This is a genomic window from Streptomyces sp. NPDC004435 (assembly GCF_042873895.1).
GTDB lineage: Bacteria > Actinomycetota > Actinomycetes > Streptomycetales > Streptomycetaceae > Streptomyces.
Window position 1 is genome coordinate 1 of the sequence record NZ_JBIAMB010000036.1, and the last position, 46,760, is coordinate 46,760.

Annotated in this window: 47 protein-coding genes; 28 read left to right on the forward strand and 19 right to left on the reverse strand. The window is 72.3% G+C overall.

Annotated elements, in window-relative coordinates:
- Positions 1-102: 102 nt before the first annotated feature.
- The 5 genes from ACFYT9_RS38375 to ACFYT9_RS38395 all read right to left on the reverse strand — a co-directional run bounded on the left by ACFYT9_RS38375 (position 103) and on the right by ACFYT9_RS38395 (position 4,855).
- On the reverse strand, positions 103-1,887 hold the full coding sequence (locus ACFYT9_RS38375; protein WP_387273277.1) for a glycoside hydrolase family 15 protein: 1,785 nt from the start codon (positions 1,885-1,887) through the stop codon (positions 103-105).
- Positions 1,888-1,920: 33 nt separating this feature from the next.
- The gene (locus ACFYT9_RS38380) at positions 1,921-2,787 is read right to left on the reverse strand and encodes an SURF1 family protein (RefSeq protein ID WP_389171584.1); all 867 of its coding nucleotides are present in this window, start codon (positions 2,785-2,787) and stop codon (positions 1,921-1,923) included.
- A gap of 101 nt (positions 2,788-2,888) precedes the next feature.
- Entirely contained in the window at positions 2,889-3,122 is a 234-nt protein-coding gene (locus tag ACFYT9_RS38385; RefSeq protein ID WP_360315617.1) for a hypothetical protein, read from the reverse strand.
- 63 nt (positions 3,123-3,185) lie between these two features.
- On the reverse strand, positions 3,186-4,160 hold the full coding sequence (locus ACFYT9_RS38390; protein WP_376597323.1) for a DEDDh family exonuclease: 975 nt from the start codon (positions 4,158-4,160) through the stop codon (positions 3,186-3,188).
- Entirely contained in the window at positions 4,157-4,855 is a 699-nt protein-coding gene (locus ACFYT9_RS38395; protein ID WP_389171587.1) for a TetR/AcrR family transcriptional regulator, read from the reverse strand. Before ACFYT9_RS38395 ends, ACFYT9_RS38390 begins: the two co-directional genes overlap by 4 nt.
- A 142-nt stretch (positions 4,856-4,997) precedes the next feature.
- Between ACFYT9_RS38395 and ACFYT9_RS38400 the strand changes: the two genes are divergently transcribed.
- The 8 genes from ACFYT9_RS38400 (at position 4,998) to ACFYT9_RS38435 (ending at position 12,870) form a co-directional block, all read left to right on the forward strand.
- The gene (locus tag ACFYT9_RS38400) at positions 4,998-5,795 is read left to right on the forward strand and encodes an acetoacetate decarboxylase family protein (protein WP_376597321.1); all 798 of its coding nucleotides are present in this window, start codon (positions 4,998-5,000) and stop codon (positions 5,793-5,795) included.
- Positions 5,795-6,679: an SDR family NAD(P)-dependent oxidoreductase gene (locus tag ACFYT9_RS38405; RefSeq protein ID WP_389171590.1), complete on the forward strand. Its 885-nt coding sequence runs from the start codon at positions 5,795-5,797 to the stop codon at positions 6,677-6,679. Before ACFYT9_RS38400 ends, ACFYT9_RS38405 begins: the two co-directional genes overlap by 1 nt.
- A gap of 25 nt (positions 6,680-6,704) precedes the next feature.
- Positions 6,705-8,048, forward strand: a complete 1,344-nt coding sequence (locus ACFYT9_RS38410) for an amidohydrolase family protein (RefSeq protein WP_389171592.1) — start codon at positions 6,705-6,707, stop codon at positions 8,046-8,048.
- 104 nt (positions 8,049-8,152) lie between these two features.
- Positions 8,153-9,379 (forward strand): amidohydrolase family protein, encoded by a 1,227-nt coding sequence (locus tag ACFYT9_RS38415; RefSeq protein WP_389171637.1) that lies wholly within the window; start codon positions 8,153-8,155, stop codon positions 9,377-9,379.
- A gap of 24 nt (positions 9,380-9,403) precedes the next feature.
- On the forward strand, positions 9,404-10,117 hold the full coding sequence (locus ACFYT9_RS38420; protein WP_376597317.1) for a VIT family protein: 714 nt from the start codon (positions 9,404-9,406) through the stop codon (positions 10,115-10,117).
- Between the two features lie 108 nt (positions 10,118-10,225).
- Positions 10,226-11,104 carry a sterol desaturase family protein gene (locus tag ACFYT9_RS38425; protein ID WP_389171595.1) on the forward strand — a complete coding sequence of 293 codons (879 nt, stop codon included), beginning with the start codon at positions 10,226-10,228 and terminating at the stop codon, positions 11,102-11,104.
- Between the two features lie 74 nt (positions 11,105-11,178).
- Positions 11,179-11,811 (forward strand): lysoplasmalogenase, encoded by a 633-nt coding sequence (locus tag ACFYT9_RS38430; RefSeq protein ID WP_389171640.1) that lies wholly within the window; start codon positions 11,179-11,181, stop codon positions 11,809-11,811.
- Between the two features lie 15 nt (positions 11,812-11,826).
- Entirely contained in the window at positions 11,827-12,870 is a 1,044-nt protein-coding gene (locus ACFYT9_RS38435; RefSeq protein ID WP_387273259.1) for a zinc-dependent alcohol dehydrogenase family protein, read from the forward strand.
- 70 nt (positions 12,871-12,940) lie between these two features.
- On the opposite strand, the gene ACFYT9_RS38440 is transcribed toward ACFYT9_RS38435, so the two are convergent.
- Together ACFYT9_RS38440 and ACFYT9_RS38445 are read right to left on the reverse strand one after the other, a co-directional pair.
- Positions 12,941-14,269: a CoA transferase gene (locus ACFYT9_RS38440; RefSeq protein WP_389171598.1), complete on the reverse strand. Its 1,329-nt coding sequence runs from the start codon at positions 14,267-14,269 to the stop codon at positions 12,941-12,943.
- Between the two features lie 90 nt (positions 14,270-14,359).
- Positions 14,360-15,904, reverse strand: a complete 1,545-nt coding sequence (locus ACFYT9_RS38445; RefSeq protein WP_387273255.1) for a S8 family serine peptidase — start codon at positions 15,902-15,904, stop codon at positions 14,360-14,362.
- A 275-nt stretch (positions 15,905-16,179) separates the two neighbouring features.
- Between ACFYT9_RS38445 and ACFYT9_RS38450 the strand changes: the two genes are divergently transcribed.
- The 3 genes from ACFYT9_RS38450 to moaA all read left to right on the forward strand — a co-directional run bounded on the left by ACFYT9_RS38450 (position 16,180) and on the right by moaA (position 19,366).
- Positions 16,180-16,554, forward strand: a complete 375-nt coding sequence (locus ACFYT9_RS38450; RefSeq protein ID WP_376605028.1) for a DUF485 domain-containing protein — start codon at positions 16,180-16,182, stop codon at positions 16,552-16,554.
- On the forward strand, positions 16,551-18,212 hold the full coding sequence (locus tag ACFYT9_RS38455; protein WP_389171602.1) for a cation acetate symporter: 1,662 nt from the start codon (positions 16,551-16,553) through the stop codon (positions 18,210-18,212). Before ACFYT9_RS38450 ends, ACFYT9_RS38455 begins: the two co-directional genes overlap by 4 nt.
- Before the next feature lie 164 nt (positions 18,213-18,376).
- Complete coding sequence (gene moaA / locus ACFYT9_RS38460; RefSeq protein WP_376605818.1) at positions 18,377-19,366, forward strand: GTP 3',8-cyclase MoaA; 990 nt, start codon at positions 18,377-18,379, stop codon at positions 19,364-19,366.
- On the opposite strand, the gene ACFYT9_RS38465 is transcribed toward moaA, so the two are convergent.
- Both ACFYT9_RS38465 and ACFYT9_RS38470 read right to left on the reverse strand, forming a co-directional pair.
- Complete coding sequence (locus ACFYT9_RS38465; protein WP_376605816.1) at positions 19,349-19,567, reverse strand: hypothetical protein; 219 nt, start codon at positions 19,565-19,567, stop codon at positions 19,349-19,351. The two genes, moaA and ACFYT9_RS38465, sit on opposite strands and share 18 nt — an antisense overlap.
- A 228-nt stretch (positions 19,568-19,795) precedes the next feature.
- Entirely contained in the window at positions 19,796-20,140 is a 345-nt protein-coding gene (locus tag ACFYT9_RS38470; protein ID WP_389171605.1) for a DUF3099 domain-containing protein, read from the reverse strand.
- A gap of 169 nt (positions 20,141-20,309) precedes the next feature.
- Between ACFYT9_RS38470 and ACFYT9_RS38475 the strand changes: the two genes are divergently transcribed.
- Positions 20,310-20,585 (forward strand): GlsB/YeaQ/YmgE family stress response membrane protein, encoded by a 276-nt coding sequence (locus tag ACFYT9_RS38475; protein WP_376605814.1) that lies wholly within the window; start codon positions 20,310-20,312, stop codon positions 20,583-20,585.
- A 73-nt stretch (positions 20,586-20,658) separates the two neighbouring features.
- Here ACFYT9_RS38475 and tyrS read toward each other — a convergent pair whose 3' ends face one another.
- The 3 genes from tyrS to ACFYT9_RS38490 are packed head-to-tail and all read right to left on the reverse strand — an operon-like array spanning position 20,659 to position 24,890.
- Positions 20,659-21,924: a tyrosine--tRNA ligase gene (gene tyrS, locus ACFYT9_RS38480; RefSeq protein ID WP_376603626.1), complete on the reverse strand. Its 1,266-nt coding sequence runs from the start codon at positions 21,922-21,924 to the stop codon at positions 20,659-20,661.
- 51 nt (positions 21,925-21,975) lie between these two features.
- A complete protein-coding gene (locus ACFYT9_RS38485; RefSeq protein WP_389171609.1) occupies positions 21,976-23,370 on the reverse strand; it encodes a metallopeptidase TldD-related protein in 1,395 nt (464 codons plus the stop codon).
- The gene (locus tag ACFYT9_RS38490; RefSeq protein ID WP_387273244.1) at positions 23,367-24,890 is read right to left on the reverse strand and encodes a TldD/PmbA family protein; all 1,524 of its coding nucleotides are present in this window, start codon (positions 24,888-24,890) and stop codon (positions 23,367-23,369) included. The genes ACFYT9_RS38485 and ACFYT9_RS38490 overlap by 4 nt, the downstream gene beginning before the upstream one ends.
- A gap of 323 nt (positions 24,891-25,213) precedes the next feature.
- Between ACFYT9_RS38490 and fabG the strand changes: the two genes are divergently transcribed.
- From fabG to ACFYT9_RS38505, 3 genes are all read left to right on the forward strand, one after another.
- Positions 25,214-25,933: a 3-oxoacyl-[acyl-carrier-protein] reductase gene (gene fabG, locus ACFYT9_RS38495; RefSeq protein WP_376603632.1), complete on the forward strand. Its 720-nt coding sequence runs from the start codon at positions 25,214-25,216 to the stop codon at positions 25,931-25,933.
- Positions 25,934-25,938: 5 nt separating this feature from the next.
- Positions 25,939-26,724 (forward strand): enoyl-ACP reductase FabI, encoded by a 786-nt coding sequence (gene fabI / locus ACFYT9_RS38500; RefSeq protein ID WP_376603633.1) that lies wholly within the window; start codon positions 25,939-25,941, stop codon positions 26,722-26,724.
- Positions 26,725-26,892: 168 nt separating this feature from the next.
- On the forward strand, positions 26,893-27,300 hold the full coding sequence (locus ACFYT9_RS38505; RefSeq protein ID WP_376601242.1) for a hypothetical protein: 408 nt from the start codon (positions 26,893-26,895) through the stop codon (positions 27,298-27,300).
- On the opposite strand, the gene ACFYT9_RS38510 is transcribed toward ACFYT9_RS38505, so the two are convergent.
- Positions 27,248-27,949: a FadR/GntR family transcriptional regulator gene (locus tag ACFYT9_RS38510; RefSeq protein ID WP_376601240.1), complete on the reverse strand. Its 702-nt coding sequence runs from the start codon at positions 27,947-27,949 to the stop codon at positions 27,248-27,250. The genes ACFYT9_RS38505 and ACFYT9_RS38510 overlap by 53 nt on opposite strands.
- A 186-nt stretch (positions 27,950-28,135) precedes the next feature.
- Here ACFYT9_RS38510 and ACFYT9_RS38515 point away from each other — a divergent pair, with 186 nt between their 5' ends.
- From ACFYT9_RS38515 to ACFYT9_RS38530, 4 genes are all read left to right on the forward strand, one after another.
- Entirely contained in the window at positions 28,136-29,506 is a 1,371-nt protein-coding gene (locus tag ACFYT9_RS38515; protein ID WP_389171614.1) for a CynX/NimT family MFS transporter, read from the forward strand.
- 17 nt (positions 29,507-29,523) lie between these two features.
- The gene (locus tag ACFYT9_RS38520) at positions 29,524-29,640 is read left to right on the forward strand and encodes an SGM_5486 family transporter-associated protein (protein WP_360315565.1); all 117 of its coding nucleotides are present in this window, start codon (positions 29,524-29,526) and stop codon (positions 29,638-29,640) included.
- Positions 29,641-29,851: 211 nt separating this feature from the next.
- A complete protein-coding gene (locus tag ACFYT9_RS38525; RefSeq protein WP_389171618.1) occupies positions 29,852-30,055 on the forward strand; it encodes a hypothetical protein in 204 nt (67 codons plus the stop codon).
- Between the two features lie 35 nt (positions 30,056-30,090).
- Complete coding sequence (locus ACFYT9_RS38530; RefSeq protein ID WP_387273235.1) at positions 30,091-30,609, forward strand: SixA phosphatase family protein; 519 nt, start codon at positions 30,091-30,093, stop codon at positions 30,607-30,609.
- A gap of 279 nt (positions 30,610-30,888) precedes the next feature.
- Here ACFYT9_RS38530 and serB read toward each other — a convergent pair whose 3' ends face one another.
- The gene (gene serB, locus ACFYT9_RS38535; RefSeq protein ID WP_376601234.1) at positions 30,889-32,130 is read right to left on the reverse strand and encodes a phosphoserine phosphatase SerB; all 1,242 of its coding nucleotides are present in this window, start codon (positions 32,128-32,130) and stop codon (positions 30,889-30,891) included.
- A 218-nt stretch (positions 32,131-32,348) separates the two neighbouring features.
- Between serB and ACFYT9_RS38540 the strand changes: the two genes are divergently transcribed.
- Positions 32,349-34,958 (forward strand): FHA domain-containing protein, encoded by a 2,610-nt coding sequence (locus tag ACFYT9_RS38540; RefSeq protein WP_389171621.1) that lies wholly within the window; start codon positions 32,349-32,351, stop codon positions 34,956-34,958.
- 106 nt (positions 34,959-35,064) lie between these two features.
- Here ACFYT9_RS38540 and ACFYT9_RS38545 read toward each other — a convergent pair whose 3' ends face one another.
- On the reverse strand, positions 35,065-35,874 hold the full coding sequence (locus tag ACFYT9_RS38545) for a transglycosylase SLT domain-containing protein (RefSeq protein ID WP_389171624.1): 810 nt from the start codon (positions 35,872-35,874) through the stop codon (positions 35,065-35,067).
- Between the two features lie 1,122 nt (positions 35,875-36,996).
- On the opposite strand from ACFYT9_RS38545, the gene ACFYT9_RS38550 reads away from it, so the two are divergent.
- The 3 genes from ACFYT9_RS38550 (at position 36,997) to ACFYT9_RS38560 (ending at position 39,177) form a co-directional block, all read left to right on the forward strand.
- Positions 36,997-38,142, forward strand: coding sequence for a GAF domain-containing sensor histidine kinase (locus ACFYT9_RS38550; RefSeq protein WP_376601230.1), 1,146 nt, complete (start codon positions 36,997-36,999; stop codon positions 38,140-38,142).
- Positions 38,135-38,779, forward strand: coding sequence for a response regulator (locus ACFYT9_RS38555; protein WP_389171627.1), 645 nt, complete (start codon positions 38,135-38,137; stop codon positions 38,777-38,779). Before ACFYT9_RS38550 ends, ACFYT9_RS38555 begins: the two co-directional genes overlap by 8 nt.
- Before the next feature lie 155 nt (positions 38,780-38,934).
- Positions 38,935-39,177, forward strand: a complete 243-nt coding sequence (locus ACFYT9_RS38560) for a chaplin (protein ID WP_387273229.1) — start codon at positions 38,935-38,937, stop codon at positions 39,175-39,177.
- Between the two features lie 194 nt (positions 39,178-39,371).
- Here the strand turns inward: ACFYT9_RS38560 and ACFYT9_RS38565 are convergent, their stop codons facing one another.
- Positions 39,372-40,163 carry a hypothetical protein gene (locus tag ACFYT9_RS38565; RefSeq protein WP_389171631.1) on the reverse strand — a complete coding sequence of 264 codons (792 nt, stop codon included), beginning with the start codon at positions 40,161-40,163 and terminating at the stop codon, positions 39,372-39,374.
- A 144-nt stretch (positions 40,164-40,307) separates the two neighbouring features.
- On the opposite strand from ACFYT9_RS38565, the gene ACFYT9_RS38570 reads away from it, so the two are divergent.
- From ACFYT9_RS38570 to ACFYT9_RS38585, 4 genes are all read left to right on the forward strand, one after another.
- A complete protein-coding gene (locus tag ACFYT9_RS38570) occupies positions 40,308-41,099 on the forward strand; it encodes an ABC transporter ATP-binding protein (protein ID WP_387273225.1) in 792 nt (263 codons plus the stop codon).
- A 115-nt stretch (positions 41,100-41,214) separates the two neighbouring features.
- The gene (locus ACFYT9_RS38575) at positions 41,215-41,643 is read left to right on the forward strand and encodes an NfeD family protein (RefSeq protein ID WP_376604792.1); all 429 of its coding nucleotides are present in this window, start codon (positions 41,215-41,217) and stop codon (positions 41,641-41,643) included.
- 93 nt (positions 41,644-41,736) lie between these two features.
- Positions 41,737-42,678, forward strand: a complete 942-nt coding sequence (locus ACFYT9_RS38580; RefSeq protein ID WP_387273223.1) for an SPFH domain-containing protein — start codon at positions 41,737-41,739, stop codon at positions 42,676-42,678.
- A 110-nt stretch (positions 42,679-42,788) separates the two neighbouring features.
- Complete coding sequence (locus tag ACFYT9_RS38585) at positions 42,789-43,556, forward strand: sulfite exporter TauE/SafE family protein (protein WP_387273221.1); 768 nt, start codon at positions 42,789-42,791, stop codon at positions 43,554-43,556.
- A 58-nt stretch (positions 43,557-43,614) separates the two neighbouring features.
- Here the strand turns inward: ACFYT9_RS38585 and ACFYT9_RS38590 are convergent, their stop codons facing one another.
- The 3 genes from ACFYT9_RS38590 to ACFYT9_RS38600 form a co-directional block, all read right to left on the reverse strand.
- Positions 43,615-44,121 carry an HNH endonuclease gene (locus ACFYT9_RS38590; RefSeq protein ID WP_376605483.1) on the reverse strand — a complete coding sequence of 169 codons (507 nt, stop codon included), beginning with the start codon at positions 44,119-44,121 and terminating at the stop codon, positions 43,615-43,617.
- A 157-nt stretch (positions 44,122-44,278) separates the two neighbouring features.
- Complete coding sequence (locus tag ACFYT9_RS38595) at positions 44,279-44,818, reverse strand: YbhB/YbcL family Raf kinase inhibitor-like protein (RefSeq protein WP_387273219.1); 540 nt, start codon at positions 44,816-44,818, stop codon at positions 44,279-44,281.
- 25 nt (positions 44,819-44,843) lie between these two features.
- The gene (locus tag ACFYT9_RS38600) at positions 44,844-45,626 is read right to left on the reverse strand and encodes a sporulation protein (RefSeq protein WP_376605487.1); all 783 of its coding nucleotides are present in this window, start codon (positions 45,624-45,626) and stop codon (positions 44,844-44,846) included.
- A gap of 87 nt (positions 45,627-45,713) precedes the next feature.
- Between ACFYT9_RS38600 and ACFYT9_RS38605 the strand changes: the two genes are divergently transcribed.
- Positions 45,714-46,376, forward strand: coding sequence for a DNA-3-methyladenine glycosylase (locus ACFYT9_RS38605; protein ID WP_387273216.1), 663 nt, complete (start codon positions 45,714-45,716; stop codon positions 46,374-46,376).
- Positions 46,377-46,760 lie beyond the last annotated feature (384 nt).

Here is a 46,760-nt window from a genome sequence, read left to right on the forward strand (position 1 = left end):
TGCTGTCCTTGTCGGTCAGATCCCATTACCGTGTCCCTTTGGACATTCCGTGGACATCACGTCGCGGAACTGGACACGGGATTCGGGATCCCACACATGGGGCTATCCTGCCGTCTCGTCCCACGGCAGGGCGAGCGCCGTACCGACCAGTCCGATGTGGCTGAACGCCTGCGGGAAGTTGCCGAGCTGCCGGCCCGTCACCGGGTCGTACTCCTCCGCGAGGAGCCCCACGTCGTTGGTGAGCCGCGTCAGCCGTTCGAAGAGCTCCCTGGCCTCCTCCTCGCGGCCGGTCATCCGCAGGGCGTCGGCGAGCCAGAAGGAGCAGACGAGGAAGGTGCCCTCCTGGCCGGGCAGCCCGTCCACCGAGCCGGAGTCGGGGGTGTAGCGGCGGACGAAGCCCTGGTGGGTCAGCTCGGCCCGGACCGCGTCGACCGTGCCGACCACCCGGGGGTCGTCCGGAGGCAGGAAGCCGACGCGGGGGATGAGCAGGGTGGCCGCGTCGAGCTCGGCGGAGCCGTACGACTGGGTGAAGGTGTTCCGCCCCGCGTCGTACGCCTTCGCGCACACCTCCGCGTGGATCTCGTCCCGCAGCGCCCGCCACCGGTCCGCTTCGCCGGGCAGCGAGGGGTCGTCCTCCAGGGTGCGTACCGCCCGGTCCGCCGCCACCCAGGCCATCACCTTGGAGTGGGTGAAGTGGCGGCGCGGGCCGCGCACCTCCCACAGCCCCTCGTCGGGGTCGCGCCAGTGCGACTCCAGGAACCCGAGCAGGCTCAGCTGGAGGTTCCAGGCGTGCCGCTCGGCGGGGATCCCGGCCTCGCGGGCGAGGGACAGGGAGTCCATGACCTCGCCGTACACGTCGAGCTGGAACTGGTCGACGGCCGCGTTCCCGGTCCTCACCGGGGCCGAGTCCGCGTAGCCGCGCAGCCAGGGCAGCGTCGTCTCGGGGAGCCGCCGCTCGCCCGCGGGCCCGTACATGATCTGGAGGTCGGCGGGGTCGCCCGCGACCGAGCGGAGCAGCCAGTCGCGCCAGGCGGCGGCCTCGTCGTTGTATCCGGCGGCGAGCAGCGCGCCGAGGGTGAGGGAGGAGTCGCGCAGCCAGCAGGACCGGTAGTCCCAGTTCCGCACGCCGCCGAGCTCCTCGGGGAGGGAGGTGGTGGGGGCGGCGACGATCCCGCCGGTGGGGGCGTAGGTGAGCGCCTTGAGGGTGATCAGGGAGCGGATCACGGCGGCGCGGTACGGGCCCCGGTAGCGGCAGCGGGCGGTCCACTCCCGCCAGTCGGCGAGCGAGTGCTCCAGGGCTTCGTAGGGGTCGATCAGGGCCGGCCGGCGCTCGTGCGAGGGGTGCCAGGTGAGGACGAACGCGACGCGCTCGCCGGCGGCGACGGTGAAGGCGGAGCAGGTGGCGAACTGCTGGCCCCAGGTCTTCACCTCGGGCTCGCTGCGGAGCCAGACGGCGTCGGGTCCGGCGACGGCGACCCGGTGGCCCTCGGAGCGCCTTATCCACGGCACGATCGAGCCGTAGTCGAAGCGCAGGCGGAGCACGGCGCTCATCTCGACCCGGCCGCTGACTCCTTCGACGATCCGGACGACGTCCGGGGCCCGGTCCCGCTGGGGCATGAAGTCGGTGACCCTGACGGTGCCGGTGCGGGTCTCCCAGAGGGTCTCCAGGACGAGGGAGTCCTCGGCGTAACGGCGGGAGGTGCACGTGCTCGCGCCCTTGGGGGCGATCCGCCAGTGGCCGTTGTCCTCGTCGCCGAGGAGGGCGGCGAAGCAGGCGGCGGAGTCGAAGCGGGGCAGGCAGAGCCAGTCGATCGAGCCGTCGCGGCCGACGAGGGCGGCGGTCTGGAGATCGCCGATCAGGGCGTAGTCGTCGATGCGTCGGGTCACGTTCTGGGCGTTCCCGGAAGCGGCGCCGGTCAATCAGCGGGGCGAGGTGGCCTGAATCGCGCTGCCGTCCTCTTGCGGGGCGTCCGGGGTGCCGTCCTCCGGCTCGCCGCCTCCGCCGCCGTCGCCTCCGCCGCCCTCGGCGGCGGTCGCGGCGGCGGTCTCACGGTCGCGCTTCTCGCGCCGGACGAGGACGATCCAGCCGACCGGCACACCGGCGGCGAAGAGCCACCACTGGACCGCGTACGCCATGTGGGCGCCGATCGAGTCGTGGTCGGGCTCGGGGATCTGCTCGGGGGAGTCGCCGGCCGGTTCGGGCTCGGTCTGCTCGACGTAGCCGCCCAGCACCTCGCGGCCGATGAGCTCGGCCTGCTGGGCGCTGCTGATGAGCATCACCTGACGGTCCGGCAGGCCCTTGAGGTCCTTGATGCCGCTGGCGCCGGTGGTCTCGTCGGCCTTCAGCCGGCCGGTGACGGTGACCTCGCCCTTCGGGGCGGGCGGGACCTCGGGGTAGTCGCGCTGGTTGGCCGCGGCCGGCACCCAGCCCCGGTTGACCAGGACGACCGCGCCGTCCTTCAGGACCAGCGGGGTGAGGACGTGCGCGCCGACCCGCTCGTCGGCGGAGGTGCGGCGGCGGACGACGACCTCGTGCGCGGTGTCGAAGGTGCCGGTGGCGGTGACCCGGCGCCAGTAGTCGGCCCGGGGGACGACATGGCCGGGCGAGGTGAGCTCCTCGACCGCGACCGGCGCGGCCTTCAGGTTGTCCTCGATCAGGGCGTTCTGGGCGACCCGGCGTTCGTGCCGGTGGAACTGCCAGAAGCCCAGCTCGATCATCGCGGGGATGAGGACGAGGGCGACGAGGGTGAGGATCACCCACTGCCGGGACAACAGGAAGCGGTACACGGAACGACCGTACAGTCCGGTGCGGGGACGTCCGCACCGGGGGGTCGGGTGACCGGCGCCACCCGACCAGGATCGTTTCTGCTCACGGGACCGGGCGGTGGTCACACCCGGTCGACGATGCCCGCCTTCCCCTCGGCCCGGGCGCAGTGGGCGCCGCAGTACCAGTTCCCCTCGACCTCGACGCCCTGTCCGATGATCTGGACCCGGCAGTGCTCGCAGATGGGTGCCATCCGGTGGATGGCGCAGGCGAAGCAGTCGAAGACATGGATCGCACCCTGGGCATGGATCTCGAAGGACATGCCGTAATCGTTTCCGCAGACCTCACAACGTGCCATGCGCCACAGGGTGGAGCCCCGGGCGCGGGCGCGCCGCGCACCACGCCCGCAGGGGGCGGGGTGTCACCCGTCTGCCGGGGCCACGTCCCGCAGCAGATGGGCGTAGGCGGCCTCGTCCACGATCGGCGTGCCGAAGGCCTTCGCCTTGACGGTCTTGGAGGTGCCGGCGTCCGGGTCGTTGGTGACCAGCAGGCTGGTGAGCCGGGAGATCGAGCCGGCGACGTGCAGCCCGGCCTCGACCGTGCGGTCCTCCAGGAGCTCCCGGTCGACGGAGGTGTCGCCGGAGAAGGCGACCCGCATGCCCTGCTTGAGCGGCTTGTCGCTCTCGTAGCGGCCGGGGTTGGGGTAGGGGCAGGCCGGGCGCTTCCGGGAGGGGCGCCAGCTGCCCGCCCGGTAGGAGGACTGGTGGCCGATCATCGGGCGGGCCGGCGAGGACGCCCACTCGGTGAGCGGGCGGCACTCCAGGAGCGGCAGCCGTACGCCCCGCTCCGCCGCCGCGTGCAGGCTCGGGCGGAACGCCTCGGCGAGCACGCGCGCGTCGTCGAGCGCGTTGTGCGCGCGCTGCTGCACCACCCCGAAGTGGGCGGCCAGCGACTCCAGCTTGTGGTTGGGCAGCGGCAGCGCCAGCTCCTTGGAGAGCGCGATGGTGCACAGCCGCTGCCTCACGGGCGCGGTGCGCTCCGCGCGCGCGTACTCCCGGGCGATCATCTGCCAGTCGAACATGGCGTTGTGCGCGACGAGGACGCGCCCGTCGAGGCGGGCCGAGAACTCCTCGGCGATCTGCGGGAAGAGCGGCGCCCCTTCGAGGACGTCGCTGGTGAGGCCGTGGATCCAGACTGGCCCCGGGTCCCGCTCCGGGTTCACCAGCGTGTACCAGTGGTCCTCCACGGCGCCCTGCGCGTCGAGGCGGTAGACGGCGGCGGACACGATCCGGTCGTCGCGGGCGAGACCGGTGGTCTCCACGTCGACGACCGCGTACCCCTGCGGGTAGGCGGCCGGCCACGTCGCTGCTGTCGTACGGTCGTCGAGCATGGTCACTGAGAATACGGCCCGCGACGGACACTCCCCTTCTCGCTGTCCGGCTTGTCCGTGATGTCCCCCTCGGCGAGTGTCGGGGCCCCGGCGAGCAGCCCCTCCACCAGCGCGCGCACCGAGGCCGCGAAGAGCCGCTCCGGCTCCACCGGGGCGGCCAGCGCCCGGGCGAGCGCCGGGTCGGCGTCGGCCGCCCCGGCGTCCCACAGCTCCTCCTCCGCGGGCGACTGGACCGGGGCCCGCTCGCGGTTGCGCTCCACCAGCACGTACCCGACGACCTGGAAGGCGACCGCCCGGACCAGCTCCGCCGCCCGCTCCCCGCGCAGCCCCGCCGCGTGCGCCTCCCGCGCCAGGGCCCGATGGGCCGGCAGGAACATCCGCTCCGTCAGGCCCCGCTCGTGCACCATCGCCACCAGGTGCGGGCGGTCGCGCAGCGCCCGGCGCAGGGCGTGCGCCACCGAGCAGATCCGCTCCGCGGGGTCCTTCCCGAGCGGCCCGATCGCCCCCAGGTCCGCCACCGTGCGGGCGGCCAGCGCGTCGAGCAGGGACTCGCGGTTGCCCACGTGCCAGTAGATGGAGGTGACCGCGGTGCCGAGGGCGGCGGCCAGGCCGCGCATGGTGAGCGCGTCGGGGCCGTGGACCCGCACCAGGGCCGCCGCCGCGTCTAGGACCTCCTCGCGGCTGAGCGCCGGGCGTGCCATCCGCAACCCCCTGACGAGTCGTCAATTCACTGTGCGCACGCGTCTTTACCCTTCATCGGCGGCGGTGTAACAGTGTTACAGGCCGTCGGTCCCGGGCCCGTGGGGCCGGGACCGTATCCGTCCGGAAGGGTGGTACGACGACATGGCACGAGTACGGTACGGGGCGCGCACCGAGGCGGAGAGCGCCGCAGCCCGCGCCGCCGCGGCGAAGCTCCCCGACATCTGGTCCACCGGCGTGGTCGCCCTCTGGGAGACCGACCCCGACGCGGTCGCGGCCGTCCTGCCGCCGCCGCTGAAGCCCACCGGACGCCCGCTCGTCCGGGTCACCGTCAGCAAGGTCGACCTGCCCGGCTATCCGCTCGGCGCCGGCTCGGTCTCGGTGGCCGCCGCCCACGGCGCCACCGAGGGCTGGTACCCGCTGGTCATGCCGATGACCCACGAGCGGGCCCTGATCGGGGGCCGCGAGGTCTTCGGCGAGCCGAAGAAGCTGGGCGAGGTCGTCGTCGAGCGCGACGGCCTCGTGGTGGGCGCCCGGCTCGCCCGGCACGGCATCGCCTTCGTCGAGGTGCGCGGCGCCGTGTCCGGCCCGCTGCCGCTGCCCGAGCCCGTCGAGCGGACCGACTTCTACTTCAAGTTCCTGCCCGGCGTGGAGGGGGCCGGCTTCGACGCCGACCCGGTCCTCGTCCACTGCGTCCGCCACGAGAAGGTGCGGAAGCTGGAGCAGGTCACCGGGGACGTCGTCCTGCGCGAGTCCATGTACGACCCCGTCGCCGACCTCCCGGTCCGCCGGCTCGTCGGCATCACCCTCGGCGAGAAGACCTCCGACCAGCGCGGCCGGGTCGCCGAGCGGGTCTCCGCCGAGGCCCTGCTGCCCTACGTCCACCAGCGGTACGACGACCCCGCGCAGATCCTCGACGGCCCGCCGGAAGGGAGCGTCTGATGGAGCTCGCGCAGGGGCAGGTCGCCGTCGTCACCGGCGCCGCGAGCGGCATCGGCCGGGCGATGGCCCGCCGCTTCGCCGCCGAGGGACTCGCCGTCGTCCTCGGCGACGTCGAGCGGGGCCCGCTCGACGAGGCCGCCGACGAGCTGACGGCGGAGGGGGCGCGGGTCCTCGCCCGGACCGTCGACGTCTCCGACCCGGAGCAGGTACGGGCCTTCGCCGACGCCGCCTACGACGCCTTCGGCGCCGTCCACGTGCTCTGCAACAACGCCGGCGTCGGCTCCGGCGCCGAGGGCCGCATGTGGGAGCACGAGCCCAACGACTGGAGGTGGGCCTTCTCGGTCAACGTCTGGGGCGTCTTCCACGGCATCCAGGCGTTCGTGCCCCGCATGCTCGCGGGCGGCGAGCCGGGCCACGTCGTCAACACCTCCTCCGGCGACGGCGGCATCGCCCCGCTGCCCACCGCCTCCGTCTACGCCGTCACCAAGGCGGCCGTCGTCACCATGACGGAATCCCTCTACGCCCACCTGAGGGCCGAGCACGCGCGCGTGGGCGCCTCCGTGCTCTTCCCCGGGCCCCACATGCTCCGCACCGGCCTGTGGGAGTCGCACCGCAACCGGCCCGAGCGGTACGCCAAGGAGCGCCCGCGCCGGACCCCGTACCGCACCCTCGACCAGTGGGAGACCGCCATGAAGGAGGCCGGTCACGAGATCGCCTTCACCCCGGTCGAGGAGGTCGCCGAGCACGTCGTCGAGGGCATCAGGGCCGACCGGTTCTGGATGCTGCCGGCGAGCGAGCACAGCGACCGGCAGATCACGGCACGCTCCCGGTCGATGCTCGACCGCGCGAACCCGTCCTACCTGGAGAACTTCATCCTCGACTGACCGGCCTGAGGGGGCTGTGCGCACCATGAGCCATGAGGACCCGTATCTGATCGTCTCCTCCGACTGCCACGCCGGGCTCCCCACCGAGGAGTACCGGCCCTACCTGGAGTCCCGCTTCCACCGGGCCTTCGACGACTTCCTCGCCGGCCGGCAGGCCCGCCGCGAGGCCATGACCCGCCTCGGGGTCCGCAACGAGGACTTCGCGAACAAGTGGTTCAGCGACCACGAGGAGGGGCTGCGCGGCGGCTGGGACCACGCGCAGCGGATCAAGGAGCTGGACGGGGACGGCGTCGCCGCCGAGGTCGTCTTCCCGGACGCGGACGCCGTCGACAGCCAGACCGCCGCCCCCTTCGGCGTCGGCCTCGGCCTCTCCGGCGACCAGGACCCCGAGCTGGGCATGGCGGGCGCCAAGGCGCACAACCGCTGGCTCGCCGAGTTCGTCGCCCACGCCCCCGCCCGGCACTGCGGCGTCGCCCTGCTGCCGGTCACCGCGGACCCGCGCGAGGTCGTCGCCGAGATCCACCGGGCCAAGGAGTCCGGGCTCGGCGCCCTCATGATCCCGTCCATGTGGGTCGACAAGGCGCCCTACCACGACCGGCGTTACGACCCGGTGTGGGCGGCCGCCGCCGAGACCGGCATGCCGGTGGTCACCCATTCCGGAGCCGCGCCCCGCGAGGAGTACGGCGACCACCTCGGCATCTACGTCTCCGAGGTCACCTGGTGGCCGGCCCGGCCCCTGTGGTTCCTGCTCTGGTCCGGGGTCTTCGAGCGGCACCCGGGGCTGCGGTTCGGCGTGGCCGAGTCCGGCTGCTGGTGGCTGCCGAACCTGCTCTGGTTCATGGACCGGCTCTACCTCGGCGCGCACGGCGGCAAGAAGCTCTCGCCCTTCGCGGAGCTGCGGCGCCCGCCGAGCGAGTACCTGGACCGGCAGGTCTTCGTCTGCGCCACCAACACCAAGCGGCGCGAGCTGGCGCAGCGGTACGAGATCGGCGTGGACAACATCCTGTGGGGCTCGGACTTCCCGCATCCGGAGGGGACCTGGCCGAACACCCGGTCCTGGCTGCGGAACACCTTCCACGACATCCCGGTGGGGGAGACCCGGCGGATGCTGGGCCTGGCCGCCGCCGAGGTCTTCGGATTCGATGTCCGCACCCTCGATCCGATAGCCAGACGGATCGGCCCCACCCCCGCCGACCTCGGCCAGCCCGCCGACCAGACCGCCGTCGAGGCGTCCTGGGCCCGCTCCCGCGAGACCGGCCGCCACTGGCTCACCGGCGGGGACTTCCCCGTCATGGGCCCGGCCGCCGGCCCGGATCCGGGCCGGGCCGCGGGGCCGGTGTCCGGACCGGCCGCGGGGGTGACCCGGTGACCGGCGGCAGGAGTGGCCCGGGGGCCGGCCGGGAGGGTGGTCCGGTGACCAACCGGGAAAGCGACCCGGAGGGTGGCCCGGCGACCGACCCGGAGGGTGGTCCGGTGACCGGCCGGTACACCGTGATCTCCGCCGACTGCCACGCCGGCGCCGACCTCCTCGACTACCGGCCGTACCTGGAGAAGCGCCACCACGACGACTTCGACGCCTGGGCCGCCACGTACGTCAACCCGTACGAGGACCTGCTCGCCGACACCGCCGACCGCAACTGGAACTCCGGCCGGCGGCTGAGCGAGCTGGAGGCCGACGGGATCGTCGCCGAGGTCGTCTTCCCCAACACCATCCCTCCCTTCTTCCCCTCCGCGTCCCTCATGGCCCCCGCCCCCACCCAGGAGGAGTTCGAGCGGCGCTGGGCGGGGCTGCGCGCCCACAACCGCTGGCTCGCCGACTTCTGCGCCGAGGCCCCCGGCCGCCGGGCGGGCGTCGCCCAGATCCTCCTCAACGACGTCGAGGCGGCCGTCCGCGAGATCCGCCGCACCCACGCGGCCGGCCTCACCGGCGGCATCCTGCTCCCCGGGACCCCGCCGGGCAGCGGACTGCCGGAGCTGTACTCGGAGACGTACGACCCGATCTGGGCGGTCTGCGAGGAGCTGGGCGTCCCGGTCAACCACCACGGCGGCTCGGCCTCCCCGCCGCTCGGCGACGAGCCGGCCGCCCGCGCCGTCTTCATGGTGGAGACCACCTGGTTCTCCCACCGCGCGCTGTGGCACCTGGTGTTCGGCGGCGCCTTCCGCCGTCACCCGGAGCTCAGGCTGGTCCTCACCGAACAGGGCTCAGGCTGGATCCCCGGCGTCGTGGAGATGCTGGACTACTACCACGGGCGCCTCGTCGCGGCGGCGAGCCGGGCGGTCACCGCCGAGTCGAAGTTCGGCGCGGGCCTCGCGGACTCGATGGGCCGCAGCCCCGGCGAGGTCTGGCGGGAGAACTGCTTCGTCGGCGCCAGCTTCATGCGCCCGCACGAGGTGCCGCTGCGCGACCGGATCGGCCTCGACAAGATCATGTGGGGCAGCGACTACCCGCACGACGAGGGCACCACCCCGTACTCCCGCGAAGGGCTCCGGATCGCCTACGCCGGCCTGCCGCGCGAGGAGGTCGCGGCGATGGTCGGCGGCAACGCGGCCCGCGTCTACGGCTTCGACCTCGCCCTCCTCGACCGGCTCGCGGCCGTCCACGGCCCGACCGTCGAGGAGATCGCGACCCCCCTGGAGAAGGTCCCGGAGGGCGCCACCAGCCCGGCCTTCGCCCCGGGCGGGTCGGTCCGCGTCTGGTGACGTGACGGGTGCGACCCTCCTGGAGTGACCGCACCCCCCGCTCACGACGAGGCCCACGGCGGCGCCCTCGGTTCCCGTCTCAACTGGCTCCGGGCCGCGGTGCTCGGGGCCAACGACGGGATCGTCTCCACCGCGGGCCTCGTCGTGGGCGTCGCCGGCGCCACCGAGTCGCAGGCCGCCCTCCTCACCGCCGGACTGTCCGGCCTGCTGGCCGGCTCCCTCTCCATGGCCGCGGGGGAGTACGTCTCGGTCTCCGTCCAGCGCGACTCCGAGGACGCCGCCCTCGCCACCGAGAAGCGCGAGCTCCGCGAGAGCCCCGCCGCCGAGCTCGACGAGCTCACCGCACTCCTCACGGCCCGCGGCCTCAGCCCCGACGTGGCCCGCGAGGCCGCCGTGCAGCTCACCGAACGCGACGCCCTCAAGGCGCACGCGCGCGTGGAGCTGGGCATCGACCCCGACGACCTCACCGAGCCGTGGCACGCGGCCTGGGCCAGCTTCCTCGCCTTCACCGCCGGAGCCCTGCTCCCGCTGCTCGCGATCGTCCTCCCACCGCCCTCCGTCCGGCTCTGGATCACCGTCGGCTCGGTCCTCGCCGCCCTCACCCTCACCGGCTGGTGGGCCGCCCGGCTGGCCGCCGCCCCCGCCCCGAGGGCCACCCTCCGCACGGTCGTCGGCGGCGCCCTCGCGATGGCCGTCACCTACGCGGCCGGCTCCCTCCTGGGCGTCGCGGGGGTGTGACGGGCGGCCCGCTTGTCGGAAGCCGCCAAAGCCTGCTGACAAGTCGTCTCGCATACTTGTGGGTAATGGCGTCTAGCCGTCCTCGGGGACGGGCCCTACCGTCGACGCATGCCGCACCTGCCCGATGTCGTGCTCTGGTCCATACCGGCGTTCGTGCTGCTCACCGCCGTGGAGATCGTCAGCTACCGGTTCCGTCCCGACGAGGAGGAGGCCGGGTACGAGGCGAAGGACGCCGCCACCAGCATCGGCATGGGGCTCGGCAGCCTCGCCTTCGACGCCCTGTGGAAGATCCCGATCGTCGCGATCTACGCGGCCGTCCACGAGCTCACCCCGCTCCGGGTGCCCGTCCTGTGGTGGACGATCCCGCTGATGCTGCTCGCCCAGGACTTCTTCTACTACTGGTCGCACCGCGGGCACCACGTCATCCGCGTCCTGTGGGCCAGCCACGTCGTGCACCACAGCAGCCGCAGGTTCAACCTCTCCACCGCCCTGCGCCAGCCCTGGACCGGCTTCACCTCCTGGCCGTTCTATCTGCCGATGATCGCCCTCGGCGTGCACCCCGCCGCCGTCGCCTTCTGCTCCTCGGTCAGCCTCGTCTACCAGTTCTGGATCCACACCGAGCGCGTCGACCGGCTGCCCCGGCCCTTCGAGTACGTGCTCAACACCCCCTCCCACCACCGCGTCCACCACGCCTCCCAGGGCGGCTACCTGGACCGCAACTTCGGCGGGATCCTCATCGTGTGGGACCGCCTCTTCGGCTCCTGGGCCGGCGAGAACGAGCGGCCCGTCTACGGCCTCACCAAGAACATCGAGACGTACAACCCGCTGCGCGTCGCCACCCACGAGTACGCCTCCATCGCCCGCGACGTCCGCGCCGCCCGCGACTGGCGCGAGCGCGCCGGCCGCGTCCTGCGCGGGCCCGGCTGGCAGCCGGAGCCCCGCACCGCCCCGCACCACGACCAGACCGCCCCGGAGCCCGCCGCGTGAACGCCCCCGACGCAGCCCCCGCCACTGCCGCCCCCCGCACAGCCCTCCTCGCCCCCACCTCCACCCCCACCCCCGTGCCCGCCCTCTCCCGCGTCCTGCTCGGCGCCTTCCTGCTCGCCGCCGCCGTCGACCTCGGCTCCCTCCTCGCCGGCGCCGAGACCGGCCATCTGGTCGCCAAGCCGCTCCTGATGCCGCTGCTCGCCGCGTACGCCGCCACCCGGGGCGCCCCGAAGCTCCTCGTCCTGGCGCTGCTCCTCGGCTGGGGCGGCGACGTCCTCCTGCTCCTCGACGCCGACTGGGCCTTCCTCGCCGGCATGGGCTCCTTCGCCCTCGGCCACGTCTGCTACCTGACCCTGTTCGGCCGCCGCCGCACCTCCCCGGCGCTCGGAGCGCTCTACGCGGCCGCCCTCGCCGGCACGGTCGTCGCCCTCTGGCCCGGACTCCCCGCCGACCTGCGGATCCCCGTGGCCGGATACTCCCTGCTGCTCACCGCGATGGCCTACAGGGCGAGCTCGCTCGGCGTCCTCGCCGGCACCGGCGGGGCCCTGTTCCTGCTCTCCGACACCCTCATCGCCACCGGCATCGCGGAGTGGCCCCAGCTGCCGGCCCCCGACTTCTGGGTCATGCTGACCTACATCGCCGCTCAGTACCTGCTGACCGCGGGTGGCCTGAAAGCGATGTACGGTGAACGTCGTACAACAAGCTGACCCGGACGAGGAACCATGCGCGCCACCACCATCCACGCCCCCTTCGACATGCGCGTGGAGGAGGTGCCCGACCCCGTCGTCCAGGACCCCGCGGACGTCGTCGTCCGGGTCCTGCGCGCCTGCATCTGCGGCAGCGACCTGTGGGCCTACCGCGGCGAGTCCGCCCGGCGGCCCGGCCAGCGCATCGGCCACGAGTTCCTCGGCATCGTCGAGGAGACCGGCTCCGAGGTCCGCGGCTTCAAGGCCGGCGACCTCGTCGTCGCCCCCTTCGTCTGGTCCGACGGCACCTGCGAGTACTGCGCCGAGGGCCTTCAGACCTCCTGCCCCCGCGGCGGCTTCTGGGGCTCCGTGGGCTCCGACGGCGGCCAGGGAGAGGCCGTCCGCGTCCCCTTCGGCGACGGCACCCTCGTCAAGCTCCCCGCCGACGCGGCCTCCGACGACCGTCTCCTCACCGCCCTGCTCGCCCTCTCCGACGTCATGGGCACCGGCCACCACGCCGCCCTCGGCGCCGGCGTCCGCCCCGGCTCGACCGTCGCCGTCGTCGGCGACGGCGCCGTCGGCCTCTGCGGCGTCCTCGCCGCCAAGCGCCTCGGCGCCGAGCGGATCATCGCTCTGGGCCGGCACACCGCCCGTACCGACATCGCCCGCTCCTTCGGCGCCACCGACGTCGTCGCCGAGCGCGGCGAGGCCGCCGAGGCCGCCGTCCGCGAACTCACCGGCGGCCAGGGCGCCCACGGCGTCATCGAGGCCGTCGGCACCGAGCAGTCCATGCGCACCGCCGTGAACATCACCCGCGACGGCGGCTCCATCGGCTACGTCGGCGTCCCGCACGGCTCCGGCACCGGCCTCGACCTCTCCGTCATGTTCGACCGGAACATCGCCCTGCGCGGCGGTGTCGCCCCCGTCCGCGCCTACCTCCCCGAGCTGCTCGCGGACGTCCTGGACGGCACCATCGACCCGTCCCCGGTCTTCGACCTGACCGTGGACCTCGACGGCGTCCCCGCCGGCTACCGCGCCATGGACGAGCGCACCGCCCTCAAGGTCCTCGTCAAGCCGTAGGGCCTGTCGTCACACTCCCTTCGGGCGACGACGGGAGTTCGACGACACGCCCTGGCCCCGGTCCGGCGGTTCACGGCCGGCTCCGGCCCCGATCCGCCGCCGGAGGGGCCCACACGGGCGCGTCCGCCCCCGCGACGCCCGGCGGGCGCGACCAGCCCGCCGGGCCGCCCTCGTACGCCACCGGCGACACCGCGTGCCGCAGTCGCCCCAGCGGCCCCTCCGTCTCCACCAGGTGCCGCCCGGGCTCGTACCGGGGCAGCCCGTGCGTCAGCCAGTGCCCGGTCTGCGCCAGGGCGAGCCGCACGAGGCGGCTGCCGCCGTCCCGCCGCTGCTCGGTCAGCGACCGCAGCACCGCCGCCGCCAGCAGATACCCCGTCCCGTGGTCCAGCGCCTGCGCCGGCAGTGCCCCCGGCTCCCGCGCCGACCCCTCCGTGACCGCGATGCCGGTCGCCACCTGCACCAGGCTGTCGAAGCCCCGCCGGCCGCCCCACGGGCCGTAGTCCCCCCACGCCGACAACCGGGCCGTCACCAGACCCGGCCGCTCCAGGCCGTACCGCTCCAGCGCCCCCGGCCGGTACCCCGTCACCAGGACGTCCGCCTCGTCGAGCAGCCCCTCGAAGGTCCGCCGGTCCGAGGGCCGGTCCAGGTCGAGGGCCGCCGTCCGCTTCCCGACGTCCGTGTCCGCGTGCTGGTCCGGCAGTTCGGGCCGGCCCGGTGGATCGATCCGCAGCACGTCCGCGCCGAGCAGCGCCAGCGTGCGGGTCGCCACGGGACCCGCGATCACCCGGGTCAGGTCGAGCACCCGCAGCGGCCCGTCCGCCCGCCGGCGGGGCGCGGCCCCGTCCCGTACCTCCCGGCGCAGCAGCGGGCGCGCCGCCACCTCACGGCCCTGCTCGTGGCCGGCCCACGCGTCCGGGGTGCGCAGCGCCACGGCGAGGCCGCCGGAGCCGTACACCGCCGTCTCGACCTCGACGGCGGTCCGCGCGCCGATCGCCTCCGCGACCGCCTCCACCGAGTCATCGGCGCCCAGCGCCGCGAGCAGCGCGGCCTTGTGGTGCGGGTAGTTGGCGTGGGTACGGACCCAGCCGTCGGCCGCCCGCCAGAACCGCGACAGCGGCGCGAAGCTCACCGGCGCCCGCCCGTCCACCCGCAGATGGCGCTCGCTCGTGAAGGCGGTGGCCACGGCACCGTCGTCCACCCGCACCGGCCCCGCCACGCGCGCGTGCTCCACGGCGGCGAGTCCGCAGACCGCGACCGTCGCCCGCGCCAGGTCCATCACCGGCAGCCGGGCCGGGAGCAGCCCCGACACCCCGCCGTACTCCACCCGGTCCACCAGGGCGGGATCGCCGCCCAGGACCGCCCACAGCGCTTCCGTACCACTCCGAACCGTGCTGTCCATGCCCGCACTATGGCACCCGGTGCCACCTTCCGGACACGCGAAGGGCCCCGGTGTGGCAGACCACACCGGGGCCCCGCGGACGTTAGGGCGTCACCACTTGCGGACGGCGTCCAGCGCGTCCACCAGACCGGCTCCGTAGAAGCCGTTCTTGGCCTTGCCACCCTCGCAGACGGCGTCGATCTTGCCGTCGCCCTCGATGTCGTACGGGTTGGTGCAGGCGCGGTCGTCGGCCTGCGCGTACAGCATCGCCTTCAGGGCGGTCGGGCCCGCCCACGGGTGCGTCGACTTCAGCAGCGCGAGCACACCGGCGGCGTGCGGCGACGCCATCGACGTACCGGCCTTGTAGTTGTAGCCGCCGTCGACCGTGGTCGACAGGATGCGGCCGTTGACCGCCGGGGCGTCCGGGGTCTGGTACTCGGTGCGGTCACCGCCGGGGGCGGCGATGTCGATGACGCCGAGACCGTAGTTCGAGTAGGACGCCTTCAGGTCCTTGGCACCGGTCGCGGAGACCGTCACGACGCCCGGCAGCTGGGCCGGGAAGTCGAAGCACTCCTTCGGGTCGATGACCCGGTCGCCCGGCGTGGTGTCGTTCGGGCTGGAGTTGTCCACGATCTCGTCGGCGGCGAGGTCGAACTTGGAGTTGCCGGCCGCGGCCACGTTGACCGTGCCCTTCTTCTCCGCGTACCGCGACGCCCGGGTGACCGCCTCGACGAGGGCCTTCTGGTCCGCGTCCGTCTTGCAGGCGAACATCCACGGGTCGGTGTAGTAGCTGTTGTTCGTGATCTCGACGCCCTTCTCGGCCGCCCACATGAAGCCGCAGACCACGGCCTCGGTGTAGAAGAAGCCGTCCGGGGTCGACACCTTGATGCCCGAGACCTTGACGCCCGGCGCGACACCGGTGATGCCGATGCCGTTCTTGGCGGCGGCGATCGTGCCGGCGACGTGCGTGCCGTGGTCCGACTCGCCCGGGTTGGGGCGCCACGAACCGGGGGTGGTGTCCGCCTTGCCGGTGACGCAGTTGGCGGACGCCCTGGTGTCGAAGTTCGGCGCCAGGTCCGGGTGGGTGTCGTCCACGCCGGTGTCGATGACGGCGACGGTCACGCGCTTGCTGCCGAGCGTCTTCTGGTGGGCCTTGTCGGCCTTGATGGCCGGGAGGTCCCACTGGAGGGGCTCCAGCGCGTCCTGCTCGTCCGTGGCGCGGGCCGCGGCGGCCTTGGCCTCGGCGGGCGACAGCGCCTGCGAGGCCTCGCCGACGGAGTTGTCGTTCTGCACCGAGAGCGGAGCCGTACGGGTCGCACCCGCCGACACGACACCGCGGGCCTTGCGGATCGTCTGAGCGAACGTCGGGTTCGTCGAGTGGACGACGATGACGCCTATCTGGTCGTACGCGATGACGACCTCGCCGCCGGCGGCGGCTATCGCCTTCTTCACCGAGGAAGCCGTCCAGCGGCTCCCGTCGGTGTTGACGACGTACGAGAGCTTCTCGCCCGTCGCCGCGACGGTGGCGACCGCCGGGGCATCGCTCGCTTCCGCGGCGGAGGCGGCGCCGGAGGGAAGGAAGCCGAGCGAAGCGGTGAGCGCGAGACCAGCAGGCAGAGCGAGTACTCGGCCGCGCCTCGATCCCAGATGAGCCATGGGTTCTCCACATCATCCGTATGTACTGCGCGCGCGCGGGGTTGCGCGCGGGCAGGTGCATGACGAGTGAAGCTATCGCTGATCTTCCCCGCTCATCAATGAGTTGAGAAGACTTCATGAAGATTCGCACGGGGAAATCCACTCGGCTGAACCACTTCGCATCCGGCTCCGTGCCGTTGAGCAGGGGAGGGGCTCCAGCAGGAGCCCCGGTTCCCGCACCCCCAGGTGAGGCCCCCTTGACCATGCCGTCCGTCCCCGCGTCACGAGGAGATTCCGTGGCTACCGAAGCACCGCCGCCGCCGAGAAAGGGCGCCGAGACCGACCCCGGTCCCGCCCGGCCCACCACGGAGCAGTTCGTCGAGGTCCAGCGGAGCGAGGAGTTCGGCGAGCTCCGCCGCACCTACCGCTCCTTCGCCTTCCCCCTGACGATCGCCTTCATCACCTGGTACCTGCTCTACGTCCTGCTCTCCAACTACGCGGGCGGTTTCATGGGAACCCGCGTCCTCGGCAACATCAACGTGGCGCTCGTCCTGGGCCTCGGCCAGTTCGCGACCACCTTCCTCATCGCCTGGCTCTACTCCCGCCACGCCGCCCTCCGCCTCGACCCCAAGGGCGAGGCCATCAAGGCCCGTATGGAGGGCGACGCATGAGCAGCAGCCTCGTCACCGCCGGCGCCCCCGTCCTGCTCGCCGCCGACAACGCCACCACCCAGCACCGGCCGCTGATCATCGCCCTCTTCGGCGCCTTCGTCATCGCCACCCTGGCCATCACCGTCTGGGCCGGCCGGCAGACCCGCAGCGCCGCCGACTTCTACGCCGGCGGAGGCCAGTTCACCGGCTTCCAGAACGGCCTGGCGATCTCCGGCGACTACATGTCCGCCGCGTCCTTCCTCGGCATCAGCGGCGCCATCGCCCTGTACGGCTACGACGGCTTCCTCTACTCCATCGGCTTCCTCGTCGCCTGGCTCGTCGCCCTGCTCCTGGTCGCCGAACCCCTGCGCAACTCCGGCCGCTTCACCATGGGCGACGTCCTCGCCTACCGGATGCGCCAGCGCCCCGTCCGCACCGCCGCCGGCACCTCCACCATCGTCGTCTCGATCTTCTACCTGCTCGCCCAGATGGCCGGCGCCGGCGTCCTCGTCTCGCTCCTCCTCGGCATCACCAGCGACGGCGGCAAGATCGCGATCGTCGCCCTGGTCGGCGTCCTGATGATCGTCTACGTGACCATCGGCGGCATGAAGGGCACCACCTGGGTCCAGATGGTGAAGGCGGTGCTGCTCATCGCCGGCACCCTCCTCATCACCTTCCTCATCCTGCTGAAGTTCGACTTCAACCTCTCCGACCTGCTCGGCGCCGCCGCCACCAACAGCGGCAAGGGCGACGCGTTCCTGGAGCCCGGCCTCAAGTACGGCCTCACCGAGGTCTCGAAGCTCGACTTCCTCTCGCTCGGCATCGCCCTCGTCCTCGGCACCGCGGGACTGCCGCACATCCTGATCCGCTTCTACACGGTGCCGACCGCCAAGGCCGCCCGGAAGTCGGTCAACTGGGCCATCGGCATCATCGGCGCCTTCTACCTGATGACGATCGTCCTCGGCTTCGGCGCCGCCGCCCTGCTCAGCCCGGAGACCATCACCTCCTCCAACAAGGCGGGCAACACGGCGGCCCCGCTCACCGCCCTGGAAGTCGGCGGCGGTGCCGACTCCACCGCGGGCGCGATCCTCCTCGCGGTCATCTCCGCCGTCGCCTTCGCCACCATCCTCGCCGTCGTCGCCGGCCTGACCCTCGCCTCCTCCTCGTCCTTCGCGCACGACATCTACGCCAACGTGATCAAGCGCGGCCAGGCCACCGAGAAGCAGGAGATGCGGGCCGCCCGCTGGTCCACCGTCTTCATCGGCGTCGTCTCCATCGGACTCGGCGCCCTCGCCCGCGACCTCAACGTCGCCGGCCTGGTCGCCCTCGCCTTCGCGGTCGCCGCCTCCGCCAACCTGCCGACGATCCTCTACTCGCTCTTCTGGAAGCGGTTCACCACCCAGGGCGCGCTCTGGTCGATCTACGGCGGCCTGGTCTCCTCCGTCGTCCTCGTCCTCTTCTCGCCGGTCGTCTCCGGCGGGCCGAGCTCCATGTTCAAGGGCGTCGACTTCCACTGGTTCCCGCTGGAGAACCCCGGCCTGGTCTCCATCCCGCTGGGCTTCCTCCTCGGCTGGCTCGGCTCGATCCTCTCCAAGGAGGAGCCGGACGCGGGCAAGTACGCCGAGCTGGAGGTCAAGTCCCTCACCGGCGTCGGCACCGCCGCGGCCGTCCGGCACTGACCGCGGGCACCCGGCCGTATACGGTCCGCAGCGATCCCCCGGCCGCGTCGTAGAGTTCTACGACGCGGCCGGTGCCGTCCTCGTGACAATCGGCCCGTGCCCGGCACCCACGCGGTCACGTAGGCTCGAACGAGAAGCGAATCCTGGAGAAGGGGAGGGGAACCGTGCTCCTCGACACGTACGGCCGAGTCGCCACCGACCTGCGCGTTTCCCTCACGGACCGGTGCAATCTGCGCTGCACCTACTGCATGCCCGAAGAGGGCCTTCAGTGGCTGGCCAAGCCCGACCTCCTCACCGACGACGAGATCGTCCGGCTCATCCGGATCGCCGTCACCGACCTCGGCGTCACCGAGGTCCGCTTCACCGGCGGCGAGCCGCTGCTCCGCCCCGGCCTCGTCGGGATCGTCGAGCGCTGCGCCGCCCTGGAGCCCCGCCCCCGGATGTCGCTGACCACCAACGGCATCGGCCTCAAGCGCACCGCCACCGCCCTGAAGGCGGCCGGCCTCGACCGGGTCAACGTCTCCCTGGACACCCTGCGCCCCGAGGTCTTCAAGACCCTCACCCGTCGCGACCGCCACCACGACGTCATCGACGGCATGGCCGCCGCCCGCGACGCCGGCCTCACCCCGGTGAAGGTCAACGCGGTCCTGATGCCGGGGCTCAACGAGGACGAGGCCCCCGACCTGCTGGCCTGGGCGATCCAGGAGGGGTACGAACTCCGCTTCATCGAGCAGATGCCGCTCGACGCCCAGCACGGCTGGAAGCGCGACGGCATGATCACCGCCGGGGACATCCTGGAGTCGCTGCGCACCCGCTTCACGCTCACCGAGGAGGGCGCCGACGAGCGCGGCTCCGCCCCGGCCGAGCGCTGGGTCGTCGACGGCGGCCCCCACACGGTCGGCGTCATCGCCTCCGTGACCCGCCCGTTCTGCCGGGCCTGCGACCGCACCCGGCTCACCGCCGACGGACAGATCCGCACCTGCCTCTTCGCCACCGAGGAGACCGACCTGAGGGCCGCGCTCCGCTCGGACGCCCCCGACGCGGACGTCGCGGAGCTGTGGAAGAAGGCGATGTGGGGGAAGAAGGCCGGCTCGGGCCTGGACGACCCGAGCTTCCTTCAGCCCGACCGCCCGATGTCAGCCATCGGCGGCTGAGTCCCACTCAGCGAACGGCACGACGTCCTTCAGGAACCCCCGCACGCCCAGGAACTGGGAAAGATGCTCGCGGTGCTCCTCGCAGGCGAGCCAGGTCTTGCGGCGCTCCGGCGTGTGCAGCTTGGGGTTGTTCCAGGCGAGCACCCAGACGGCGTCGGCCCGGCAGCCCTTCGCGGAGCAGATCGGCTTCTCGTCACTCACGGGACCATTGATCACCGGAACATTGTCCAGCAAGGGCGATGCCGAGCAGCCACGGGGGGAGCTGCCCGGCATCGGTCCGTCGCTCCGACGGGGGATGCGGAGCGCGTACGCAGTATGTCACGGCACCCTGGGTGCGGTGCACCGGAACTTCATGATTGATCTGAGCTTTTCTTGAGGTTCCCGGCGGCTTCACCGTCACGCCGGGTGACGGTGAAAGGGCGGGCCGGGTCAGGCCGGTCCCTGCGGACGTTCCGCTCCGGATTCCGCCGCGCCCTCGGCCGGCCCGAGCGCCGGCCGCACCGGCGCCGGCAGATACGCCGACGGGAGCGAGGGGGCGCTCTCCCGGCCCGCGTTCGCGATCACCACGGCGATGTACGGCAGCAGCACCCCGAGGGCCAGCGCGACGATCGCCACGTGCCGCTCCACGTTCCACAGCACCGCGGCCGCGATCACCGAGAGAGTCCGGACCGACATCGAGATGATGTACCGCCGCTGCCTGCCCCGGACGTCGTCCGTGAGCCCCTGCCGGGCCCCGGTGATCCGGAAGACCTCGGGTTCTCCTTGCTTCCGCATCGCGTTCCACCACCCGCCGCTCACGCCGGACCCTCCCCGGGCCGGACCTCGGACCACCGTACGCCCACGGTCCCGCGGCGACGAGACCGGGGCACGTACGGAGGCGTCCGACATGCGCCGTATGGCCGACGGGCCGAGACTGGGGCCACATGCGTACGAGGAGGCGACTATGAGTTGGTTGTGGGCGATCATCGTCGGTTTCGTCCTGGGTCTGATCGCGAAGGCGATCCTCCCGGGGAAGCAGCAGATCCCCCTGTGGCTGACGACGATCTTCGGCATTCTGGGCAGCGTCCTGGGCAACGCGGTCGCCGGCTGGATCGGCGTCGAGGACACCAAGGGCATCGACTGGACCCGTCACCTGCTCCAGCTCATCGGTGCCGTGCTCGTGGTCGGCGTCGGCGACATGATCTGGGCCTCGCTCAAGGGCGGCAGACAGCGCACCTGATCCGCGCGGAGCACGCCGGAGGCCCGGTACGGCGACCGATCGCCGTACCGGGCCTCCGGCAGGTGCGTACCGACTAACCCGCGTACTCGATGGCCGCCAGGTTCTTCTTGCCGCGCCGCAGCACCAGCCACCGGCCGTGCAGCAGCTCGCCGGCCTCGACGACGGCGTCCTCGGCGGTCACCTTCGCGTTGTTCACGTAGGCACCGCCCTCCTTCACCGTGCGCCGCGCCGCCGACTTGCTCGCGACCAGGCCGACCTCGGCGAACAGGTCCACCACCTGGCCCAGCTCGGTCACGCGCGCGTGCGGCAGCTCGGACAGGGCCGCGGCCAGCGTCCGCTCGTCCAGCTCGGCCAGGTCGCCCTGCCCGAACAGCGCCTTCGACGCCTCGATCACCGCGCGGCACTGGTCCGCGCCGTGCACCAGCGTGGTCAGCTCCTCCGCCAGCGCCCGCTGCGCGGCCCGCGCCTGCGGACGCTCGGCGGTCTGCGCCTCCAGCTCCTCCAGCTCCGCGCGGGGCTTGAAGGAGAGGATCCGCATGTAGGTGGAGATGTCCCGGTCGTCCACGTTCAGCCAGAACTGGTAGAACGCGTACGGCGTCGTCATCTCCGGGTCGAGCCAGACGGCGCCGCCCTCGGTCTTGCCGAACTTCGTGCCGTCCGCCTTGACCATCAGCGGGGTCGCCAGCGCGTGCGCCTCGGCGCCCGGCTCCAGCCTGTGGATCAGGTCGAGACCGGCCACCAGGTTGCCCCACTGGTCGGAGCCGCCCTGCTGGAGCGTGCAGCCGTAGCGCCGGTACAGCTCCAGGAAGTCCATGCCCTGGAGCAGCTGGTAGCTGAACTCGGTGTAGCTGATGCCCTGCTCGGACTCCAGGCGGCGGGCCACCGAGTCCTTGGTCAGCATCTTGTTGACCCGGAAGTGCTTGCCGATGTCCCGCAGGAACTCGATCGCGGACATCCCCGCGGTCCAGTCCAGGTTGTTCACCATGACGGCCGCGTTCTCCCCCTCGAAGGAGAGGAACGGCTCGATCTGGGAACGCAGCCGGTTCACCCAGTTCGCCACCGTCTCGGGGTCGTTCAGGGTGCGCTCGGCGGTCGGCCGGGGGTCACCGATCTGACCGGTGGCCCCGCCGACCAGCGCCAGCGGCCGGTGCCCGGCCTGCTGGAGCCGGCGGACGGTGAGCACCTGGACCAGGTGGCCGACGTGGAGACTGGCCGCGGTCGGGTCGAAGCCGCAATAGAACGTGACGGGACCGTCCGCGAGAGCCTTGCGCAGGGCGTCCTCGTCGGTGGACTGGGCGAAGAGCCCGCGCCACTTCAGCTCGTCGACGATGTCCGTCACGGTCGTCAGTCTCCTTGGATCGTTATGGGGTGACAGCCCAGTCTAGGCGGGTCAGACGCCCTTGCTGACCGAGCTCATGTTGAAGTCCGGCACCCGCAGCGCGGGCATCGCGGCCCGGGTGAACCAGTCGCTCCACTCGCGCGGCAGGGTCCGCTCCGTCCGGCCCGCCTCGGTGGCCCGCGACAGCAGGTCCACCGGCGACTCGTTGAACCGGAAGTTGTTGACCTCGCCGACCACCTCGCCGTTCTCGACGAGGTAGACGCCGTCCCGGGTCAGCCCGGTGAGCAGCAGCGTCGCCGGGTCCACCTCGCGGATGTACCAGAGGCAGGTCAGCAGCAGCCCGCGCTCGGTGGCGGCCACCATCTCCTCCAGCGAGCGGTCGCCGCCGCCGTCCAGGATCAGGTTCCCCGCCCCGGGAGCCACCGGCAGGCCGGTGAGGCCCGCGGTGTGCCGGGTGGTGATGAGCCGGTCGAGCACACCGGCCCGCATCCACTCCACCGGGGCGACCGGCAGACCGTTGTCGAAGACCGACTCGTCGTCGCCGGAGGTGTGCGCGATCACGAAGGGCGCGGACTCCAGGCCCGGCTCGTTCGGGTCGCTGCGCAGGGTCAGCGGCAGCGGGGAGAGGGTCTCGCCGAGCCGGGTGCCGCCGCCGGGCCGGGAGAAGACCGTCCGCCCCTCCACCGCGTCCCGCGCCATCGACGACCACAGCTGGTAGATGAGCAGGTCGGCCACGGCGGTCGGCGGCAGCAGCGTCTCGTACCGCCCGGCGGGCAGCTCGATCCGCCGCTCGGCCCAGCCCAGCCGGACGGCCAGCTCGGCGTCGAGCGCCGCCGGGTCCACGTCCTTGAAGTCCCGCGTGGAGCGCCCGGCCCAGGCGGAGCGGGTGCGATCCGGCGACTTGGCGTTGAGCTCCAGGGTGCCGTTGGGCTGGTCGTGCCGGAGCCGCAGCCCGGTCGAGGTGCCCAGGTAGGTGGAGCTCAGCTCGTGGTTCGCGAAGCCGTACAGCTCCCGGCCGCCGGCACGCGCGCGTGCGAAGGCCTCGCCGAGCGCCGGCGCGAAGTCGGCGAAGACGGCGGAGGAGGTCTCGGCGGGGGCGTCGGTGAAGTCGGGGGAGGAGGGCACGCCCTCCACCAGCGGCTGCGCGTCCTCGGCCGGTCCCGCCGCCCGCGCCGCCGCCTCGGCGGCCCGCACCAGCGGCTCCAGGTCCTCCGCGGTGACCGCGGAGCGGGAGACCACCCCGGAGGCGGTGCCCTCGGCGCCGTCCACGGTGGCGATCACGGTGAGGGTACGGCCCCGGGTCACGCCGTTCGTGGTGAGCGCGTTGCCCGCCCAGCGCAGGTTGGCCGAGGACTCCTCGTCCGCGAGGACGACGCACCCGTCGGCCCGGGACAGCTCCAGGGCCCGCTCGACGATCTCGTGCGGCTTGCTGACACGGCTGTTCATCGACCGGCCTCCTGCGTGGTGTTCAGGATGTTGACGCCCCGGAAGAGGGCGGAGGGGCAGCCGTGGGAGACGGCGGCGACCTGGCCCGGCTGGGCCTTGCCGCAGTTGAAGGCGCCGCCGAGGACGTACGTCTGCGGGCCGCCGACCTGCTCCATCGAGCCCCAGAAGTCGGTGGTGGTCGCCTGGTACGCCACGTCCCGCAGCTGCCCGGCCAGCCGGCCGTTCTCGATGCGGAAGAAGCGCTGGCCGGTGAACTGGAAGTTGTACCGCTGCATGTCGATCGACCAGGACCGGTCGCCGACCACGTAGATGCCCCGCTCCACGCCGCCGATCAGGTCCTCGGTGGACAGTCCGCCCGGGTCGGGCTGGAGCGACACGTTCGCCATCCGCTGCACCGGCACGTGCGCGGGGGAGTCCGCGAAGGCGCAGCCGTTGGACCGGCCCAGGCCGGTGAGCTTCGCGATCCGCCGGTCCAGCTGGTAGCCGACGAGCGTGCCGTCCTTCACCAGGTCCCAGGACTGTCCCTCGACGCCCTCGTCGTCGTACCCGATCGTCGCCAGCCCGTGCTCGGCCGTGCGGTCACCGGTCACGTTCATCACGGAGGAGCCGTACGCCAGCTTGCCCAGCTGGTCGAAGGTGGCGAAGGAGGTGCCCGCGTAGGCCGCCTCGTACCCCAGCGCCCGGTCCAGCTCGGTGGCGTGCCCGATGGACTCGTGGATGGTCAGCCACAGGTTCGACGGGTCGACGACCAGGTCGTACCGGCCGGCCTCGACGCTCGGCGCCCGCATCTTCTCGGCGAGCAGCTCCGGGATCTCGTCCAGCTCCTTGTCCCAGTCCCAGCCGGTGCCGGTCAGGTACTCCCAGCCCCGGCCGACCGGCGGCGCGATCGTCCGCATCGAGTCGAACTCGCCCGTGGTGCCGTCCACGGCGGTCGCGGTGAGCTGCGGGTGGAGCCGCACCCGCTGCTGGGTGGTGACGGTGCCGGCCGTGTCGGCGTAGAACTTGTTCTCGAAGACCGTGAGCAGCGAGGCGTCCACGTGCGCCACCCCGTCGGCCCGCAGCAGCCGCGCCGACCAGTCGGCGAGCAGCGCGCTCTTCTCCTCGGCCGGCACGGAGAACGGGTCGATCTCGTACGAGGAGATCCACACCTTGTCCGCGTGCACCGGCTCCGGCGCCAGCTCGACCCTCTCGTCGGAGCCGGCCGCGGCGATCACCCGCGCCGACAGCTGGGCCATGGCCACGGCCTGCGAGGCCACCCGGGCGGCCCCGTCCATGGTGAGGTCGACCCCGGAGGCGAAGCCCCAGGCCCCGCCGTGCACCACCCGCACCGCGTACCCGAGGTCGGTGGTGTCCGAGGAACCCGCCGGCTTGGCGTCCCGCAGCCGCCAGGCGGCGCTGCGGACCCTCTCCAGGCGGAAGTCGGCATGCTCGGCGCCCAGCGCGCGCGCCCGCGCGAGCGCCGCGTCGGCGAGCGCCCTCAGCGGAAGGGCATGGAAGGTCGGTTCGATCGCATGGACCACGAGCGGCCTCGCTCTCTGCGTGACGGGAACCTGCTGCGGTTGACGGCAACCGGAAGTGAATCACGCCGAGTCACGCTCTTCGGCGCATTTACCGATGACGGGGAGCGATGACGGAGGCCGATGGGGGAGGGCGGCGCCAGGGTGCGCGGCGGCACGGTCGGGGCGGCCCGGGGAGCCCTCGCGGGCCGCCTCCCGCTCCGGCCCGCGTCTGTAGGGACCCGACAGTGACGCCCGCATGCCACTGTCGGAGGCCGATTCCCCATGTGGTGGGTGGTACCGATAGGTTTTCGAGGTACCAGACCGCTGATCGAAAGGGTGATCCGTTGAGCCGCTCGGTTCTCGTCACCGGAGGAAACCGGGGCATCGGCCTCGCCATCGTCCGCGCGTTCGCCGAGGCGGGCGACAAGGTCGCGTACACCTACCGGTCGGGCGAGCCGCCGGCCGAGCTCGCCGAACTGGGCTGTCTCGCCGTGCGGTGCGACATCACCGACGGCGAGCAGGTGGAGCAGGCGTACAAGGAGATCGAGGAGAAGCACGGCCCGGTCGAGGTCCTCGTGGCCAACGCCGGCGTGACGAAGGACCAGCTCCTCATGCGCATGTCCGAGGAGGACTTCACGTCCGTCCTCGACACCAACCTCACCGGCACCTTCCGCGTCGTGAAGCGCGCCAACCGCGGCATGCTCCGCGCCAAGAAGGGCCGCGTCGTCCTGATCTCCTCGGTCGTCGGTCTGCTGGGCTCCGCGGGCCAGGCCAACTACGCCGCCTCCAAGGCCGGCCTGGTCGGTTTCGCCCGCTCGCTCGCCCGTGAGCTCGGCTCGCGGAACATCACCTTCAACGTCGTCGCGCCCGGTTTCGTCGACACCGACATGACCGCCGTGCTCACGGACGAGCAGCGCGCGGGCATCGTGTCCCAGGTCCCGCTCGGCCGCTACGCGCAGCCCACGGAGATCGCCGCGGCCGTGAGGTTCCTCGCCTCCGACGACGCCTCGTACATCACTGGAGCCGTCATCCCGGTTGACGGCGGACTGGGAATGGGTCACTGAGCACGATGACGAACACCTCTGGAATCCTCGCGGGCAAGAAGATCCTCATCACCGGCGTGCTGATGGAGTCCTCCATCGCCTTCCACGCCGCGAAGCTGGCCCAGGAGCAGGGTGCGGAGATCATCCTCACCGCCTGGCCGCGGCCGACCCTCACCGAGCGCATCGCCAAGAAGCTCCCCCGCCCCGAGGCCGTCAAGGTCCTGGAGCTCGACGTCTCCAACGACGAGCACCTCGCCCGCCTGGAGGGCCAGGTGCGCGAGCACCTCGGCGACCGCATCGACGGTGTCGTCCACTCCATCGGCTTCGCCCCGCAGGACGCCCTCGGCGGCAACTTCCTGAACACGCCGTTCGAGTCGGTCTCCACGGCCATGCACGTCTCGGCCTTCTCCCTGAAGTCGCTGACGATGGCCGTGCTGCCGCTGATGAGCGAGGGCGGCTCGGTCGTCGGCCTCACCTTCGACGCGAAGTTCGCCTGGCCCCAGTACGACTGGATGGGCCCGGCCAAGGCCGCCCTGGAGGCGACCAGCCGCTACATGGCCCGCGACCTGGGCAAGCAGAACATCCGCTGCAACCTGGTCTCGGCCGGCCCGCTGGGCTCCATGGCCGCCAAGTCCATCCCGGGCTTCTCCGAGCTGGCGAGCGTCTGGGACAGCCGCTCCCCGCTGGAGTGGGACCTCTCCGACCCGGAGCCGGCCGGCCGCGCCATCGTCGCGCTGCTCTCCGACTGGTTCCCGAAGACGACGGGCGAGATCGTCCACGTCGACGGCGGCCTGCACGCGATCGGCGCCTGACACCGCGCGTCACGCACCGGCCGGGGCCGGGTGCGCGTCCCCCCAGGGGACCGCACCCGGCCCCGGCCGTTTCCCGGGCCTGCCGGCCTCGACTCGAAAAGTCCGGCGGATCACCGCAGACTGGTCGGAGCGTGTCGTTCCGGCTACTCACGGGGAGGAGGTACGGGCATGCGCACGCTCCAGCGCGGCTTCGCCGCCTACGCCTCGGTCGCCGCACTGCTCTTCGGGACCGCCGTCGCCGCCGAGGTCCACGCGGCCCCCGCCCCCGCCGAGGAGCCCGCCGTGACCGCCCCGGTCACCGACGGGCCGGAGGACTTCGGAGCCTCCTGCCACACGGTCGTCGAGGGCAGCCGGGTCACCGCCCACTGCCGGAACCCCTACCCCCGCACCGACCGGGTACGGCTCCACGTCGAGTGCGACCCCTGGTGGGACCTGGACACCGACAGCGCGCCCGTCGACGTCGCCCCCGCCGACCACGCCACGATCACCGGCCGCTGCTGGAAGGACGTCCGCTCGGCGTGGGTCACCCACGAACCGGTCGCGGCTCCGTCCCCTCCCGCCCGCCCAGGCACATGAACGGATAGCCGGCCGCCTCCTCCGCCGCCCGCTCCGCGTCCCCGCTCCGGATCGCCTCCACCAGCCGCGCGTGGTCCATGTGGTTCTCCGGCCGCAGCACCTGGCCCACGTCGTCGCGCAGCCACTCCCGCAGGAGGTCGCCCAGGTCCGCGTAGAGCTCGGTCAGCACGTCGTTCCCGGACGCCGCCACCACCGCGTGGTGGAAGGCCGCGTCCACCGTCACGAACCGCTCCGCGTCCCCCGAGTCCCACGCCTCCTCGCGCCGGACCAGCAGCGCGTCCAGCTGCCTCAGGTCCCGCTCCGAGCGCCGCCGGGCCGCGAACCGCGCGGCGGCCGACTCCAGGGTGGAACGCAGCTCGGCCACGTGCCGCGGATCGGAGCCCGCGAATCGCCGGTGCATCACCCCGGCCAGCTCGCTCGTCGCCGCCACGTAGGTGCCGGAGCCCTGCCGGATGTCGAGCAGCCCGTTGTGGGCGAGGGCGCGGACCGCCTCGCGGACCGTGTTGCGGGCCACGCCCAACTGCTCGACCAGCTCGGGCTCGGTCGGGATCCGGGAGCCGACCGGCCACTCGCCGGACGTGATCTGGTTCCGCAGCTCGGCGATCACCTGGTCGGTCAGACCGGTGCGCCGGGGGTGCCCGAGGGCCATGGGGGATTCACCTTCCGGGGTGGGGTCAGGGTCAGCGGTACGGGGCCGGGGTCGGGGTCGGGCGGTCAGGGTTGATCCGGGGTCGACTCAGGATGCGGCCGGGACGGCTCCAGCATGCGGCCGGGACGGATCCGGTATTGGTTCGGGATTGGACAACCAATCATCCCATGATTCTATGATGGTTCCATGCCAGACGAGCCGAAGACCCTCGACCCCGCCGCCGCGACCCGGCCGGCCCCCGCCCCGGAGCACCCCGCACCCGCCCCGGACGGCGCCCGCACCGCCCGCTGGACCCTCGGCCTCGTCTCCGTCGGACTGGTCCTCGCCGCGCTCAACCTGCGCCCCGCGATCACCAGCCTCGGCGCCCTCCTCGAAGAGGTCAGCGCCGGCCTCCACATGAGCGGCACCGTCGCCGGCGTCCTCACCTCCGTGCCACCGCTCTGCTTCGCGATCTTCGGCATCACCGCCCCGCGCCTGGCCCGCCGCTTCAGCCCCGCCGCCGTCGTCTGCGCCGGCATGGTCGCGATCCTCGCCGGGCTGCTGCTGCGCCCCCTCGCGAACGGCACCGCCGCCTTCCTCGCCGCCAGCGCCCTCGCCCTCATGGGCATCGCCGTCAGCAACGTCCTGATGCCGGTGATCGTCAAGCGGTACTTCCCGGACCGCATCGGCAGCATGACCGGCCTGTACTCCATGGCCCTCGCGCTCGGCACCTCGCTCGCCGCCGCCGTCACCGTCCCCATGACCGACGCCCTCGGCGGCGACTGGCGCCTCGGTCTCGGCGTCTGGGCGGTACTCGCCGCCCTCGCCGTCCTGCCCTGGCTCCCGCTCGTCAAGGACCGCACCGGCGCCGCCCGTACGGAACCGGGCACCGCCCGTTCCCGGTCCGGCACCGCCCGCACCGAACGGGGCGCGGCGCCCGGCGCGGCCGCGACGCCCGCCCCCGCGGCCCCGAGCGCCCCCGCCGTCGGGACCGCGCCCCGCCCCATGTACCGCAGCCGCACCGCCTGGGCGCTCGCCTGCTTCTTCGGCCTCCAGGCCACCGGCGCGTACATCACGATGGGCTGGATGCCGCAGATCTTCCGCGACGCCGGTGTCCCCGCCTCCACCGCGGGCGTCCTCCTCGCCGTCACGATGGTCATGGGCGTCCCGCTCGCCTTCGTCATCCCCCGCCTCGCCACCCGGATGCGCCACCAGGGCCCGATCGTCGTCGCCCTCGGCTCCTGCGGCCTCGTCGGCTACACCGGCCTCCTGCTCGCCCCGGCGGGCGGCGCCTGGGTCTGGGCGGTGCTCCTCGGCATCTCGAACTGCTCCTTCCCGCTCGCCCTCACCATGATCGGCCTGCGCTCCCGCACCGGCGCCGGCGTCGTCCGCCTCTCCGCTTTCGCCCAGTGCGTCGGCTACCTCATCTCCATCCCCGGCCCCCTCCTCGTCGGCGTGCTCTACCAGCACAGCGGCGGCTGGGGCGTGCCGATCGCCCTCATGGGCGGGCTGATGGTGCCGCAGATGATCGTGGGATCGCTCGCGGGACGGGACCGGACGATCGAAGACGAATCCTGAGATGCGACACTGTGTCCATGCCCGTTCTCGAACCCAATCCCCAGGGCGGCCAGAAGAAGCTGCTCCTCGTGCTCGGCGCGATGCTCGGCATCACGGTCGTCATCGGCGTCATCGCCTCGATCGCCTCCCCCTGACCCGGTCCGCCCCGCGAGCAGGGGTCCCCGCCACGGCCCGGGGGTAGGGACAACCCCCGTATCCCCTAGGGGAAAGACTCAGGGGCGAGTAGGTGGATCACCGGATGGGCCGCGGCACCCGCGCTCCCTACGGTGGAGACACACCGCGGTTCCGCGGCACCCACCTCCCCCGCGGACCGCGTCCAGGGGGCACCCCCTCACGGAGGCGGCCATGGCGGCCCTCACCCGCACCGGCGACCGGACCACGCCCACCGGCGTCGACACCCGGCTGCCCTGGTGGGCCCTCGCCCTCCCGGTGGCCGCCTTCACCGCCCTCCTGCTGCTGGTCACCGGGCCGGGTGAGGCAGCGGCGGCGGGCGGGGAGGAGGGGATCGGCAGGGTCGTCCGGCTGATCGGGCAAACCCTCGCTCTCTGAGTCAGGACGGGTCGATCCGTGCCAAGCTGTGGACCATGAGCGTCGAATCAACCCGCAGGATCGTGCTGCTCCGGCACGCGAAGGCAGACTGGGGCCAGGAGTCCGACCACGAGCGCCCGCTCGCCGAGCGCGGCCGCAAGGACGCACCCGTGGCCGGCCGCCGGCTCGCCCAGTCCGGCATCCACTTCGATCTGGCCCTCTGCTCGACCGCCGCCCGCACCCGTGAGACGTGGAAGCTCGCCGTCCACGAGCTGCCCGAGCGCCCGAAGACGGTCTACGAGGAGCGGATCTACGAGGCGTCCCTCGGCGAGCTCATCGCCCTGCTCAACGAGATCCCCGAAGACGTGGACGACGTCCTCCTCATCGGCCACAACCCCGGCATGCACGCCCTGGCCGACGCCCTCGCCGGCGACGCCGAGGGCGACGCGCTCGCCCGGATGAACCGCAGCGGCTACCCGACCGCCTCCTACGCCGTCCTCACCTTCACCGGCACCTGGAAGTCCGTCGAGCACGGCGTCGGCCGCCTCGCCGAGTTCTGGACGCCACACGCCTGACCGTCGTACGTCCGACCGTCGTACGCCTCACCGCCCGTACGTCTCACCAGCCGTACGCCTCACCGCCCGTACGCCTGACCGGCGGGCCCGCGCCCGCCCCACGGTCGGTCGCCCCGGGCGGCTCGCCTGCGCCCCACGGCCCCCGCCCGAACCACGCCGCGCCCCGCCCGCCCCGCGGGCCGTCGGCTCGCACCCGCGGGAGCCCGTACGCCGAAGGGCCCGGCCGTCCTCATGACGACCGGGCCCCTCTGCCGTACGACAACGGACGGGCGGTCGGACTCAGTGCTCCAGCGGCTCCTCGCCGCCGTCCGCCGCCTCGACCTCCTCGCGGGTGATCCCCAGCAGATACAGCACGGTGTCGAGGAAGGGCACGTTCACCGCCGTGTGAGCGGCCTCGCGCACCACCGGCTTGGCGTTGAACGCCACCCCGAGACCGGCCGCGTTCAGCATGTCCAGGTCGTTGGCGCCGTCGCCGATCGCCACCGTCTGCGCCAGCGGCACCCCGGCCTCCGCCGCGAACCGGCGCAGCAGCCGCGCCTTGCCCGCCCGGTCCACGATCTCGCCCGTGACCCGGCCGGTCAGCCTCCCGTCCACGATCTCCAGGGTGTTGGCCTGCGCGAAGTCGAGCCCCAGCCGCTCCTTCAGATCATCCGTGACCTGCGTGAAGCCGCCCGAGACCACGCCCACCTGGTAGCCGAGCCGCTTGAGCGTACGGATCAGCGTGCGCGCCCCCGGCGTGAGCCGCACCTCGGCCCGCACCTTGTCGACCACCGACGCGTCCAGGCCCTCCAGCAGCGCCACGCGCGCGTGCAGCGACTGCTCGAAGTCCAGCTCGCCCCGCATCGCCGCCGCCGTCACCTCGGCGACCTTCTCCTCGCACCCCGCGTGCGCCGCGAAGAGCTCGATGACCTCGTCCTGGATCAGCGTCGAGTCCACGTCCATGACGACCAGCCGCTGCGCCCGCCGGTGGAGCCCCGCCGAGACCACGGCGATGTCCACCCCGACCGTGTGCGCCTCGGTGGCCAGCGCCGTCCGCAGCACCTCGGTCGCACACCCCGAGACCGCGAACTCGACCGCCGTCACCGGGTACTTCGCCAGCCGGAAGATACGGTCGATGTTGCCGCCCGAACCGGCGATCCTGGCCGCTATGGCCGCCGTCTGCTCGGCCGTCAGCGGGTGCCCGAGCACCGTCACGTGCGAGCGGCCCTCGCCGCGCGGCCGGTTGTCGCCGGTGCCCGAGATGATCTCCGCCTGGAGCTTCAGGGACTCGGCCCAGCTGTGCACGGTGGCACGCAGCTCGCCCTGAGTGGCGACGGTCGGCTCGGTGACCAGCGCGCACAGCACGAGCCGGCCGCGCGACACGACCTGCTCGATGTCGACGACGTCGACGGAGAAGGCGGCCAGGGTGTCGAAGAGACCGGCGGTGATACCGGGCCGGTCCTTCCCGAAGATCTTGACGAGAAGTGTGGGCACGTCCGCGGCGTGAACGGCGGGAACGTCCGGTGTCTGCGATGCGCTCATGGTGCTCCCACCGTATCGGGCACCCGATGCCACCCGGTGCCCCGTCCCGCGTAGCGGACACCCGGCCGGACCAGTCCCCGCCGCGACGCCCCCGGCGACCCTCCCTCGGGTCTTCACGCCGCCCGACTTTCGGATCCGGGACCCGGCCTGAAATAGTTCCCCAGGATGATTCGCCATCCCTAGAGCCCCCGCGACGGGGGTGCGACGGGGGACACACAGTGGGGCATGGAGTGCCAGAACTCGTACTCGAACTCAACGGCAGGACCTGGACGCTGGAGCCGTCCCGGTCGTACACCCTGGGCCGCGACCCCCAGGGGGACCTGGTCATCGACGACGCCAGGGTCTCGTGGCGGCACGCCACGATCAGCTGGAACGGCCGGAGCTGGGCCATCGAGGACCACGGCTCCACCAACGGCACCTTCGTCGCCGGGCAGCGGCTCCAGCAGCTGGAGATCGGCCCCGGCACCGCCGTCCACCTCGGCAACCCGACGGACGGCCCGCGCCTGAACCTCTCCGCCGCGCACGCCGGACAGGCCGCGCACGCCGGACAGGCCGCACACGCCGGACAGGCCGCGCACACGGGACAGCCCGCGCACACGGGACAGCCGGCCCACGTCCACCAGGGCGGCGGCACGCCGGTCCACCCCGCGCAGCCGCCGGCCCACCAGCAGGCGGAGTGGGCCACCCACGACGCCGCGCCGCCGCAGCACGGCGGCTGGCAGCAGCCCACGCCGCACGTGCCCCACCAGGGGGGCGGTCCGGTCGAGCAGCTCGCGCAGAAGACCGGTGGCGGCGCGGGGGCGTCGTCGGCCTACTCCGACCGCAGCCCGACCACCTTCCACCAGCTCGCCCTCGGGCACGTGATGCGCATCGGCCGTGCGCTCGAGAACGAACTGGTCGTCTCCGACCTCCAGGTCTCGCGCCACCACGCCGAGTTCCACGCCACGCCCGACGGCCGCATGGAGATCCGCGACCTCGGCTCGCACAACGGCACCTACGTCAACGGCCAGCCGATCCCCAAGGGCGGCAGCGCCCTCCTCGGCCCGCAGGACATCGTCGGCGTCGGCCACTCCACCTTCCGGATCGTCGGCGGCCAGCTGGAAGAGTTCGTCGACACCGGCTCCGTCTCCTTCTCGGCCCGCCACCTCACCGTCACCGTCGACGGCGGCAAGCAGATCCTCAAGGACGTCTCCTTCGGCGTCCCCGAGAAGTCGCTCATCGGAGTCATCGGCCCCTCCGGCTCCGGCAAGTCGACCCTGCTCAAGGCGCTCACCGGCTACCGGCCCGCCAACGAGGGCGACGTCCTCTACGACAACCGCAGCCTCTACAAGCAGTTCGCCGAGCTGCGCCAGCGCATCGGCCTGGTCCCGCAGGACGACATCCTGCACAAGGAGCTGACCGTCCAGAAGGCGCTCCGGTACGCCGCCAAGCTCCGCTTCCCCGGCGACACCGCGACCGCCGAGCGCGAAGCCCGCATCGACGAGGTGCTGCGCGAGCTCAAACTCGACATCCACAAGGAGAAGAAGGTCACCTCCCTCTCCGGCGGCCAGCGCAAGCGCGTCTCGGTCGCCCTGGAGCTGCTGACCAAGCCCTCGCTGATCTTCCTGGACGAGCCGACCTCCGGCCTCGACCCGGGCATGGACCGCGACGTCATGCAGCTGCTCCGAGGCCTCGCCGACGACGGCCGCACGGTCCTCGTCGTCACCCACTCCGTCGCCGAGCTGGCCCTCTGCGACAAGCTCCTCGTCATGGCGCCCGGCGGCTCCGTGGCGTACTTCGGCCCGCCGGACGAGGCGCTGAACTTCTTCGGCTACTCCTCCTGGGCCGACGTCTTCTCCGCCTTCGAGAACTACCGCGACTACGACTGGGCCGGCCGCTGGAAGGGCTCGCAGCACTACCAGCTGTACGCCGCCGACATCGACGCCGTCGCCGCCCAGCCCGTCCACATGCCGCAGCAGGCGATGTCCCGCCCGCCCAAGCCGCAGGGCTGGGGCTCCCAGCTGTGGACCCTGATCCGCCGCTACACCTCGGTGATCGTCTCCGACAAGGGCTTCCTCGCCCTCATGGTGATCCTCCCGGCGGTCATCGGCTCCGTCTCCGTCGTCATCCCCTCGGACTTCGGCCTGGCCCCGCCCACACCGCCGTCCCGGTTCAACGGCGACGCCGGCATCATCATGCTGATCCTCACGGTCGGCATGTGCTTCTCCGGCGCGGCGAACTCCGTCCGAGAGCTGATCAAGGAACGGGTCATCTACGAGCGGGAGCGCGCCACCGGCCTGTCCCGCTCCGCCTACCTGATGTCCAAGGTCATCGTCCTCGGCGTCATCACGGCCTTCCAGGGCGTCATCCTCTGCGCCATCGGCTTCGCCATCCGCGACCTGCCCGCCGAAGGCCTCCTCATGCCGCCGGCCGTCGAGCTCTGCCTCACCGTCATCGCACTCGGCCTCACCTCGATGATGGTCGGCCTGGTCATCTCCGCCCTGGTGAAGACCGCCGAGAAGACCATGCCGCTGCTCGTCATGTTCGCGATCGTCCAGGTCGTCTTCACCGGCATCCTCTTCAAGGTCTTCGGCTCGCCCGGCCTGGAGCAGTTCGCCTGGCTCATGCCCTCCCGCTGGGCCATCGCCGGCGCCGGCACCACGCTCGACCTGGCGCACCTCATGGCGCCGTGGGACCCGAAGAACCCCACCGACCTGGACCCCCTGTGGGAGCACAGCGTCGGCCAGTGGAGCTTCAACATCGGCGTGCTGCTGTTCATGACCGTCGTCCTCGGCGTCCTGGTCGCGCGCCTGCTGCGCCGCCACGAGCCCGAGGTCATGCGCAAGTAACGGCCCCGCCGGACGCACGCGCCCCGCACACGCGGGCACGCGCCCCGCACGCGCCGAAGGGCGGCACCCCGCACGGGGTGCCGCCCTTCGGCGTCGTCGAGGCGACTCAGTAGGCGCTGTTGACGTTGTCGATCGAGCCGTAGCGGTCGGCCGCGTAGTTGGCGGCGGCGACGATGTTGGCGACCGGGTCGTACTGGTCGAACTTGGTGCCCTTCACGTGGTACGCCTTGAAGGTCGGGTAGATCACCTGGAGCAGACCCTTGGACGGGACGCCGTTGATGGCGTTGATGTCCCAGTTGTTGATCGCGTACGGGTTGCCGCTGGACTCGCGCATGATGTTCTTGTGCAGGCCGTTGTATGTGCCCGGGATGTTGTGCTTGTCCATGATGTGCAGCGCCTCGCGGATCCAGCCGTCGAGGTTGTTCGCGAAGACCGGGGTGCGGGTGACGGAGCGGCTCGCGGCCGTCGTCGTGGCGGCACGCTTCTTCGCGGCGGCCTTGGCCTTCGCCGCGGCCTTCGCCTTGGCGGCGGCCTTCGCCTGCGCGGCGGCCTTCTTCGCGGCCGCGTCGGCCTTCGCCTTCGCCGCGGCCTTGACCTTGGCGGCCTGGACGGCCTTCGCCTTGACGGCGGCCTGGGCCTTCGCCTTGGCAGCGGCGTCCAGCTTGGCCTGAAGACCGATGGTGGTGTGCTGGTCGGCCACGCTCGCGGCCAGAGCCTTCGCCTGCGGGGCGTTGGCGTCGTACGACCACGCCACGCGCTGGCTCGTGTTCAGCGCCTGCGGCTCGGTCTCGGTGGAGCCGTTGCCGGGCACGAGGGAGAGGGTGAGCGCGGCTGCGCCCAGAGCGGCGACGCCGGCGATCGTGGCCTTGTGGGTCTTCTTCAGACCACGACTGTGGCCAGGGGTGTTCTGAGACATGCAGGACTACCTCTTCGAATCGCTGGGGGTCGCTGGGCCGGGGCGGCGCTGCGCCTGCTCGGCGGCGACGGGGGCAATTCTTAGCGGCAGCAAAATCGCGTGGCAAAGGTGTGACGTACGATCCCGGGTAGTGGATCAGGGGCCCGTGTAGGTGCCCGACACACCCCTTCAGGTCCGGTTGGTCCCACCCCGAACCGGTCCAGAACGCTCCACTAGGGAGCTTCGTAAGTGACCTGCGTCCTATGCGCGGGCTCACATGGACCGCGTAACAAACTCACCGGAAGTTGCGGGGGCAATGCGCACAGTCAGCGTTCTCCGCCTCAAGGAGGAGAAGCCCCCGTCCGATCTCCTCCGGTACGGCCACCCGCGCTCACCGCCCCGGCGTACACCCCGTCCGCGAAGGCGGCCCGGACGGCCACCGCACGCGCGCCGCCTCCCGGACACCCGCCACGCCCAGGCCCCGCTCCGCCTCGCCCGACGCCGGGCCGGCGTCCCCTTCGCGAGCTCCGCGAGGGGTCCCTCCACGCCCCCCCCAGGCCCGCTGCGGCCGGGCGAGGAGCCCGCACTGCTCGATCGGTCCTCCGGCCGCAGCCTCCGACGGACACCGCCCGAGCCGCTGGTCGCAGTCGGACACGAACAGCCCGGGGAGTGTCCCGTCGAGCGTCCCGGCGATCCGATGGACCGGCGCCCGGACCGCCGGATCGTCGACGACACGGCCGAGGTCCGCCATCCGGAGCTTCTCCGGCCGGCGCGACGGCACCAGTGCCTCGTCACCCGTGAGCCTGCCCGTGACCAGGCCCTCACCCACGCGCACCCCGCCCGCGTACCCGCGCACGCGCGCGCGTGCTCCCCTTCCCTCCAGCCGACGCGCGGCCCTCCTCCGGCGTCCGCGCCCGCCCGCAGAGGCCCGCAGAGGCCCGCAGCCGTCCGCCCCCGCCCCCGCCCCCGCCCCGCGCGTGCCGTACGCCGCCCGCGGAGCCTCCCCCTCCGCCCCGCCCCCGGCTTCGCCCCTCCCACGCCCGGGCCAGGCTCCGAGGGCACTTCGACCTAGGTCCCGCGACCTGGTCCACCGCCGTCCACAGCCCCATACGCACCGTCACACCCCGCCGGTACCGTGAAGCCATGAGCCACCGACCGAGCTCCGGCCTCGCCGCCGTGAGCACCGCACTCCTGGCGATGAGCCGGCAGATGGAGGTCCGCGACGTCCTGAAGACGATCGTGGCCTCAGCCCGTGAGCTCCTCGACGCCGAGTACGCGGCCCTGGGCGTCCCCGACGACCACGGCGGCTTCGCCCAGTTCGTCGTCGACGGCGTCACCGACGAGCAGTGGAAGGCCATCGGCCCGCTGCCCCGGCAGCACGGCGTCCTCGCCGCGATGCTCCACAAGGCCGAGCCCGAGCGGCTCGCCGATGTCCGCGAGGACCCCCGCTTCGGCGGCTGGCCCGACGCCCACCCCGAGCTCTCCGACTTCCTCGGCCTCCCCGTCCGCGACGGGGACGAGACCCTGGGCGCCCTCTTCCTCGCCAACAAACGCTGCCCCAAGCCCGAGGGGGGCTGCGGCTTCACCGCAGAGGACGAGGAACTCCTCGGCATGCTCGCCCAGCACGCAGCCATCGCCCTCACCAACGCCCGCCTGTACGAGCGCAGCCGCGAGCTCACCATCGCCGAGGAGCGCTCCCGGCTCGCCCACGAGCTGCACGACGCCGTCAGCCAGAAGCTCTTCTCGCTCCGGCTCACCGCCCAGGCCGCCGCCGCCCTCGTCGACCGCGACCCGGTCCGTGCCAAGGGCGAGCTCCAGCAGGTCGCCGCGCTCGCCGCCGAGGCCGCCGACGAGCTGCGCGCCGCCGTCGTCGAGCTCCGCCCCGCCGCCCTCGACGAGGACGGCCTCGTGCACACCCTGCGCACCCAGATCCAGGTCCTCGACCGCGCCCACACCGCCACCGTCGTCTTCGACAGCCCCGGCATCCGCGCCCTGCCCGCCGCGCAGGAGGAGGCCGTCCTCCGGGTCGCCCAGGAAGCCCTGCACAACGCCCTGCGGCACGCCGACGCGGCCCGGGTCACCGTCGCCCTCACCCGGCACGGCCAGGGCGCCCGGCTCACCGTCACCGACGACGGCCGGGGCTTCGACCCCCGGGCGGTCCGCCGCGCCGGCCGTCACCTCGGCCTGGTGTCCATGCGCGACCGCGCCGCCGGAGTCGGCGGCGTCCTCACCGTGACCTCCGCTCCCGGCGAGGGCACCACGATCGATATGGAGGTCCCCGGTGGCTGACAAGCCCATCCGCGTGCTCCTGGTCGACGACCACCAGGTCGTCCGCCGCGGCCTGCGCACCTTCCTGGAGGTCCAGGACGACATAGAGGTCGTCGGCGAGGCCGCCGACGGCGCCGAGGGCGTCGCCCGCGCCGAGGAGCTCCGCCCCGACGTCGTCCTCATGGACGTGAAGATGCCGGGCACCGACGGCATCGAGGCCCTCAAGCGGCTCCGTGCCCTCGCCAACCCGGCGAAGGTCCTCATCGTCACCAGCTTCACCGAGCAGCGCACCGTCGTCCCCGCCCTCCGGGCCGGCGCCTCCGGCTACGTCTACAAGGACGTCGACCCCGACGCCCTCGCCGGCGCCATCCGCTCCGTCCACGCAGGCCACGTCCTGCTCCAGCCCGAGGTCGCCGGCTTCCTCCTCACCCAGGACGAACCCCAGGGCGGTACGGGGCGGGGGACGACCCTCACCGAGCGCGAGCGCGAGGTCCTCGGCCTCATCGCCGACGGCCGCTCCAACCGCGAGATCGCCCGGGCGCTCGTCCTCTCCGAGAAGACGGTGAAGACCCACGTCTCGAACATCCTGATGAAACTCGACCTCGCCGACCGCACCCAGGCGGCGCTCTGGGCGGTACGCCACGGCCTCACGTCCTGAAACACTCCCGTCACGCGCCGGGGCGCACGCCCGTTCAGAACGTCATACCGTCGGGTGCACATCCCCCGTTCGGCGCAACCCGGCGGGGCCGGCGGCGTTCTCCATGGCGTGCTGCGGCGGACCGGCCGCGGCGATTGACCAGGAGGAAGTACCAAGTGAAGAACCTCAAGAAGGCCGCCGCCCTCACCATGGTCGCCGGTGGCATCGTCGCCGCCGGTGCCGGTGTCGCCTCCGCCCACGGCGCCGAGGCCAACGGCAAGGCCCTCAACTCCCCGGGTGTCGCCTCCGGCAACCTGGTGCAGGTCCCGGTCCACGTTCCCGTGAACGTCTCCGGCAACACGGTCAACGTGATCGGCCTGCTCAACCCCGCCTTCGGCAACGGCGCCTTCAACGGCTGACCCGCCACCCCACGGCCCCCCGGCACCCTGCCGGGGGGCCGTCCCCTTTCCCCCGCGGAAAAGCCCCACCACTTGCCCCCCGACGACCAGCCCCTCCCGCTCATCGCGCCGGACTCCGTCCGCCGACTCCGGCGCCCCGCACGGGACGGCCCGCGAGTACGCGGCAGGCGCCGTCTCCTCGCCGACAGCCCGGCTCAGACCCCCCGCTCTCGCTCGCGTTCCTCCACCCAGGCGTTGTAAGCGGCGACCTGGGCCCGCCGGGCCACCCGCTCCACCGGCCGCAGCACCTCACCCCGTGCCGTCATCTCGGACGCGCTGACCGCGCCGCCGTGGCCGTTGCCGTACGCCAGGTCGACCATGAGGCCGATCCGCTGGGCCAGCTCCAGGACCCGGACCGCGCGCGGCGGGTAACCGGGGGCCAGGACCTCGCGGCCCGCCTCCGCGCGCGCCCGGTACGCGTCCCGGGCCGCCTCCGCCGCCGGACCCGACGCCGCCACGTCCAGCCGCGTCAGCGCCGCCGTCGCGTCCCGCAGCGCCTCCGCCAGCTCCCGCTCCGCCTCGCTCAGCGACGGCACGTCCGCCGGCGGCGCCTCCCGCACCGCGAGGCAGTGCCACACCACCTCGACGTGCAGATCCCCGCGCGGCCCCGCCTCCGAGACCTCCGGCACGAGACCGTACGGCGCCCCGTACCCGACCACCGCCTCCTCCGCCTCCAACGCGCGCGCGTTGAAGTCCGGCGGACCGCTCAGCCCCAGCGGATGCCCCGGCGCCGGCAGCGCCACCCGCCACCCGGTCACCCCGAGCCGACGCAACCGCCCCAGCGCCAGTGTCAGCCCCACCGGGCCCGCCTCACCCGGCAGCCCCGCCACGCGGTGCACCGAGTCCTCCCCGACAATCGCCAGCGCCGCGTCGTCCGGCGACACCGCCCCGGCCAGCAGGGCGTTCCCCCAGGCGGCCAGGCGTCCTGAACGTGGTTCCGAAAGCATCCCCCCAGACTAAGGACCCGAACGACGCCCTAGGGACCGGCCCGCCCCGCCGATGACGTAGGTTTTCCCGTGGACGCCGCGCCCGCGGCCCAAGGCGACGACACGAGCCGACACGACTCGACGGCAAGGGGAGACAACGCGCTCATGAGCGATGTACTGGAGCTGGTGGACGTATCCGTGGTCCGCGACGGACGGGCTCTGGTGGACGGGGTCTCCTGGTCGGTCAAGGAAGGAGAGCGCTGGGTCATCCTCGGCCCCAACGGCGCCGGCAAGACCACCCTCCTCAACGTCGCCTCCAGCTACCTCTACCCCACCACCGGCACCGCCACCGTCCTCGGCGAGCGCCTCGGCGGCGTCGACGTCTTCGAGCTGCGCCCCCGCATCGGCATGGCCGGCATCGCCATGGCGGAGAAGCTGCCCAAGCGCCAGACCGTCCTGCAGACCGTCCTCACCGCCGCGTACGGCATGACCGCCACCTGGCACGAGGACTACGACCCGGTCGACGAGGACCGCGCCCGCGCCTTCCTCGACCGCCTCGGCATGAACGACTACCTGGACCGCAGGTTCGGGACCCTCTCCGAGGGCGAGCGCAAGCGCACCCTGATCGCCCGCGCGATGATGACCGACCCCGAGCTCCTCCTCCTCGACGAGCCCGCCGCCGGTCTCGACCTCGGCGGCCGCGAGGACCTGGTCCGCCGCCTCGGCCGCCTGGCCCGGGACCCGTACGCCCCCTCCATGATCATGGTGACCCACCACGTCGAGGAGATCCCGCCCGGCTTCACCCACGTCCTGATGATCCGTCAGGGCAAGCTGCTCGCCGCCGGACCCATGGAGACCGAGCTCAACTCCCGCAACCTCTCCCGCTGCTTCGGCCTCCCGCTCGTCGTCGAGCGCGTCGGCGACCGCTGGACCGCCCAGGGGCTGCCCCTCAAGTAGCCACGCCCCACAGGGCCGTGACCCGCCGTGACCCGCACAGCCACGGCACCGGCGCCGACACCGGCACCGCACCGCGCCCTGTCCCACGAGGCCCCACCCGCCCTACCATGACCCTGTGGACATCGACGCATGGATCTGGTGGCTGATCGGCGCGGTGGGGCTCGGTATTCCCCTGGTCCTCACCGCGATGCCCGAGTTCGGCATGTTCGCGGTCGGCGCGGTGGCGGGCGCGGTCACCGCCGCACTCGGCTTCGGCGTCGTCGCCCAGGTGATCGTCTTCGTGGCGGTCTCCGTGGCGCTCATCGCCGTCGTCCGGCCCATCGCCGCCCGCCACCGCGCGGGGGACCCCGCCCTGGCCACCGGCATCGACGCCCTGAAAGGCCGTCAGGCCCGCGTCCTGGAACGGGTCGACGCCCAGGGCGGCCGCATCAAGCTCGCCGGCGAGATCTGGTCGGCCCGCTCCCTCGACGCCACCCGCGTCTTCGAACCGGGCGAGGAGGTCGACGTCGTCGAGATCGAGGGGGCGACCGCCGTCGTCATCTGACCGAAGGCCGCCCATGACGCCCCGGCGTCTGGGAAACTCGATCATCGAAACAGATCCGGCAGACAACCGGCAGCGAAGGGCACGGGGAACACGATGTCAGCAGTCATCATCGTCCTGATCATTCTGGTGGTGCTCGTCTTCATCGCCCTGATCAAGACGATCCAGGTCATCCCGCAGGCCAGCGCCGCGATCGTGGAGCGCTTCGGCCGCTACACGCGCACCCTCAACGCCGGCCTCAACATCGTCGTCCCGTTCATCGACACGATCCGCAACCGCATCGACCTCCGCGAACAGGTCGTCCCCTTCCCGCCCCAGCCGGTGATCACCCAGGACAACCTGGTCGTCAACATCGACACCGTCATCTACTACCAGGTGACCGACGCACGGGCCGCGACCTACGAGGTCGCCAGCTACATCCAGGCCATCGAGCAGCTCACCGTCACCACCCTCCGCAACATCATCGGCGGCATGGACCTGGAGCGGACCCTCACCTCCCGCGAGGACATCAACGCCGCCCTCCGCGGCGTCCTCGACGAGGCCACCGGCAAGTGGGGCATCCGCGTCAACCGCGTCGAGCTCAAGGCCATCGAGCCGCCGACCTCCATCCAGGACTCGATGGAGAAGCAGATGCGCGCCGACCGCGACAAGCGCGCCGCCATCCTCCAGGCCGAGGGCGTCCGCCAGTCCGAGATCCTCCGCGCCGAGGGCGAGAAGCAGTCCGCCATCCTCCGCGCCGAGGGCGAGTCCCAGGCCGCCGCCCTGAGGGCCGAGGGCGAGGCCCAGGCCGTCCGCACCGTCTTCGAGGCCATCCACGCCGGCGACCCGGACCAGAAGCTGCTCTCGTACCAGTACCTCCAGATGCTCCCCAAGATCGCCGAGGGCGACGCCAACAAGCTCTGGATCGTCCCCAGCGAGATCGGCGACGCCCTCAAGGGCCTCTCCGGCGCCCTCGGCAACATGGGCCAGGGATCCCCGGCCCCCACCTTCAGCAAGGACGTCCCGGCCGCCAGGCGGGAAGAACCCACCGTCGACTGAACTGATGGCTGACACGTACACGTAAGTCCGGGCATGATCGGTGCGAGCCCCTCGACCCTCGCCACGCGCAGGGCGGGGAGGCGAGCCACTGACCATGTGAGGAAACGGCCTTGTCCATCTGGGAAATGCTGGCGGTCTTCGCCGCCGGCATCGGCGCCGGCACCATCAACACCATCGTGGGATCGGGGACGCTCATCACGTTCCCGGTCCTCCTCGCGACCGGACTGCCCCCGATCACCGCGAACGTCTCCAACGCCCTCGGCCTCGTCCCCGGCTCCATCAGCGGAGCCATCGGCTACCGCCGCGAACTCGAGGGCCAGACCCGCCGGGTGCTCCGCCTCGGAGCCGCCGCCCTCGTCGGCGGCCTCGCCGGCGCGATCCTGCTGCTCGCCCTGCCCTCCGAGGCGTTCGACGCGATCGTCCCCGTCCTCATCGGACTGGCCCTGATCCTCGTCCTCTTCCAGCCCCGCATCGCCGCCGCCGTCCGCCGCCGCCGTGAACGCACCGGCACCGAGGCCCACCCCGACGGCGGCCCCGCCCTCCTCGTCGGCCTCACCCTCGCCAGCATGTACGGCGGCTATTTCGGCGCAGCCCAGGGAGTCCTCTACCTCTCCCTCATGGGCCTGCTCCTCCACGACGACCTCCAGCGGATCAACGCGGTCAAGAACATCCTCGGCGCCCTCGTCAACGGCGTCGCCGCCGTCTTCTTCCTCTTCGTCGCCGAGTTCGACTGGACCGCCGTCCTCCTCATCGCCGTCGGCTCCACCCTCGGCGGCCAGATCGGCGCCAAGGTCGGCCGCCGCCTCAAGCCCGCCGTCCTGCGCGGCGTCATCATCGCCGTCGGCGTCGTCGCCATCCTCCAGCTCACCCTCAAGTGACCCCGACACGACGCAGGGCCCGCCCCCGAGGGGGCGGGCCCTGACACGTCCGTACGGATCAGGCGGCGGTACGCGCCAGCCACTCCGGCAGATCCGACCGCTCACCGGCCCGCATCGCCAGCAGCATCGCGTCCGCCGGCGTCGGCACGAACGGCTCGACCAGGAGCGGCATCCCCGCCTGCTCGGGCGTCCGGTCCGCCTTGCGGTGGTTGTCCTCCGCGCAGGAGGCGACCGTGTTCAGCCAGCTGTCCCCACCACCCTGCGCCCGCGGCACCACGTGGTCCACCGTCGTCGCGCGTTTCCCGCAGTACGCGCACCGGTGCTGGTCCCTGACCAGCACCCCCCTCCTCGACCACGGCGCCTGTCTTCGGAAGGGCACCCGGACGAACCGGCAGAGCCTGATCACCCGGGGAACCGGAAGGTCGACGGCGGCGGCACGCACCCGCAGATCGGGATGGGACTGCTCGACGACGGCCTTGTCCTGCAGGACAAGCACCACCGCACGGTTGAGTGTGACCGTCGAAAGCGGCTCGAAGCTCGCGTTCAGAACCAGCGTGTCCCGCATGGTGCCCACCTCCCGTGTGCCGGCCCACCCCCCTGGCGGGCTTGGATCAAACGATGGCCGGGCAGGCCGGGGTCGGACAACGTAATTTCGTGCGCAACAAAAGATGCCCGCTTCTGATCTCTCCAAGACCAGAAGCGGGCAAACAACAGACGAACGATCAGCCTGCCGGGGGAGCCGCGTACTCACCGACCAGCTGGGCCCGGCCCAGCGTGTGGAAGCGCAGATGGAAGCCGACGGCCGCCGGCGGGGTGTCGGCGTCGGGCCCCAGCTTCTCCGTGTCCACCGCGTACACCGTGAACACGTAGCGGTGCGCCGGGTCCCCGGCCGGCGGGGCCGCCCCGCCGAATTCCTTCGATCCGTAGTCGTTCCGCGCGTGCACCGCACCGGCGGGCAGCCCCTCGAAGGAGCCCGAGCCGGCCCCCGTGGGCAGCTCGGTCACCGACGCCGGGATGTCGAAGAGCACCCAGTGCCAGAACCCGCTGCCCGTCGGCGCGTCCGGATCGAAGCAGGTCACGGCGAAACTCTTGGTCTCCGCGGGGAAACCCTCCCAGCGCAGCTGCGGGGAGGTGTTCCCCTCCGCGTACACCTGGGCGTCCTTCAGCACCGCGCCGGGCGCCACGTCGTCGCTCGTCACGGCGAACTCCGCCACCGGCGGATGGAACGCGTGGGGGAGCGGTGCCCTCTGACCCTCGGACATGGTCGAACCTCCGGATCGTTCCGTACTACATCCAGTTGCGACGGCCGCCGACCTCGGCGAGCCACTGGTTCAGGTAGGCGTTCCAGTCGGTGCCCCGGTAGTCGTCGAGACCCACCTTGAACGCCCGGAAGGAGTCGCTGCCCTCGGTGAAGAGCCCCGGCTTCTTGTCCATCTCCAGGACGACGTCCATCTCGCGGTCGTCCGCGACGAAGCTGACCTCGACCTGGTTCAGGCCGCGGTACTGCTGCGGCGCGAAGAACTCGATCTCCTGGTAGAAGGGCAGCTTCTGGCGGGTGCCGCGGATGTGCCCGCGCTCCATGTCCGCGCTCTTGAAGCGGAAGCCCAGCTGGATGAAGGCGTCGAGGATCGCCTGCTGCGCCGGCAGCGGGTGCACGTTGATCGGGTCGAGGTCGCCCGAGTCGACCGCGCGCGCGATCTCCAGCTCGGTGGAGACGCCGATCTCCATGCCGTGCAGACGCTGGCCGCCGATCGTGTTGACCGGGGTCTCCCACGGGATCTCCAGACCGAACGGCACCACGTGCACCGCGCCGGCCTTCACCTCGAAGGCGCCGCCCAGGCGCACCTTCACGAAGACGACGTCCTGCTTGTGCTCCTGGTCGCCGCCCTCGACCTCGACGCGCGCCTGGAGGCCGACGGACAGACCCTCGATCTGCTGGTCGACGCTGCCGCCCTGGATCCGGACCTCGCCCTGGACGACACCGCCCGGGACCACGTTCTCCTCGGTCAGGACCGTCTCGACGGTCGCCCCACCGGCACCCAGGCTCGCCAGCAGCTTCTTGAATCCCATGCCACTCTCCTTCTCGTTCCTGTCCCCCTACATACGCGCGACGACCGTAGCGGGTTCCAGAGCGTTCCCCCGTTACGCTCGGACGCCATGAGCGAGAGCCCCGACCGTACGCCGCTCCCGCGGAGCTTCTTCGACCGCCCCGTCCTGGAGGTCGCCCCCGACCTCCTCGGCCGCACCCTCGTGCGTACGACCGACGAGGGACGCGTCGAACTGCGGCTCACCGAGGTGGAGGCGTACGCCGGAGCGATCGACCCCGGCTCGCACGCCTTCCGCGGCCGCACGCCCCGCAACGCCGTCATGTTCGGCCCGCCCGGTCACGCGTACGTCTACTTCACCTACGGCATGTGGCACTGCCTGAACCTGGTGTGCGGCCCCGAGGGCGAGGCGAGCGGGGTACTGCTCCGAGCGGGCGAGATCCTGCGCGGCGCCGAGCTGGCCCGCCCCCGCCGGCGCTCGGCCCGCAGGGACGCCGAACTGGCGCAGGGCCCGGCCCGTCTCGCCACCGCCCTCGACGTCCCCCGCGCTCTCGACGGCACCGACGTCTGCGCGGGCCCGGACGCCCCCCTCGAAGTCCTGACCGGCACCCCGCCGTCCCCTTCCCTCATCCGTACGGGCCCGCGCACCGGCGTCGGCGGCGCCGGCGCCCCGCACCCCTGGCGCTTCTGGATCGCCGAGGACCCCACGGTCAGTCCGTACCGTCCCCACACGCCCAGGAAGCGCCGACTTGACCCGGCCAGGCCGGACGCGTAATGTGGCCCGAGCCGCTTGAGACGGTGGTGCTTCTTCAAGCGCCCCGAGAGCGGCCAACCACTCACTGCGATCAACCCTGATGGGGCCTATTTCGGCATGCCGAAATTTGTTCCTAAAGGCTCGATTATGAGCCGCAAGGGAAATCCGCTAAAGTGGTGGACACGCCGGAAGGCCCCGAGAAAAACAAATCGGGACCGGAAAGCGCCGAGGAAATCGGATCGGAAAGATCTGATAGAGTCGAAAACGAAGAAAGCGCAGGAAGCGCCCGGAGGGCCTGGAAACAGGAACAAAGGAAGCGTCCGCACCTTGAGAACTCAACAGCGTGCCAAAAATCAACGCCAGATTAGTTGATACCCCGTCCAGCCGGTTTCGGTTGGTCGAGGT

What these genes read in the sequence shown, in the direction of transcription:
- ACFYT9_RS38385 (WP_360315617.1), bottom strand. Translation starts at nt 3,122, where the DNA reads ATGGCACGTTGTGAGGTCTGCGGAAACGATTACGGCATGTCCTTCGAG.
- ACFYT9_RS38395 (WP_389171587.1), bottom strand. Translation starts at nt 4,855, where the DNA reads ATGGCACGCCCGGCGCTCAGCCGCGAGGAGGTCCTAGACGCGGCGGCG.
- ACFYT9_RS38400 (WP_376597321.1), top strand. Translation starts at nt 4,998, where the DNA reads ATGGCACGAGTACGGTACGGGGCGCGCACCGAGGCGGAGAGCGCCGCA.
- ACFYT9_RS38405 (WP_389171590.1), top strand. Translation starts at nt 5,795, where the DNA reads ATGGAGCTCGCGCAGGGGCAGGTCGCCGTCGTCACCGGCGCCGCGAGC.
- ACFYT9_RS38410 (WP_389171592.1), top strand. Translation starts at nt 6,705, where the DNA reads ATGAGCCATGAGGACCCGTATCTGATCGTCTCCTCCGACTGCCACGCC.
- ACFYT9_RS38425 (WP_389171595.1), top strand. Translation starts at nt 10,226, where the DNA reads ATGCCGCACCTGCCCGATGTCGTGCTCTGGTCCATACCGGCGTTCGTG.
- ACFYT9_RS38435 (WP_387273259.1), top strand. Translation starts at nt 11,827, where the DNA reads ATGCGCGCCACCACCATCCACGCCCCCTTCGACATGCGCGTGGAGGAG.
- ACFYT9_RS38440 (WP_389171598.1), bottom strand. Translation starts at nt 14,269, where the DNA reads ATGGACAGCACGGTTCGGAGTGGTACGGAAGCGCTGTGGGCGGTCCTG.
- ACFYT9_RS38445 (WP_387273255.1), bottom strand. Translation starts at nt 15,904, where the DNA reads ATGGCTCATCTGGGATCGAGGCGCGGCCGAGTACTCGCTCTGCCTGCT.
- ACFYT9_RS38455 (WP_389171602.1), top strand. Translation starts at nt 16,551, where the DNA reads ATGAGCAGCAGCCTCGTCACCGCCGGCGCCCCCGTCCTGCTCGCCGCC.
- ACFYT9_RS38470 (WP_389171605.1), bottom strand. Translation starts at nt 20,140, where the DNA reads ATGCGGAAGCAAGGAGAACCCGAGGTCTTCCGGATCACCGGGGCCCGG.
- ACFYT9_RS38475 (WP_376605814.1), top strand. Translation starts at nt 20,310, where the DNA reads ATGAGTTGGTTGTGGGCGATCATCGTCGGTTTCGTCCTGGGTCTGATC.
- ACFYT9_RS38485 (WP_389171609.1), bottom strand. Translation starts at nt 23,370, where the DNA reads ATGAACAGCCGTGTCAGCAAGCCGCACGAGATCGTCGAGCGGGCCCTG.
- fabI (WP_376603633.1), top strand. Translation starts at nt 25,939, where the DNA reads ATGACGAACACCTCTGGAATCCTCGCGGGCAAGAAGATCCTCATCACC.
- ACFYT9_RS38505 (WP_376601242.1), top strand. Translation starts at nt 26,893, where the DNA reads ATGCGCACGCTCCAGCGCGGCTTCGCCGCCTACGCCTCGGTCGCCGCA.
- ACFYT9_RS38510 (WP_376601240.1), bottom strand. Translation starts at nt 27,949, where the DNA reads ATGGCCCTCGGGCACCCCCGGCGCACCGGTCTGACCGACCAGGTGATC.
- ACFYT9_RS38515 (WP_389171614.1), top strand. Translation starts at nt 28,136, where the DNA reads ATGCCAGACGAGCCGAAGACCCTCGACCCCGCCGCCGCGACCCGGCCG.
- ACFYT9_RS38520 (WP_360315565.1), top strand. Translation starts at nt 29,524, where the DNA reads ATGCCCGTTCTCGAACCCAATCCCCAGGGCGGCCAGAAGAAGCTGCTC.
- ACFYT9_RS38525 (WP_389171618.1), top strand. Translation starts at nt 29,852, where the DNA reads ATGGCGGCCCTCACCCGCACCGGCGACCGGACCACGCCCACCGGCGTC.
- ACFYT9_RS38530 (WP_387273235.1), top strand. Translation starts at nt 30,091, where the DNA reads ATGAGCGTCGAATCAACCCGCAGGATCGTGCTGCTCCGGCACGCGAAG.
- serB (WP_376601234.1), bottom strand. Translation starts at nt 32,130, where the DNA reads ATGAGCGCATCGCAGACACCGGACGTTCCCGCCGTTCACGCCGCGGAC.
- ACFYT9_RS38545 (WP_389171624.1), bottom strand. Translation starts at nt 35,874, where the DNA reads ATGTCTCAGAACACCCCTGGCCACAGTCGTGGTCTGAAGAAGACCCAC.
- ACFYT9_RS38550 (WP_376601230.1), top strand. Translation starts at nt 36,997, where the DNA reads ATGAGCCACCGACCGAGCTCCGGCCTCGCCGCCGTGAGCACCGCACTC.
- ACFYT9_RS38565 (WP_389171631.1), bottom strand. Translation starts at nt 40,163, where the DNA reads ATGCTTTCGGAACCACGTTCAGGACGCCTGGCCGCCTGGGGGAACGCC.
- ACFYT9_RS38570 (WP_387273225.1), top strand. Translation starts at nt 40,308, where the DNA reads ATGAGCGATGTACTGGAGCTGGTGGACGTATCCGTGGTCCGCGACGGA.
- ACFYT9_RS38580 (WP_387273223.1), top strand. Translation starts at nt 41,737, where the DNA reads ATGTCAGCAGTCATCATCGTCCTGATCATTCTGGTGGTGCTCGTCTTC.
- ACFYT9_RS38590 (WP_376605483.1), bottom strand. Translation starts at nt 44,121, where the DNA reads ATGCGGGACACGCTGGTTCTGAACGCGAGCTTCGAGCCGCTTTCGACG.
- ACFYT9_RS38595 (WP_387273219.1), bottom strand. Translation starts at nt 44,818, where the DNA reads ATGTCCGAGGGTCAGAGGGCACCGCTCCCCCACGCGTTCCATCCGCCG.
- ACFYT9_RS38600 (WP_376605487.1), bottom strand. Translation starts at nt 45,626, where the DNA reads ATGGGATTCAAGAAGCTGCTGGCGAGCCTGGGTGCCGGTGGGGCGACC.
- ACFYT9_RS38605 (WP_387273216.1), top strand. Translation starts at nt 45,714, where the DNA reads ATGAGCGAGAGCCCCGACCGTACGCCGCTCCCGCGGAGCTTCTTCGAC.